This window comes from Pseudomonas sp. P97.38 (assembly GCF_001269745.1).
GTDB classification, from domain to species: Bacteria; Pseudomonadota; Gammaproteobacteria; order Pseudomonadales; family Pseudomonadaceae; genus Aquipseudomonas; species Aquipseudomonas chlororaphis_E.
Window position 1 is genome coordinate 56327 of the sequence record NZ_LHVJ01000014.1, and the last position, 57671, is coordinate 113997.

A 57671-nucleotide genomic window follows, 5' to 3' on the forward strand; every position below is an offset into this window, starting at 1 on the left:
GATGCTCGCCAAGCAGTTGGTGCGCCTGTATGAGTTGGCCCCGCAGATGCTGGACTGGTTGCAGCACACCGCGATGCCATGGGTGCAGTCGAAGCTGGGGCTGGCGGACGGCTTCTGGAAGTTCGACAAGGTCAAGGCGGCGATCAGCGAGCACATGGGCCAGACCACCGACATCGTCGGCGTGGTGCTGAGCCAGGCCACGGCCTCGAGCCTGGCGCTGATCGGCTGGTTGGCGAACGTGGTGCTGATTCCGGTGGTGGCCTTCTACCTGTTGCGGGACTGGGACCTGATGATGGCGAAGATCCGCAGCCTGCTGCCTCGTCATCGCGAAGAACACATCATGGCCCTGACCGGCGAATGCCACGAGGTGCTGGGGGCGTTCGTGCGTGGGCAACTGCTGGTGATGGTCGCGCTGGGCTTCATCTATGCGGCCGGGTTGATGCTGGTTGGGCTGGAACTGGGCCTGTTGATCGGCATGATCGCCGGGTTGGCGGCCATCGTGCCGTACATGGGCTTTGTGATCGGTATCGGCGCGGCGTTGATTGCCGGGTTGTTCCAGTTCGGCGGCGACCTGTATCCCATGGTGGGCATCGTGGCGGTGTTCATGGTGGGCCAGGCGCTGGAAGGCATGGTGCTGACACCGTTGCTGGTGGGCGACCGGATCGGCCTGCATCCGGTGGCGGTGATCTTCGCGATCCTGGCGGGCGGCGAGTTGTTCGGCTTCACCGGGATCCTGCTGGCGCTACCGGTGGCGGCGGTGATCATGGTGCTGGTGCGACACATGCACGACTTGTACAAGGATTCGGACATCTACAGCGGCACCGAAGACCCCGAGCTGTAGGAGCAACGTCAGGAAAACCGTCGATCCCTGATGCTGTCGCTGCAAACCTTTGATTTTGCTCGTGGTCCGGCGCATTGTGCGGTCCGCGCCACGGGTATAAACTTTGCCAACTTTACACAGAGGCCACTCGCGGCTCCCCGCAGCCGTTCAGTCAGCATGAAACCGATTCAGCTGCCCCTAGGTGTGCGTCTGCGTGATGACGCCACCTTTATCAACTACTACCCAGGCGCCAATGCCGCTGCACTCGGCTATGTCGAGCGGCTTTGCGAAGCCGACGCTGGCTGGACCGAGAGTCTGATTTATCTGTGGGGCAAGGACGGAGTAGGGCGCACGCACCTGTTGCAGGCCGCTTGCCTGCGGTTCGAGCAGTTGGGCGAGCCGGCGGTGTACCTGCCGCTGGCCGAGTTGCTGGACCGGGGTGTGGAAATCCTCGACAACCTTGAGCAGTACGAACTGGTCTGCCTGGACGATCTCCAGGCCGTTGCCGGCAAGGCCGACTGGGAAGAAGCCCTGTTCCATCTGTTCAACCGCTTACGCGACAGCGGTCGGCGCTTGCTGATCGCCGCCTCGACGTCGCCACGGGAGCTGCCGGTGAAGCTGGCGGATCTCAAGTCCCGGCTCACCCTGGCACTGATTTTCCAGATGCGCGCGCTGTCCGATGAAGACAAGCTGCGTGCCTTGCAGCTGCGTGCTTCCCGTCGTGGCCTGCACCTGACCGACGAAGTCGGGCATTTCATCCTCACCCGTGGCACCCGCAGCATGAGCGCGCTGTTCGAATTGCTCGAACGTCTCGACCAGGCTTCCCTCCAGGCTCAGCGCAAGCTGACTATTCCTTTTTTGAAAGAAACTTTGGGCTGGTAGAACCGTTGTCTGTAGTGGCCCTTGGCCGTGTCTGGACGCGACGAAACCCGCGGTCCTGCTGGGTTGCAGGCCACGTGACATTTAAAATGGGCTTAAGCGCTTAGATGTAAACGCAAAACCGGGAAGTCACATTTTCATCGATTGAATTTGCAAATGAGGTTGATAGAGGGCATAGTCTCGCCATCTTTACTACTTCAGCCACGGTCGTGCCCATGCTAAATCGCTTCGCACCCCTCGTGCCTCTCGCACTCGTTACCCTGTTGTTCGGTTGCGCTGCCCACACTCCAGTGTCTCAGCAAGTACAACAACCACAGGTTCAGAACACCGTTACCGCCCAGTCTTCCTCCGTGTCCTTCCAGGAAGAAATGGCCAACGACAAAGAGCTGGCAGCGTTCGCCGGCAACAAGCCATACCAGCTTCCGGTGCTGGCCGACAGCATCCTGGAACGCGGCATGTCGTTGATCGGCACCCGTTACCGCTTTGGCGGCACCTCTGAAGCCGGCTTCGATTGCAGCGGTTTCATTGGCTACCTGTTCCGTGAAGAGGCCGGCATGAGCCTGCCACGTTCGACGCGGGAAATGATCAACGTGAACGCCCCGCTGGTAGCGCGTAATCAACTGGAACCCGGTGACCTGCTGTTCTTCAGCACCAGCGGCCGTCGCGGGCGCGTCAGCCACGCCGGTATCTACCTGGGCGACAACCAGTTCATCCATTCCAGCAGCCGCCGCAGCGGTGGCGTTCGAATCGACAGCCTGGGCGACAGCTACTGGAGCAAGACCTTCATCGAAGCCAAGCGCGCCCTCGCCATGGCTCCGACTGTGGTCACCGCTCGCAAGTAAGCGCACAGTTTGTAAGGCAAACTTAAAGTCTTACTTGAAGTTTGCCTCATAGCCGCTAGAATCCATGATCATTGATTGATGGCAATCCGCCTGCGTACCTCGCAGGCGGATTTGTTTTCATGCCCACGGCAGAAAAGCCGCATCCAGATCAGGATTGTTCTGCATATGTCGACGTCGGCCCGCCTTGCTCTCGTGTGTCTCGCCGCGCTGCTCAGCGCTTGCGCCAGCCGTACACCGCCACCCGCGCCGGTACGGGCTCCGGTGGTCTTTGCCCCCTCACAAACCTTTTCTCCAGCCGCTGAAGACGTGCTTTTTCGGGCGCTGGGCCTGGTGGGCACGCCGTATCGCTGGGGCGGCAATACGCCGGATTCGGGGTTTGATTGCAGTGGCCTGATCGGCTACGTCTACCGCGACGCCGCCGGTATCTCGCTGCCGCGTTCCACGCGCGAAATGATCGGCATGCGCGCGCCGGATGTCGGCAAGGAAGCGTTGCAGACCGGTGACCTGGTTTTCTTCGCCACCAATGGCGGCTCACAGGTCAGCCATGCCGGGATCTATGTGGGGGAGGGGCGTTTCGTGCATGCGCCGGCCACGGGTGGGACGGTCAAGCTCGACAGCCTGTCCAAGGCCTATTGGCAGAAAGCCTACCTGGGTGCCAAGCGGGTGTTGCAGCCGGAGCATCTGGCGCGTAATCCCTGACGACTGGAGCTCGTCACAGCCGGATGGATTTTGTGGCGAGGGAGCTTGCTCCCGTTCGGTTGCGTAGCAACCATCAAGCACCGGGGCCGCTGCGCAGCCCAGCGGGAGCAAGCTCCCTCGCCACGGGGTTATTTCAAAGATCGGTCACTTACCCGAAACCCGCCAGATCTTGTTCCCCACGTCGTCAGCCACCAACAGCCCACCCTGCTTATCGATCACTACACCCACCGGCCGGCCTTGGGCTTTCTCGTCGGCATTGAGGAACCCGGTCAGCACATCCACCGGTTGTCCCACCGGCTTGCCGCCGCTGAACGGTACGAAAATCACTTTATAACCACTGTGGGGCTTACGGTTCCAAGAGCCGTGCTGGCCGATGAAAGCGCCTTCGGTGAACGGCGCGGGCAAGTGGCTGCCTTCGGCAAAGGTCAGGCCCAGTGACGCCGTGTGGGGGCCAACGGCGTAGTCCGGGGCGATGGCCTTGGCCACCAGCGCCGGGTTCTGCGGTTCAACGCGCACATCGACGTTCTGCCCGTAGTAGCTGTAAGGCCAGCCATAGAAGGCGCCGTCCTTGACCGAGGTGATGTAGTCCGGCACCAGGTCGCTGCCGATCTCATCCCGCTCGTTCACCGCCGTCCACAGCGCGCCGCTGCTTGGCTCCCAGGCCAGGCCGTTCGGGTTGCGCAGGCCCGAAGCGAAGATGCGGTGGCTGCCGCTGGCCCGATCGACTTCCCAGATCGCCGCCCGGCCTTCTTCGGCCTCCATCCCGTTCTCCGCCACGTTACTGTTCGAGCCGGTGGTGACGTACAACTTGCTGCCGTCGCGACTGGCAATGACGTTTTTGGTCCAGTGATGGTTGAGGGTGCCGCCGGGCAGGTCGACGACCTTGGTCGGTTGGGCGGTGATTTGCGTATCGCCTTCCTTATAGGGGAAGCGAATCAGCCGATCCGTGTCGGCCACGTACAGATCGTTGCCCACCAGGGTCATGCCGAACGGCGAGTTGAGGTTCTCCAGGAAGACGGTGCGGGTTTCGGCGACGCCATCATGATTGGCGTCGCGCAGCAGCGTGATGCGGTTGGGGCTGGGCACCCCGGCACCGGCGCGGCCCATGACCTTCTTCATCACCCAGCCACGGATGCCCTTGGCGTCATCCGGTTTGGGCGGGGCGTTGGTTTCGGCCACCAGCACATCGCCATTGGGCAGGACGTAGAGCCAGCGCGGATGGTCCAGCCCTTCGGCGAACGCGCCCACTTGCAGGCCTGGGGCCGCGGTCGGCTTGGCGCCCTGTGGCCAGCCGATGGCTTCGGCGATGTTGACGGTGGGAATCAGGGTCTTGTTCGGCTCGGGCAGTTTCGGCGCCGGGCCGGTGCCGTCGGACACCTGCAAGGTGGAAGACTCGCCACAGGCGGCGAGCCCGACGGCAAGGGCGAGGATCATTAAATGGGGTGGCTTGAGCATGCTGGCTTCCCTATGAATGCATGTGGTTATTCATAGAGAAGCGTAGATGCCCGTATGGTTCAACCCATCAGCCGTGGGCTTGCTTGAACAGCACGGCAATGCCCGGATGATAATGGCCGCTCTCGTTGCGCAACTTGCGATAGGCGTAGGGGAAGTACCAGGCCACGGCGCAGGTGTTTTCCTTTTGCAGGTCGTCGAGCATGTCCTGCAGTTCTTCCGGCGTGGCGCTCTGCTGGGCTTTTTGCGGCGCCACGAACAGGCAGCCGAGCTTCAAGTCGCTGGCATAGCTGATGCGCTTGGCATCGCTGGTGATTTCGGCCAGAGGCTGGGTCAGGTTCAGGTGGCTGACCTTGGGCCAGCGCTGGGTGGCCTGGATGAAGGCGCGCTCCTCGCTGCTGGCAATGAACAGATCGGCGCTGGCGTTGCGTTCGCCTTCTTCGTTCTGCTTGCGGGTGGGGGTGTCTTGCAGCGTGACCATCTCGGCCATCCAGGCCGCGGCCGACAGCAATCCGAGGTTGGCCTTTTCATCGTGCCAATAGGGTGTGTCGTTATCGCCGCGCAGGGCGTTGTAGCGGTCGATGCAATCAAACCAGCGCTCCAGCATAGGGCGCAGGAATTCCAGCTTCGGATTGCTGATGATCATGCCTTGCATACGTTTTGCCCTCTTATTCTTGTGATATCGGGGTAATGTCCATTTGATATCACTTGCTGCAGCCTGACACAAGATTGGCGTCACTTTATTGATCCGGGCCAATGACCGGTGAACCAGCTTTAATTGACGCTCCACCCCCAACCCTCTAACCTTCGCCGCTTGTTTCAGGTGCTTTGTGGCCATGGCCGACAGAGTGAAACAGGGAAGCCGGTGAGTGCACACGAACCCGGCGCTGCCCCCGCAACGGTAAATGAGTCAAGGTTGCCCACAAGCCACTGTGTCCTAGGATGTGTACGAAATAGTTACATAGCCTAGACATGGGAAGGCGCGCAGCCCGGCACACGCCACTCATGAGCCCGGAGACCGGCCTGATTCATCCAACGGCATCACGGTGGGCGATGCCAGGCTCGTTGCCGTCTCTTTTTCTTGCCTGCCCGCCGTTTCAACCCCAACGGAGAGCTCCCCCATGACCGATACGCCCGATCGCGACGAACGCCACCTGGCGCGCATGCTGCGCAAGAAGGCGGTGATCGACGAACGCATCGCCAACTCGCCGAATGAATGCGGCCTGCTGCTGGTGCTGACCGGCAACGGCAAGGGCAAGAGCAGCTCGGCGTTCGGCATGCTGGCGCGGGCCATGGGCCACGGCATGCAATGCGGCGTGGTGCAGTTCATCAAGGGGCGCAACAGCACCGGCGAGGAACTGTTTTTCCGCCGTTTCCCCGAGCAGGTGCGCTTTCATGTCATGGGCGAAGGCTTCACCTGGGAAACCCAGGACCGCCAGCGCGACATCGCTGCCGCCGAAGCCGCCTGGGCCGTCTCACGGCAATTGCTCAGCGATCCGGCCATCGGCCTGGTGGTGCTCGACGAGTTGAACATCGCCCTCAAGCACGGTTACCTCGACCTCGATCAGGTTCTCAGCGATTTGCAGGCGCGTCCGCCGATGCAGCATGTCGTAGTGACCGGACGCGGCGCCAAGCCTGAGATGATCGAGCTGGCCGACACCGTGACCGAGATGGGCATGGTCAAGCATGCGTTCCAGGCCGGGATCAAGGCGCAGAAGGGCGTCGAACTGTGAGTCATGTCGCCCCGAGCCGCCATTGTCCGGCGGTGCTGATCGCGGCCCCCGCTTCGGGCCAGGGCAAGACCACCGTCACCGCCGCCCTGGCGCGCCTGCATCGCAATCGGGGGCGCAAGGTGCGCGTCTTCAAGTGCGGCCCGGACTTCCTCGACCCGATGATCCTCGAGCGTGCCAGCGGCGCGCCGGTCTACCAGTTGGACATGTGGATGGTCGGCGAGCAGGAAAGCCGGCGACTGCTGTGGGAAGCCGCCGCCGAGGCCGACCTGATCCTGATCGAAGGGGTGATGGGTTTGTTCGACGGCACCCCCTCCAGTGCCGACCTGGCGCGGCATTTCGGCGTGCCGGTGCTGGCGGTGATCGATGGCACGGCCATGGCCCAGACGTTCGGCGCTCTGGCCTTGGGCTTGGCGCGCTATCAGCCGGACTTGCCATTCGCCGGGGTCCTGGCCAACCGCGTCGGCACCCTGCGCCATGCACAATTGCTCGAAGGCAGCCTGACCGAAGGCTTGCGTTGGTACGGCGCACTGTCTCGGGAAACCGGCATCGAACTGCCCAGCCGCCACCTCGGTCTGGTTCAGGCCAGTGAATTGAATGACCTCGACCTGCGCCTCGATGCCGCCGCCGATGCCCTGGCCGGCAGTTGCGAGGTCGCGTTGCCGCCCGCCGTCGAGTTCGCCGCGCCTGAAGTCATCAACCCCGAGCCGTGGCTCGACGGTGTGCGCATTGCCGTGGCCCGCGACGAGGCGTTTGCCTTCACCTACGGCGCGAGTCTCGACCTGCTGCGGGCCATGGGCGCGCAATTGCATTTCTTTTCGCCGATTCATGACACCGAGCTGCCTGAGGCTGACAGCCTTTACTTGCCCGGCGGTTACCCCGAGCTGCACCACGTTGCGTTGGCTGAAAATGCCGCGATGCTGACGGCGATCCGGGCTCATCATGCAGCCGGCAAGCCATTGCTCGCGGAGTGCGGTGGCATGCTGTATCTGCTGGATTGCTTGACCGACGTCGACGGCACCCGCGCTGAACTGCTGGGCTTGCTGGCCGGCGAAGCGCAGATGCAAAAACGCCTGGCGGCCCTGGCGCTGCAATCGGTGGAACTGCCGGAAGGCACCTTGCGCGGGCACACTTATCATCATTCGTTGACCAGCACCGAGCTTGTGCCGATTGCCCGGGGGCACAGTCCCAATGGCGGGCGTGGCGCGGAAGCGGTTTTCCGGCAAGGGCGGATGACGGCTTCCTATGTGCATTTTTATTTTCCGTCCAATCCGCGGGCGATTGCCGCGTTGTTTGCGCCTTATCCTGAGACCGCTATCGCGAGCAAGCTCGCTCCCACAGGGGATCCAGTGATCTCAAGTGCAACGCTAGCCAATGTGGGAGCGGGCTTGCTCGCGAAGAGCCCATGACCGACACCGCTTTCTCCCAGGCCGAACGCGACGCCGTCTACCGTGCCATCGCCGAGCGCCGCGACATGCGCCATTTCAGCGGTGGCACGGTCGAGCCGGCCCTGCTGCGTCGCTTGCTGGAGGCTGCGCACCAGGCGCCCAGCGTCGGCCTGATGCAACCCTGGCGGTTCATCCGTATCAGCGACCGCGCCTTGCGCCGCGACATCCATCGGCTGGTGGAGCAGGAGCGTGTGCGCACCGCCGAGGCCCTGGGCGAGCGCAGCGATGCGTTCATGAAACTCAAGGTCGAAGGCGTCAACGATTGCGCCGAAGTATTGGTGGCAGCGTTGATGGACGACCGCGAGCGGCACATCTTCGGTCGCCGGACCTTGCCGGAAATGGACCTGGCCTCGCTGTCCTGCGCGATCCAGAACCTGTGGCTGGCCTCCCGCGCCGAAGGGCTGGGGATGGGCTGGGTGTCGCTGTTCGAGCCCCAGGCCCTGGCCGACCTGTTGGGGCTGCCCGCTGGTGCCAAGCCGCTGGCGATCCTCTGCCTGGGCCCGGTCGAGGGGTTTTATCCGGCACCGATGCTCGCCCTCGAAGGCTGGGCGCAGCCGCGTCCGCTGAATGAACTGCTGTATGAAAACCGTTGGGGAGTGAGCCCATGAGCGTGGCGTTGCTCAGTGCCGCCGCGGTGGCCCTGGATGCGCTGCTGGGCGAGCCCCGGCGCGGCCATCCACTGGTGGCGTTCGGCGGTTTCGCCGAGCGTATCGAACGGCGTTTCAACGCCGGCGGGCGGGGCTGGCGCAGCCATGGGGTGACGGCCTGGATTATCGCCGTGGTGCCACTGACGCTGCTCGCCACGGCACTTTCCTGGGCACCGATGGTGGGGTGGCTGGTGGAGATCCTGGCGTTGTACTGCGCCCTTGGCCTTCGCAGCCTCGGTGAGCACGTCGAACCGGTGGCCCAGGCGTTGCGCAGCGGCGATCTCGAAAAGGCGCGCCAGCGCGTCGGCTACCTGGTCAGCCGCGAAACCCGCGAGCTGGACGAAACCGCCGTGGCCCGCGCCGCCACCGAATCGGTCCTGGAAAACGGCAGTGACGCGGTGTTCGCCGCGCTGTTCTGGTTCGCCGTGGCCGGCGCGCCCGGCGTGGTGTTGTACCGGTTGAGCAATACCCTCGACGCCATGTGGGGCTACCGCAACGAACGCTTCGAGCGCTTCGGTTGGGCGGCGGCAAAAATCGATGACCTGCTCAACTACATCCCGGCGCGTTTGGTGGCGCTGACCTACGCGCTGCTCGGCAAGACCCGCCTGGCCCTCACGTGCTGGCGCCGCCAGGGCCCGACCTGGGACAGCCCGAATGCCGGGCCGGTGATGGCCGCCGGTGCCGGTGCCCTGGGGGTCGAGCTGGGTGGGGCGGCGGTGTATCACGGCGAGCTGCACCAGCGCCCGCCGCTGGGCGAGGGCGTGCCGGCGAGTGCCGACTCCATCGATCGCGGCTGGCAATTGGTCCAGCGGGGGGTATGGTTGTGGTTGCTGATTCTTTGCCTGGGAGCTGAGTTCTATGCTTGAGCACGGGGGGCGCCTGCGCAACGCGGCCCTGCACTATGGCATCGCCGAGGCTGACTGGCTCGACTTGTCCAGTGGCCTTGCGCCGTGGCCATTCGACGTTCCGCCGATACCGCTGCGCGCCTGGGCACGTTTGCCGGAGACCGATGACGGCCTGGAGCAGGCGGCCTGCGACTACTATGGCGCGGCGCAGGTGTTGCCGGTGGCCGGTTCGCAGATGGCGATCCAACTGCTGCCGCGCTTGCGCCGGGCCGGCAAGGTCGGCGTGTTGTCGCCGTGCTATGCCGAGCACGCCGAGGCCTGGCGGCGCAGCGGCTACATCGTGCGCGAAGTGCTCGAAGCCGAAGTGGATTTCTTCCTCGACAGCCTCGACGTGCTGGTGGTGGTCAACCCGAACAACCCCACCGGTGTGAGCCTGGACCCCGAGCGCCTGCTGGACTGGCATGCCCGGCTGGCCCAGCGCGGGGGCTGGCTGGTGGTGGATGAAGCCTTCATGGACGTCACCCCGCAACACAGCCTGGCCAGGCACAGCCATCAGGTCGGACTGATCGTGCTGCGTTCCTTTGGCAAGTTTTTTGGCCTGGCCGGGGTGCGCCTGGGGTTTGTATTGGCCGAGCGGCATTTGCTCAGGCTGCTCGCCGAACAAGTCGGGCCGTGGGCCGTCAGCGGGCCGACCCGGGTGCTGGGCCAGACGTGCCTGCTGGACACCGCCGCCCAACTGCGCCAGCGCCAACGCTGCGAGCACACCAGCCAGCGCCTGGCCTCCACGCTGGAGCGACATGGCTTCAAGCCCCAGGGCGGTTGCGGATTGTTCCAATGGCTGGTGACCGAACACGCCCAACCGCTTCACGCGTTCATGGCCCGGCGCGGCATTCTCCTGCGCGTGTTCGTAAATACCAGCAGCCTGCGCTTCGGGCTTCCGGCCGATGACCGCGAATTCCTGCGCCTCGAACAGGCTTTAGAGGCCTACGCCAAGGACACGCCATGACCACCTTGATGGTGCAAGGCACCACCTCCGATGCCGGCAAAAGTACCCTGGTCACGGCGCTGTGCCGCTGGGTTAGGCGCCAAGGGATCAGCGTGGTGCCGTTCAAGCCGCAGAACATGGCCCTCAACAGCGCGGTGACGGCCGACGGCGGCGAGATCGGCCGCGCCCAGGCGGTGCAGGCCCAGGCTGCGGGCCTTGAGCCGCACACCGACATGAACCCGGTGCTGCTCAAGCCCAACAGCGACACCGGCGCCCAGGTGATCATCCATGGCCGCGCTGTCACCACCATGAATGCCGTGGCCTATCACGATTACAAGGCCATCGCGATGCAGGCGGTGCTGGCCTCCCACGCGCGCTTGAGCGCGGCCTACCCGGTGGTGATGGTCGAAGGCGCGGGCTCGCCGGCGGAGATCAACCTGCGCGCCGGCGACATCGCCAACATGGGTTTTGCCGAGGCAGTGGACTGCCCCGTGCTGCTGATCGCCGACATCAATCGCGGCGGGGTGTTCGCCCATCTGGTGGGCACTCTGGAACTGCTGTCGCCCAGCGAACAGGCACGGGTCAAGGGCTTCGTCATCAACCGTTTTCGCGGCGACATCGCCTTGCTGCAACCGGGGCTGGACTGGCTGGAGGCGCGTACCGGCAAACCGGTGGTGGGCGTGCTGCCCTACGTGATGGACCTGCACCTGGAAGCCGAGGACGGCCTCGACCAGCGCCAGGCCGACAAGGCCGAACAGGTACTCAAGGTGGTGGTGCCGGTGCTGCCGCGCATCAGCAATCACACCGACTTCGATCCGCTGCGCCTGCACCCGCAGGTCGAGCTGCAATTCATCGGCCCTGGCCAGGCGATCCCGCCGGCCGACCTGATCATCCTGCCGGGCTCCAAAAGCGTGCGCAGCGACCTGGCCTACCTGCGCGCCAACGGCTGGGAAGCCGCGTTGCAGCGGCACTTGCGCTACGGCGGCAAACTGTTGGGCATTTGCGGCGGCTTGCAGATGCTCGGCGAGCAGGTCCACGACCCGTTGGGCCTGGAAGGTGCGGCGGGTTCCAGTGCCGGCCTGGGTTTGCTGGAATTTGAAACGACGCTGGAATGCGAGAAGCAACTGCGCAATGTACGAGGACGGCTGACTCTGGAAGACGCCGAGGTCCGCGGCTATGAGATCCACGCGGGCGTGACCACAGGCCCAGCCTTGGAACACCCGGCGGTGCAACTGGACGATGGCCGTTGCGATGGCGCCCAGAGCCTCGACGGGCAGATCTTTGGTACTTACTTGCATGGACTGTTCGAGTCACCCGAGGCCAGCAGCGCCTTGTTGCGTTGGGCCGGTTTGGCGGATGTGCAGATGGTGGATTACCACGGGTTGCGCGAGCGGGACATCGAGCGGTTGGCGGACCTGGTGGAGCGGCATCTGGATGTAGGGGTGTTGCGTGAACTCTGTGGGATTTGAGGTGGTGCTGCTGGCCTCTTCGCGAGCAAGCCCGCTCCCACAGGGGATCTGCGGTGACCATAAATTTCATAGACACAATGAGTCCCTGTGGGAGCGGGCTTGCTCGCGAAGGCGCCAGTCGCCACACCGCCAATAAAAGGTATACCACCATGCTCCAACTCATCCTGGGCGGCGCCCGCTCCGGCAAAAGCCGCCTGGCAGAAAAACTCGCCGCCGACAGCCAATTGCCCGTGACCTACATCGCCACCAGCCAACCCCTGGACGGCGAGATGAGCGCCCGCGTCGCCCAGCACCGTGCCCGGCGCCCGACCGAATGGGTGCTGGTGGAAGAGCCGCTGGCCCTGGCCCGAGTGCTGCGAGAACACGCCGCGCCTGGTCGCTGCCTGCTGGTGGACTGCCTGACCCTGTGGCTGACCAACCTGCTGATGCTCGACAACCCCGAACAATTGAACACCGAACGCGAGGCCCTGCTGGACAGCCTCGCTGCGCTGCCCGGTGAAATCATTTTTGTCAGCAACGAAACCGGCATGGGTGTCGTGCCGCTGGGCGAGCTGACTCGCCGTTACGTCGATGAAGCCGGTTGGCTGCATCAAGCCCTGGCCGAACGTTGTCAGCGCGTCGTGCTGACCGTCGCCGGCCTGCCCCTGACTCTCAAAGGTAGTGCGTTATGAATCACCGCTGGTGGCTGGACCCATGCAAGCCCCTCGACACCCTGGCCCTGGAACAGGCCACGGCACGTCAGCAACAACTGACCAAGCCGGCCGGCTCCCTCGGGCAACTGGAAACGGTTGCGGTGCAATTGGCAGGGCTGCAGGGGCAGGTCAAACCGAGGCTGGAGGCCGTGTCGATCGCGATCTTCGCCGGTGACCATGGCGTGGTGGCCGAAGGTGTGTCGGCGTTTCCCCAGGAAGTCACCGGACAGATGCTGCTCAACTTCGTCAGCGGTGGCGCGGCCATCAGCGTCCTGGCGCGGCAGTTGGGGGCCACGCTGGAGGTGGTGGACCTGGGCACCGTGACCCCGAGTCTGGACCTGCCCGGTGTGCGGCATTTGCAGGTCGGGCCCGGCACGGCGAATTTTGTCCAGGGCCCGGCCATGACCGTGGCCCAGGGTGAGCTGGCGTTGCAGGCTGGACGCGACAGCGTGTTGCGAGCCGTCGCCGCCGGCAGCCAGCTGTTCATCGGCGGCGAGATGGGCATCGGCAACACCACGGCCGCCAGCGCCCTGGCCTGTGCCTTGCTCGATTGCCCGGTGGCGCATCTGGTCGGGCCCGGCACCGGACTGGACGCAGCCGGTGTCAATCGCAAGGCCCAGGTGATCGAGCGCGCCCTGGCGTTGCACGCGGCCCAGTGCAACGACCCGTTGCAGACGCTGTTCAACCTTGGCGGGTTTGAAATCGCCGCGTTGGCCGGGGCTTACCTGGCCTGCGCCCAGCAGGGTGTCGCGGCGCTGGTGGACGGCTTCATTTGCAGCGTCGCCGCGTTGCTGGCGGTGCGCCTGAACCCTGAGTGCCGGTCATGGCTGCTGTTCAGCCATCGCGGCGCCGAGCCCGGCCATCGCCATGTGCTGGAAACCCTCGGCGCCGAACCGCTGCTCGACCTCGGCCTGCGTTTGGGCGAGGGCAGTGGCGCGGCGCTGGCGGTGCCGTTGTTGCGCCTGGCCTGTGACCTGCACCGGCAGATGGCGACGTTTGCCGAAGCGGCCGTGGCGGACCGCCCGGCATGACCTTGCGCCTGGACCTGCTGCGCCACGGCGAAACCGAGTTGGGTGGCGGCTTGCGCGGCAGCCTCGACGATGCCCTGACCGCCAAGGGCTGGGCGCAGATGCACGCGGCGGTCGAAACGGGCGGCCCGTGGGATCGGCTGGTGAGTTCGCCGCTGCAACGGTGCGCCCGTTTCGCCGAGCAGCTCGGCGCCCGTCTCGGCGTGCCGGTGCAGGTGGACAAGGACCTGCAAGAACTGCATTTCGGCGCCTGGGAAGGCCGCAGCGCGGCGGCGTTGATGGACACCGATGCCGATGCCCTGGGCCGCTTCTGGGCCGACCCCTACGGTTTCACGCCCCCCGACGGCGAGCCGGTGCTGGCGTTTTCCAGGCGGGTGCTGGCCGCCATCGAACGCTTGCACAGCGCCTATGCTGGCCAGCGGGTCCTGTTGGTCAGCCACGGTGGCGTGATGCGCTTGCTGCTGGCCCAGGCCCGGGGCCTGCCGCGCGAGCAACTGCTCAACGTCGAGGTCGGCCACGGTGCGTTGTTCGCCCTGCGGGTGACGTCCGGCCCGACCCTGACGGAAGAGGCCTGAGCCGATGCTGCCGTTCTGGATCGCCCTGCAATTTCTCAGCAGCCTGCCAATACGCTTGCCGGGCATGCCCGAGCCCGAACAACTGGGCCGCTCATTGCTGTTCTATCCGTTGGTAGGGTTGTTGTTCGGCGGCCTGCTCTGGATGCTCGATGCGCTGCTGGGTGGGTCGCCGCCAATGCTTCACGCCGCATTGCTGTTGAGCGCCTGGGTGTTGCTCAGCGGTGGCCTGCACCTCGACGGCCTGGCCGACAGCGCCGATGCCTGGCTCGGCGGCTTCGGCGACCGTGAACGCACCTTGCTGATCATGAAAGACCCACGCAGCGGACCGATCGCCGTCGTCACCCTGGTACTGGTGCTGCTGCTTAAGTTCACCGCGCTGCTGGCGCTGGTCGAGCAAGGCCAGGCCCTGGCGTTGCTCATTGTCCCGGTCCTGGGGCGCGGGGCGTTGCTTGCGCTGTTCCTGACCACGCCTTACGTGCGCGCCGGCGGGTTGGGGCAGGCATTGGCCGATCATCTCCCACGGCGCGCCGGTTGGCAGGTGTTGCTAGGCGCTGCGCTGGGCTGCGTGTGGCTGGCGGGATGGTTGGGTGTACTGGCCCTGCTGGTGGCCGCGGCAGCGTTCATCGGCGTGCGCCGGATGATGGTCAACCGGCTGGGGGGCTGCACCGGGGATACGGCGGGGGCGTTGTTGGAGTTGCTGGAGGTGGCGGTGTTGGTGGGGGTGGTGTTGGGTTGAACGTGCCTGGGTGACCTGTCAACTCTGACAGTATCGTGCTTCGAAAAATCGGCGCTTAATTTTGCTCAGGCTTCTAGAGCCGGGCGGAGCGACAGGGCTGGTGTTTCCTTTGGGCCGTGAGTCGAACCGCCGAACGCGTTTTGACAGGCCATGAAATCCCTTCATGGCTAAACCCAAACGGTTTTGGAGCGGCGAGCATGGCAGGTTCAAGCACACGTCCAACGGCGGAACAGGTACGGGCCAACTATCGCAAACAACTCTTCAAAGGAGGCGAGACGCTGGAGTTCAGAGCGCCCATCGTGGTGGATGCCATCCCCGGCGACGCCGACGGTTTGATACCCATCAGCAAAATCGACGCGCCCTTGCAGATCAAGATTCCTGAATGGCCAAATCGTCCGGATCCGGGACTTCCGTTCTTCAATAAACTGTACCTGGATTGGAAACCTGCCAGTTCGTCGGAGTTTTTGGAGTTTCACAGTGAAGATGTTCCCGACAGCGGTGCGCTGCCCTCTGATCAATTTCCTCTGGACCGGCAAATTCCGCTGACGATCTTTGAAAGCTATGAAGGGACGTTTCAGCTCAGGTACCGAGTGAAGGAGTGGAACTCGTCCACAGAAACGCTATCTTTCACGGCGCCGATTACGATCGATAGGACGGGGCCCATCAGGCCCGACGTACCGGAGCGCATCATCATCCTGCCCCAACAGCCGATCACGACGGCCATCCTGGATCAGGACGGTGGCGTCAGATGCGAGATTCCTGATTTCACTGAAGACAAGAAAGAGTCTGTCACTGTTGCCGTAGCCTGGCTGGATAAGCCACCGACTTCGGACATGGATCCCGGCGACCTGGCGTATCTGGGATTGCTCCCACCGACTCGGCAGATACTGGTGCCTAAAGATATTGTGACGCGCCTGGGCTCGAAACTTCACTATGTCGTGTATTTCCTGTTCGACAAGGCGGGTAACCGCAGCGATATGCCGTTCCCGGTTGAAGTTGTGGTCGCCTTGGGCAATCTACCGACCAATTTACGTGCTCCCAGCGTCCCGTTGGCTGCCGACAACCTCATTGATTGGGTCGATGCGGGTTTTCCAACCAAGGTGGAGATTGGCGAATACACGAACTGGGATGCCTACGACGGGATTGTCATCCGATGGGGAACCACCAAGCTTGCGGAGACGCCGGTCGGCTCGCACCTTCCGTTCCCACTGCAAATCACCGTGCCCTGGACGCATATAAGGGATGAATATGATTTTAACGGCACTAATGTGCAGGTGACGGAAGTGGATTATGAGGTGCTGCGAGGTCCGTACCCGACTGCGTCTCCGGGCAAAATCGACGTCAACGTGGACTTGGCAATCCCTGGCCCGGGAACCGGGGATCCGGGGCCCATCAACCCAGCGTTGGCGTTGATCAGGTTCAAGAGCCACTCGAACAGCGATACCGAGTTGACCGAGGCTGATATTGGTGAGCCCGCCTCGGCTTTCATAACGCTGTACGATGATCCGCAGGTCGGCGACACGTTGACGCTCTACTGGAACGGCGTGGCGGTGTCCCCCCCTTATGTCGTCGATGGCAGTGAAACGCCAAACCAGGAAGTTGAAAGAATCATTCTCTGGAGCGTCATACAACAGACGCCCGTGATGTCCCAATTGCCGATGTACTACACCCTGACTCGAACGGGTTTCACGAACAAACCGGAGTCACGTCGTACCTTCGTCGACGTCAATGTCGAAGTTATTGACCTCGAAGAGCCTACTTTTCCGGATCAAGACGTTCCTTATCCGTTGAATTGCGAGGCACTGGTTGAGCAAAACGGCGTGTGGGGGATTCGGGTCCATATCCCACCCTCCGATTATGTGAAGAAGGATGTTGAGGTTACTGCCGAGTGGCAAACCTATGGTAAAGACGATGTGGAATTACCAAACACCGAACTTGAAGAAGTCATTGTCGTCACTCAGGAGCAGGAGATGAATGGCATTTTCTGGTTCATTGACTATGACACGTATCTGAAACCTACCTATGACACCGGTGATCAGTACGGCTATGGAAAAGTGAAGTACACGATCAACATCCGCGGTCAGGACGTCAGTTCTGATCTGGTGACCGTGATGATCGCCGTATTCGAAAACGGGGGGCACTGTGTGATTCCCAGGCCGTGAAGTGTTGCCTCGTTCGGTAGCAGGAGGGCGGTTGTCCTCCTGCTGCTGATGGCAGGGTAATTCTTCTTAGCTGTTTTCGGATTATTCCTACATACCCTAAGGAGCTGTCTCTCTATTATTCGCCGCCTTTGCAAGTTCAAGCACAGATCGTCGGTCACGGCGAACCTACTCTTTGACAGTTTACTTTTGCGGTGTCTGATGAAAGCTAAGAACTCCTTCGTATTGAGCCCATTATCGATATCTTTGAAGTGGGTAGCCCTCCTGCCATTGTTGATGGGCAGCACGCCTTTGCTGGCGCGGATCATCGACAACGACACGTTGGCGATCGACGGCAGCGTCGTCACCGATAACTACCTGCTCAGAAACAATGCCAGCCTGACGGCCAACGGTGCGACGACGAATCAGATTCGGGCTGAGCGTGGATCGTCCCTGACGCTCAACGGCTCGGTCGTGACCTCGGGTACTAGCAGCATCGCCATCGACTTGCTCGACAGCAACGCAACCATTCAAGGCAGCAACGTCAGCGCCACTGGCACTGGGCTGTCATTGGGCAACATGGCAGGCAGTTCGCAAGGGTCCGCAGCCACCGTCACGGGCAGCACTATTTCCGGCGGTAATGTGGGGGCGTTGGTCGGTGGGTTGAGTCAGTTGGATCTGGACCAAACCGTGCTGACGGGCACCAACGCGAACAGTTTTGGGCTGCAACTGGCCAATGGCCGGGTATCGGCCACCGCCAGTACGATTCGTGGTGGGCTCAATGGCATTGTGATGACCACGGACCAGAACGTATCGACCCCCGGGCGGCTGGTGCTCGATGGCACGACGGTCCAGGGCCAGACCGGTTCAGCGATCGTCGTCAATGATTTTGGCCTGCCGGCCACGACGGCCGACATTCATGTCGGCAACGGTTCGACCCTGATCGGTGGCAACGGCAGAATCCTGGAAGTCAAAGGCTCCTCGACCGCCAACATGACCGTCGACAACAGTCAGTTGGTCGGTGATGTCGTCGCTGACGGCGGGGCCACGGCCAATGTCACTCTGCAAAACCAGGCAACCCTGACCGGGCGGCTGGAGAATGTCGCTAACCTGGCAATCAATAGCCAGGCCCAATGGAACATGGTTGATAACGGCACCGTGGGCAATCTGTCCATGGATGGCGGGTCGATCAAGTTCGGCAGCCCGACCGAGTTCTATAAACTGTCGGTCGGTGATCTGTCGGGCAACGGCACGTTCATCATGGATGCCAACTTCGCCACCGGCCAGGTCGATACGCTTGAGGTCACCGGTACGGCCACCGGCAACCACACGGTGCTAATGGGCAGCAGTGGCGCCGACCCGACCGGAGCGGGCGCCATACCGGTTATCCATATTGCCGCCGGTGATGCCCAGTTCTCCATGCTGAACGGGCCGGTGGATCTGGGCGCCTATTCCTACGACCTGATCAAACAGGGCGACAATGACTGGTACCTGGACATTGCCTCGCGGATCATCAGCCCTGGCACTCGGTCGGTGCTGGCGCTGTTCAACACCGCGCCGACGGTCTGGTATGGCGAGCTCAGCACGTTGCGCAGTCGCATGGGTGAAGTACGCAGGGATGCCAACAAGGCGGGTGGCTGGGTGCGTGCCTATGGCAACAAGTTCGATGTCAGCGCCAGCTCCGGCGTGGGCTATCAGCAGACCCAACAGGGGCTGTCGTTCGGTGCAGATGCGCCGTTGCCGATGGGGGACGGGCAGTGGCTGGTCGGCTTGTTGGGCGGCTACAGCAAATCCGACCTGGATTTGAGCCGTGGCACCAGCGGTACGGTCGATAGTTATTACCTGGGCGCCTACATCACCTGGCTGGATGACGAAAGCGGCTACTACTTTGACGGCGTGATCAAGTTCAACCGCTTCCAGAATGAATCCAAGGTGCAACTGAGCGACGGCAAGAAGACCAAGGGCAACTATGACAACCATGGTGTCGGTGGGTCCCTGGAGTTCGGCCGGCACATTGCCCTGGCCGACGATTATTTCGTCGAACCTTATACCCAACTCTCGGGCGTGATTATCCAGGGCAAGGATTATGACCTGGATAACGGTCTGTCCGCTGAAGGTGACCGCGCTCATTCGTTGCTCGGCAAGTTGGGGGCAACAGCCGGACGCAATTTCAATCTGGGCGAAGGCAAGGTGGTGCAGCCGTATGTGCGTGTCGCCTATGCCCATGAGTTCGCCAACAACAACGAAGTCAAGGTCAACGATAACAAGTTCAACAACGACTTGTCGGGATCTCGGGGCGAGCTGGGCGCGGGCGTGTCCATGACGCTGACCGACAAGGTCTCGATGCACGCGGATCTGGACTACAGCAACGGTGACAAGATCGAGCAGCCGTGGGGTGTCAATTTTGGTGTTCGTTACAACTGGTGATCTGAGCGCTCACGAGGGGAGGGCCTCAAGGGCCTCCCGCGTGGTTTGTAAGTGCGGTCATGAGGGCCAGACGTGAATGGGTGAGAACTGAATTTCATATTTCAACGCCCGCCGGCCAGGCCGACCACGCTAATGAGCCGGCTCGCTTTTTAGTGAGGCAACAGCCATGTCGAGTTCCAGAGACCAGCAGCGTTTCAATGAACCTAAAGTGGACCTCTCTCCGCCCGATATCATCGGAGTGCTCGACCCGGCTCCCGGTGGTGAAGAGAACCTGCTGCGCAAGGACGCCTGGCTGTTGCCGCTACGGGTTGAGTTCGACCTATGGAGTGACGCCGCTCAAGAACCCGGGATGACCGATACCGTTCGGTTGTTTTGGAGAGGGGCTAAGGTCGACGAAAAATTCCTGCAGGGCCCGGTCCAGGAGGCGGACCTCTGGTTGAGGGTGCCTGTCACCGAGCTGGATGAGGGCGTCCATTCCTTGTACTACCAAGTGTTGCCCTGGAATGGTTCGGTACCTCGTGAATGCGTCCCGGTGAACGTCACCATCGATAAAACCCCTCCCATACTGGCTGCCGACAGCGAACTGGTTTTCCCCTCTGAAGTCCTGCCTCCCAACAAGCTCACCGCTCATTACCTCGAATTGAACAACGACGAGGTGCGGGTCGATCTGCCAGCCTACACAACCCCTCGACCCTGGGACCGGATCACCTGGTACTGGGGCACCACCCCGGGCACCCAGGATCAGGCCGGCGTCATCGAGCTGGATGACCGGAATTTTTCCGATCCGGTGGTCGTCACGATCCCGGGCGATTTGATCCGGGACAGGGGAGAGGGCTGGCGCTACGTGTGGTATCAGGTGCAGGACCGTGCGGGTAACTTGAGCTTGCGTTCCGAGCCGGTCGAGTTGGATGTTTCCGCGACGCCCATCCCGCGCAGCCTGCCGCCATCCAAGGTCAAGGAAGCCTCCGGTGGCGCCTCCAGCGGCGTATTGAGGCCTCTCGATGCGGTCAATGGTGCAACGGTGAGTATCCCGCCGGACGCAGTCATTTACGAAGGGGAAGGGGTATTCGTGCAGTGGGCCGAGCCAGGTACCGTGGGCGCGTTTCGTACCGATGTTGCGAACCCGGTGGGCTCAAGGGACTACAAGATCCCGAACGACAAGATCGCCCAGCATTTGGGCAAGACCATCCCGGTGAATTACGAGGTGTTCGAGCCCGGGGTCGTCGAGCCGCACCGATCGAACACCTACAGTCTGCGGGTCGAGCAATTGAGTGGCTTGCCCACCGTGCAGTGCGACAAGGTTTCCGGCGGCAAGTTGTCGCTGGCAAGCATCGCCAATGGAGGATACGCCGCGTTCACACTTCAGCGCTGGTCCTTCATGGCCCTCGACCAATTCCTGACGATCGAGGTCAGGGGCGTCGACAGCGCCAATCAGGCGGTCAGGATTCCTGTGCTCACAGAGGCCCCGGTGCCGGAAGTGGCCCAGACCATCGACGTCGGCCGAATCGCAAAGTCCGACCTGCAACGTTTCAAGGTCGGCAGCGGGCTTGAAGTGCGGGTGAGTGTGAGCTTCGACGCTAAGCAGACCTGGAAGAGTTTTCCGATGCTGACGCCGACGTTGATTGCTTGAGGTTTGTCTTTGTTGGCGACGTCACAAAAACTTCGGCGGCAAAGCGGATGGCTTTGTCGCCGAAGTTCTCCAGTTCGTTTCATCCGCGGATGGTTGCACCTGGCTTCTGCATTCCGGCTTCCTGCATCTGGACAACCCATTGTGTTCTTTTCCAGAGACGGCGCGGGAGAAGGTCGTTAGCAGCTGCAGCACGCTGTTGTCTTAATAGATTCATGGGACCGAACACGTCTGTTTGGACGGGTCCCGGCGTTGGGACCCTGGGGGGATTAATGCTGTGACCAATTGCCTTACCTGGGCCAATGCGTTGAACCCTCGGAAAGAAGGGAAGCTGGATATCGGCTAGTGTATTAGCCGAAGCCATCGTTGAAGAGGTACCGGAAGCCCCTTGTCGAGCGACTGGCACGACACTTCTTGAACTGGCCGTATTAGATGCTTTTACGCCAACCTTGAACCTGTCAGGAATAAGTCCTGGGACCGGCTTGGCCTTGGCCATGGCGCCGGTGGCTTTTGCATGTATCGACTTAAGTCCCTTGTAGGCCCCCTGGACAATAAAAGGGGCCGATGCAGCCAGTGCTGCATACCCCAAATACTGCCCCCATTGGCCCGCTTTCTCATCATTGTTGGCAACCGCCACGGCGCTGGAAATTGTCGAGCCCGCGGTGAGCGCGGTTGCGGTACCTGCCAGGATAAACGCCAGGGACGCAGGGCCCGAAGCGCCCAGCGTGGCAACGGTAGTAATGACACCTATGGCCACGAACACCGCGCCCAGGGCTACACCAATCCAACCCTCCAGGCCACCTCCGCCGCTCCCCGGCAGGGGAGTATCCTCGTCTGGCCGCCGCAACCTGCCACTCCAGCCGACCGCCTCGTGCCCGGTGGGGTCACGCAGGGCGATCGGGTTGCCCAGGCAATAGGTGTAGGGGTTCACACCGCCGCTGCCGAATGGGCTGAGCGAATCCGGACTATGGAATCGCATCAGGATCGGGTTGTAGGCCCTGTATCCCTGACCCAGCAAGTACCAGCCACTGGCGTCGTCGCGCATTTCGCCGTTGAATGCCAGCAGGCTTCGCAAGCTGTCGTCGCTGTGACGCTCTCCGTAGGCGCTGTATACGGCGGTGCGCAGGTCCCGCTGACGGCTTTCAGCGATGACGCTGTGGTTCGCGTCGGTCTGCAACAACAGGGTCTGGGAGTCGTCCGAGGCCTGTTGCCCCAGGGGACTGTCGGCATGGTAGAGAAAGTGGGTCTGGTGACCGTCCTGGTCGAGGTTGCTCAGTTGTTCGTCTTGGTAGAAGCGCAGGATTTCATGGTCATTTCCCTGTCTTGAGGTGACCAGATTGTCGTGGCCGTCATAACGGTACTGACTGATGACCTGGCCCCCCGGGCTTTCGACACCCAGCAGGCGACTCTGGCTGTCGTAGCTCAGGCGTTGACCGCGCTCGTCGTTGAGTTGGCAGCCATTGAGGTCATAACTGAACGTGGGGTCCGCTGTCACCCTTGACGGCGAATAGGTGATGCCCTGCAGTTGGCAGGGATTATCGGTGTCATAGGTGAAGATGGCCCGCTCGGTTTTATCGTCGGCGAATTTCGTCAGCACCAGCTTGATATTGTCCAGGGCGTCGAACGAGAAGATCTGGCTGCGGATCTCTCTTCCTTCGCTGTCCCTGGGTAACGTGCCGCCCTCGCACTCATGTTTGGTCAGCCGGCCCCGGGCATCGTAACCGAACGTCTCCTTGAGCAGGCTGAGCCCATCTTGCTGCAGCTCACGGGTTTGCAGCAGGCCGTCGACCTGCCACGTCTGCGCCTGGGTGCGCGGCGGCAGTTGGTTCAGGGTTAGCGTGCGCAGTATTTCGCGGCCTTGATCGTCGTACTGCATTTGCGTCACCAACGTGCTGTTCGCCGCCCGGTCCCGGGTGGTGATGCGGTGCAGTTCGCCCAGGCCGTTGTATTCGAACAAGGCCTGGAGTTGTCCCTGATCGATGCTTTTCACGCGTCCGGCTTCATCGTAGTCATAGAGGGTATCCAGGCCGGCGCTATGGTCTTGCTTCAAGTCGGTACGTTTGAGCGGGCGCCCCTGCATCGAGCTTGAATGCAGGGTTTCCCAAGCGTTGTTTCTCCCGTCGACCCAACGTTCGACGCGCAGTTGGTTGGCGGTGTCGTATTCATACTCGCGGCTGCCTTGTTCATTGCGTGCCTGGGTCAGGCGCGAGCTGGTGGGGTGGTAAGTAAACCCTGTGTCCTGATCCGGCGCATGACTGCTGATGGGGTCGTCGGTGAGGGCCAGGTTGTATTCGTATTCGATGGTGTCGTTTGCCGGCGTAACCCTGGTCTTGATCTGCATCTGGCCGGCATCGTAGGTGTAGCGCTCGGTGCGGGTGCCAGACGTGCTCCGGGTCAGACGGCCCAAGCCATCGAACTCCTGTTCTCCTACGGGAGTCTCGTTCACGCCGTCACCGCTTACGCTCAAGGCCACCGACAGTTCCAGGGTGCTGTGCGCGGCGTAGGTGCGCTTGACGATACTGTCGTCGGGCAGGGTGCTGCTGATCAGCCGTGCCCAGGGGTCATAGACGAATTGGGTGGTGTATTTCGATGCGTCCGTGTGTTGGGTGCATCGACCCAGGCCGTCGTAGAGGTAGAGTTCGGTCGCAATTTCCTCCCCGGCTGCATCCAGGGTCCGAATCTGCGAGGGCTTGCCGAACCGATTGAGCCAGGTCTCGCTCAGGCCGCTGATCTGCGGGGCCGGCCCGGCGCTCTGTCGCCAATCGCGCTGGATCGGCCCTTGGGATTGCTCCGTCCCGATCGGGTCCAGGCGCTGATGGGTCTCGACCCCATCGGGGCCGATCACGCAGCATTGTTGTGCCCAGTCGTCATACTCCAAGCGGCTCTTGAGCACACGGGGTTCATCATCCAGCCAGTCATATTCCGTTTCTTCAGCCAACTGACCCAGCGCGTTGTAACTGGCCGCATACGTTTGTCGGATCCGGCTCGAGTGATTGCTGTCTAAGTGGTCGGTTTCCTGGAAGATCAAACGACCCAACCCGTCGAGAACGCTGCGGGTCTTGATTTGCCTGGCGCTGATGTTCAATTGCTCGGCCTGCTGCCCGTGCGTGGCGCAGAGGGTGTATTCATAATTGCGGGTGGCCGTAAAGGCGGTATCAGGGGCGACAACCTCCTTCGTCAGTCGATTCAGGGCGTCGTAGTAATAATGGGTCTGTACGCCATCGACCAGGCTCGACAGTTCTTGTGACGTGTAGAGTGAGTGTTGCCGCACGGTGGCTTTGCTGACGTCGTCGAATCGGGTGCTCATCGTTTCCCGGGTTTGCTGCACGGGGACGCCGAATTGAGGGCTGTCGAATTTGATGTAGTCGTAATCCACGAGGGTGGCCTTGCCATTCAAGGTCACCGTCTGGCGTGCGACACGTCCATGCAGGAAGGCGTCGGTCCGGTCGTCGATGTGTTCGAAGAGCGTGTGCTCCAGATCGGTTTCACTGCTGGATGCCAGTTGCACCAACGTCTGGCTCTCGACCGTGAGCCACTTTTTCTGGGGATCCTCCAGCGTCGACAAGGCCTTGTAGCGATACCGGGTGCACAGCGTCGGGGCCTGCCCATTGGGCGATGGCGCGGGGTTGACGGTTTTTTCTTTCAACTGCCTTACAAAACCCTCGGGATCGGCCGGGCAACCGTCGCCCCCCGCAGAGGGATACCAGACGCTGGTTTCGATAACGCCATCGGCCTGGGTTCGTACCCGCAGATTACCGTATGTGTCATACGTGCTGCTGACGGTCTCGCTGCGCCTGCGGTTCGGATTATCGAGTACCGACCAGATGGTCCTGACCGTCTTGGGTAATTGGCAGTAGTTGGGTTGCTGGTCGAATTCGACACCTGGAGTCAGGTAGTAAGTGGTTTCCACCGTTTCGACGTTGTTGTTCTGAGTGGTCGTTTCATGGGTCAGCAGATGGAACTGGTTGAACTTGCGTTCGATCTTTCGCACCGGATGCGGTTCCGGGTCCGAGTCGTCGGGCGCCCAGAGGGTTTCGATGCACACGTATTCGTAGGCGCCGATGTGCTTGTACAGATTGTCGAGACCGTCGTTATCCCAATTCAGGCGCAGGCCACCCCCGAGGAAATTTTTCTCACCCTGCTCGGGGTCTTCGCTTTTATAGGTGTAGCGGACATCGATCTGCGGCTGGCCGAAACCTGGTGCGGTGAGGTGCCGGGTGACCCGAGGCAATGGCAGACGTCCGCTGCCTTCGGGAAACTGATGGCCGCCGTCCTGATAGAGGATGTCCTCGCGCCCGCCGACGGGGGTCTCTACCCAGGTCATGCACAGATGATCGCGGATCCGGTTGTAGCCAAAGCGCCAGGACGCCTCGTTCGGCGTGGGCAGAACGATGCGGGCGACGTATTTGTCCGCGCCTTCCAGGAGCATGGTGAAACGCGCCAACGGCCCTCCTTCGGGGCCGGCGAAAGGCTGTAGCAGCAGTTCGATGGACGTGCTCTGGCGGTCGAGCGTCAGCAACGTCTGGCCTGAATCATCCTTGACCCAGGCCAGTATCTGCTGAGTGCCGCTGAACGGCGCATAACCGAGCGTGACCTTGTGCCCCGTGGGAGAGCGAATCTCGACGGGCAGGGCTACCGCGTTCTGCGTGCTGCCCATGACCTGGAGTATTTCCACCAGCCCGGACTTATGCACGACCCGGTAGCGGGTCTCGTCCTCTTGATGGAAGTGAAAGCTGTCGAGTTTCTTCTCCTTCATCACCAGTTGGCCGCTGACGCTGTCGCTGCCGGTGACCTTGAAGGTTTCCCCAGTGCTCAGGGCCAGGATCTGGTTGCTGGGCGTGTACTGCGACAACTGTAGGTTCCAGCCATAACCGTAGCCACTGTCCTGGGTGTTGAGTGAGCTGTACACCAACGCCAAGGCAAAACCCGGACCGCGTAAATCATTGGTCTGTATCTCAGGGAAGTTGATCGCCACTGCGTAGAGACCGGTGCGCGGGTCAACGCCGTTTTGTACGGAACTCATGAAGTTAAGCGCATTGGAATGTACAGAGCGGGCGGCGGTCATTGATATGAACCTCTTTGAGGATAATTAGAATTCGCCGATGGCGTGTAGTCGGACAGCAACAATGCCAGCGCCGATCACCGCTGAAAGCGAACGCCAAGTAATGAATATCGACTTCCTATAGCGACAATAACAGCCGGGTTGGCGCCGGTAACCTAACAGTTCTGATAGTGGGCAGATCGATGGGTAAGGCGTAGAAGAAAGAGAGTCTGGGCGCGGTTTGAACATCGAGCCTTCGATAGAGGTGTCGTGGGCTTGGCCGGATTGGCGGAAGCGCCGCCAACGGGGTTCTCCGCTTTATCGAAGAGGGCGTACGAGTAGGGGTTGTTCGTCGATTTTCAATATTAAATGTGGTGCAAGCCACCGAGGTCCGGATTATGTCGAGCCATTCGCTGGATGCCTTGCTGGCCTGGATGACAGACACTTCACGGCTGTTGGGCTGGGGAATGATTATTGCCTTGGAGCGAGACAAGGCGAATTTGTTAATGCGCCAGGAATATATACGTCGCTTCGACTCCCAAAGTTATTTGCCCGCGATCAGGGGGCAGGTGCCGATCGTAGAGAATCAGTGGATGAAGTTTATTCATGATTTTGTAATGGATGTTCCGTTGTTGTCATTCGAAAATGCCGATCTCAACGATTCTAAAGCGATGTTGACCATGAGCGTGGTCGGCGGAAGTCAATTAACCCTTAAAAAAGAAGGCGCAGGCTGGAAAACGGTCGACGTGGATGAGATTGACCCGCTGCAGGGGCCGAAGCTGTACCTGGACTTGTTGTTGAATCAAGTGCCAGGCGATGTCGACGCCGACGGGCGGATCCTGTTGGATCTGCGCAGAAGCGATCATTTTCGCCTGACCTTTGGCCCGACGGCGGACGAACAGCGATTGGGCGGAAGTTTTTTCAAGGATCTGTTCAACCAATTGCCCGATGACAAGCGTATCTGGTCCCTGGGCCGAATCGAACGAGGGAAGTATGAGTCGATGCACCCCAAGTCCTTTGGCTTGCGCACCCAGGCAAGCAGCGCGGCGGCCCGCGACCCCAGGTCTGCTGAATATGGTAACGGCGCTATCCTGGCCTTCGTGCGCATGGACGGTGATCGCGAAGGGATCTATCCAGGTCCCAACTCAGGCTATAGATATTTGATTCCCAATGATGCCGGCAAAGACTATTCGGCGACGGTGTTATTCGACTGGGAGCGTTTGTCACAGGTGTGGGGATGGTCGCAGAAACTGATCGATGCCGTGAAAAAACTGTTTGGTACCGACGATTTGGAGTACGTGTACAACGGTAGCGAACTTGAGTCCGTTGTGGTGAAAGGCGGGGGGCTGACAATCGGCGAGGATACGGAGTACAGGCTCCCTTTAGGCATAAATGGCCGGTCGATAGAGGCGGTGGTGCGTCGAGGAACGTCATTCGTACCGGCTAATGGCGTTCAACCGTTCACTTTGACATTGGGCCAGCGTCGAGCCTCCATGCGCTGGCTGTCGAAAAGCACTGATGATCTCAAGTATTCCTACTTCCTGGATGGGAGCGCAGAGGAAAATGGACCTTTTGATCTGGGGATGAGTTTTTTATACGAGCTGGAGGCCGAATTTGAGTTGAAGGATGCCATTGGTATCAGTGGTGCGCCAGAAACGGTCATGAAACCGGTTCTATTCAAGGTCACTATTACACCGGCATCAATGAGTTCTGCTCAGCCAGAAACCGATCCTGAAGCTGGCAAAAGCATGGAGAGTGTTGTCATGTCTCTGGTGCTCCTGTCCACGGTGTCGATCATTGAGGGAGTGCATAACAAATTGGGCAAGGCGTCCATCTTGCAGGCGCTACGCTTTCAACTTAACTTCAGCGTTTCAATAAAACCCCTGCTTAATAACATCATCAAGATGAATTTCGGGCGAACGATACAGTGCGTTCAGATTCGCTCGCCCCGTGATATCGGTTACTTCGGTCGTCTTGCTCCATCCCTGACTGCTTTCGTCGTCAGCCCGATGCAACCGCTGATGTCGCAGGGCGCTACCCTGCCGTTCAGTGTCACTCCCAATGTCAGCAAGGTGCGGTGGACAGTGGAAAACCTGGGCGATAGCACTGGCGGTGCAGGGACGATCAATGCCGACGGGTTATACCTGGCCCCACCGGCTACCTCGATCGACGGGCGCTTCAAGCGTGTACGGGTCACCGCGATTGACCAGTTTACGGGTTACCGCAGTTCGGCATTGGTGACCGTGCTGGTGAGCGAACTGTCCGTCCACCCTTTGATCCAGATCTGTGAAGTCGGAACCAGTGTCGAATTGACGGCAGGTGCGTTAGGTGAGAGCAATCTGCTCTGGTCGATCAAGAACCCTGTCGTGAACGAAAGCGGCACTGTGGGACCCAGCGATAAACCTGAGGGTGACCACGCCTATCGCCATGGGCCTGTGGTCCCGGATAAAACCTATGTACTTGATGAAGTGGAAGTCAGGAACCGCCTGACGAATCAAACCCGAAGCGTCCACGTCCTGGCGCTGCAAGGTACCCCGGGAATAACGGTGAAAATTCTCAGCACCGATATCACGCAAGGGCGGGTGCAACTCCAAGCGCTCGTCAATAACAGACCCAAGAACGCCGCATGGGCACTTGCACTGAATGGGCCTGGGTCCGTCGATGCGTTAACAGGGCTGTACCAGGCTGACTTGGCGGCTAGTGAGCGTTTTGTACTGATCTTCGCTGAACTCGATGATCCGGAGTGGGGCAAGTTCGAGGGCCATCTGATCCTGCCGCTGCCTCTGACTGAGTTTGAACAGGTGCTTGAAGTGCTGAGCCGCTGAATAATCAAGCGAGTTGTACGCCATGTATCTCAACAGCGCCTATTGCCGCTGAAGCGGGCTCCTGAAGAAATAACAACTTCCGGCGGCGATAATAACAGGTGTCATATCACGGGGTCGCCTAACAGTTCTGATAGTGGGCAGAGCACTGGAGTAGGCGTAAAACAAAAGAACACTTGATGGATGCATCGGTAAGGTAAACAGCAGCTATCAGGACACGTCGACCAGGGAGTTCAAATGATGGCCGCTGCGCTACCTCCGCCAGAAGTTCCCATGCTTGGATCGGATAACACGGTTGACCTGGACAACTTAGGGAGCGCCGATCTTGTAACTTACATTGATTATCCCGGTATCGCCGAAGGAGATGCGTTTTGGCCTACCTGGCGAGGGCGCGGTCCTTTGGGTGAAATCATCGATCATTCTGACAACCGAGTGGTGATCGGCCTGGGTGAGTTGAAACCGGAAGGCATGCGGGTCGAAATTCCTAACGACGTGCTGCGGGCACTGGACCAGGGCCAAGTGTTGTATTCGTACCGGATGGACGATGCAAGCGCGCCGGATGGCCGGGGAGAGGAATCACTGCGTCGTTTCTTTCAGGTGGGTAGCCGGGCGAGTGCGTGGCTCCCGGTGCCGCAGGTCAAGGAGTCCCATGACCGTGATGTGGACTTGGCGTCGTTGGTAGGCACCGCCGGGGCCACCGTGGTGGTGCCGCCTTATCGGGCAATGTCGGTAGGTGACCGGGTGACGTTGACCATGAAGCGTTTTTTCGATGATGGGTATCCCTGGGAGGATTTTATCAGCAACAAAACCTTGACCGAGCCCGACCTGGGGCAACCCCTGCAATGGAGGGTGCCATTCGATCAGTTGGACATCATTGAAAATGGCTCGGCATTGTTGAGCTACAGCATCGTCTATGCCACCCCTACGGTTCCCAGCCAGTCCCACGAGCAGGCGCTGCGTATCGTGCCGCCACAAACCCCTTTGCTGCCGGCGCCTCGCGTCAAGGACTATACCGATGAAATGCTGGACCCCGAGGCACACCCCAACGGCATTACGTTGGTCATCGAGCCTTATCCCGGGATTCAGGTGGACGATGAGGTGGTGCTGTATGCCGTGGGGGACCCAAGGGAAATCAAGACGCTGCGCGTCGATCCCTCAACGGTGGACAGCCAGGTACTTCAGGTCCATGTCGATCATGCGTGGCTGTCGGCCAACAACGGCAAGACGGTAGAACTGACCTATCAGTACGCCCGACCGGGTCACGCCGGTACCTCCATGGCGTTGACGTTGATGTTGCGGCGACCCTTGCATCTGCCTCCTCCCGAAATCGAAGGTGTGATCCGCGAAGGCGAGGATGATGAGTACCGCGGCTACCTGCTTGCCACGAGAATTACGGGAGGCGTCTACATCAAGGTGCCAGACGAGGCCGTGATCGGTCTGCAAGACAGTGTCCAGATGCACTGGGAAGGCTACGGCGACAGCGGCAGTCACATCGCCGATCCCACGGTTGGTAACCCGAAACGTTTCTACATTCCGCCTCGTTCTCTACCGGCGAACATGGGCAAACGCCTGGACGTGTTCTATCGAGTGACGCCACCTGGGGAACCGTCGTACAAGTCGAGGGTTTTCGATCTGGAAATCAAGGACATCACGAGCGGCTGGCCGACTCTCCAGATCCATTCCCCTGCATCTCCGAGTAACAGAATTTCTCTGGCACAGGTGGCCGACGAGGTGATCTTTCGCTTGGGTACCTGGACCTTCATCGCCCAAGGGCAGCGGGTGAAAATAACGGCCACCGGCCTGCTTGCGGGGGGAGGCGAGGACACATTCAACCTGCGCGAAGGCGCCGCCGAGACGGTGACCCAAGAAGAGTATCTGGCGGGGGAACTGTTTTCGCGCCTGCCCCGTTCATTTTTGGAAAGACTGCAACTCAATAACCAGTTCGATGTGCTTGTCGAAACCAGTTTCGATGAAGGCTTTTCCTATAAAGCTTTTCCAATGATATCTCCGCAGTTGATGGCGTAACGCCAACGGCTGGACCCAAGACGATGAGGTGTGCGTGATGTCAAATAATTCGATGGAATCGTTGCTGGCTTGGATGAAAGTCAAGACGCGCCTGTTGGACTGGGGAATGATTGTTGCACTGGAGCGAAGCAAGGCAAACTTGTTAATGCGTCAGGAGTATATCCGTCGCTTTGATAGCGGAAGCTATTTGCCTCCGATCAGGGGGGAAGTGTCGATTGTCGACAATAGATGGATGCAGGTTATCAGTGACTTTGTGATGGATGTTCCGTTGCTGTCGTTCGAGAATGCCAACCTGAATGACTCCAAAGCCATGTTGACCATGTCCGTTGTAGGAGGCAGTCAGTTGACGCTTAGTAAAGAAAGCGTGGGGTGGAAGGTAGAGAAAGTCGACGAGATCGATCCGTTGCAGGGGCCGAAGTTGTATCTGGATTTACTCTTGCATCAAGTCCCCGGTGATGTCGATGTAGACGGGCGAATCATGCTGGATTTGAAAAAAAGCGATAACTTCAGACTGACCTTTGGCGAGACGGCAGAAGAACAGCGTTTGGGCGGGAATTTCTTCAAGGACCTGTTCAACCAGCTGTCGGATGATAAACGTATCTGGCCCTTGGGTAGGATCGAGCGCGGGACGAATGAGTCCATGCGGCCGAAATCATTTGGTTTGCGCACTCAGGCAAGCGGGGCGGCTGCCCGGGATCCACGATCGTCCGAGCATGGGAATGGCGCTATCTTGGCCTTCGTGCGTATGGAAGATTCCACCAAGGAAGGGGAGTTTCCGGGGGAAAACTCTGACTTCAGGTATTTAATTCCCGATGATGCCGAGAAAGACTACTCCGCGACTGTCTTGTTCGACTGGGCGCGCTTGTCGCCTATGTTGGGATGGCAGCAGCAATTGATTGATTCCGTGAAAACTTTGTTTAGTACAGATGATCTGGAGTACCTGTATAACGCCGAAAATGAGCTGGACACAGTGGTTGTGAAAAGTGGAGGAATAACAATTGGCGTCGATCATGAGTACCGGTTTCCTTTAACAATTGAACACGTAACGGTCGAGGCGATTGTGAAACGGAAGGCCTCGGTTGTACTTGCGAACAGCGATCAGCCTTTTACTTTAACATTGTCCTCACGTGGTGCTTCTATGCGCTGGCGGTCGGAGTGCCTTGAGGACCTGGAGTTGTACTACACGGATCATAATTCAGACACGGTAGGGCCCATTGATATGGGCGTGGATATGATCTACGAATTAGAGGCTGTGTTCGAATTGGTTGATGTTGCCGGCAGCGATGGTAAAGTCGAGACTGTAATGAAGCCTGCCATATTCAATATGTCCATATCTCCGATGTATGATGAGCCTATTGAGCAGAAGGAGTCTGCTCGTGGTATTGCGGAGCTCATTCTTGGGTTGGTTTTATACCTGTTTGTGAAGACGCTTGAAGGGATTCATACTCAATTTGGCGAATCTTCGATACGATCAAAGCTACACGTTCAAGTTCTTTCAGCAAGTATTGCGCTCAAGCCACTCATCGATGACCTCATTAAAATGAGTTTCGGTCAAGCCATAACGCACGAGCAAATTCGTTCTCCTCACGATATCGGCTATTTCGGCCGCATTAACCCGACTCAGACTTCTTTCGTCATCAACCCGATGCAGCCATTGGTCTCAGGGGGCGTGCCCCAACAGTTCCGTACTGAACCCACGATCCCCGGGGTGCAGTGGGCGGTGGAAGCGCTGGTCGAGGACGCGGGCGATCCAGGAGATATTGATGCCAATGGCTTGTACAACCCCCCAGTGGCCGCTTCGATCGAGGGCCGTTTCAAGCGGGTACGGGTCACGGCGACTGACCCAGGTTCGGGTTACCGCACTTCGGCACTGGTGACCGTACTGGTGAACGAATTGTCCATCCACCCTTTGATCCAGATTTGCGACATCGGAAACAGTGTCGAATTGAAAGCAGGTTCGTTAAGTGAAGATGAGTTGCTCTGGTCGATCAAGAATCCTGTTGCGAATGAAAGTGGCGAGGTACGACCCAGTGATAAACCCGAGGGTGATCACGTTTATCACCATGGGCCTCAGGTCCCCGATAAAACCTACGTGCTCGATGAAATAGAAGTCAAAAACCGCCGGACGAACCAGACCCGGTCCGTCCACGTCCTGGCGCTGCAAGGAACCCCCGGACTGACGGTCAAGATGCTCAGCACCGATATTTCGCAAGGACAGGTACAACTTGAAGGCCTGGTCAATAACAAGCCTAAAAGCCCCGTATGGACGCTTCCATTGGGTGGGCCAGGCTCCATCGATGCGTCAACAGGGCTGTACCAGGCTGACCCAACGGCAACCGAACGATTCGTATTGATTTTCGCTGAACTTGATGATCCGGATTGGGGCAAGTTCGAAGGCCATCTGATCCTGCCGCTGCCGCTGCTTGAGTTCCCACAAGTGCTTGAGGTGTTGAGTCAATGAACATCGGTCATCAAGCGGTAGATGCAGACCCTGTTATGTGTACAGACCCTACTGGAGGCAATGTCATGGCCGGTCATTCGGTGGAAAGTCTATTGGCGTGGATGCGCGGCAATTCCCAGATGCGCGGCTGGGACCTGATCGTTGCCCTGGAGGGAGGCAAGATTAACCTGGGGCTGCAGCAGGACCATATCACTCGCTTGAGTCAGGGCTCCGATCTGGGGGCTATCACGGGTGCCATGGACATCCCCGAAACCAACATTACCCATTACCTGACGGATTTCAGATTAGGCGCGCCAGCACTCTCTTTTGAACACCCCAGCCTTCAGACTGCCACGACCTCCCTGAGCCTGGCCGTCGTAGAGGGCATTCATATGATGGTGGAAACCGTCCAGGGTCAGAAGAACGTCACCAGCCTCAGCGCCCTCGATCCACTGGATGGTACGCAGGTGACGCTGGACCTGCCCCTGACGGCGGAGGTTGGCGATGTGGTGGCGGACCTTACGGACAGCGAGGAAGTCTTGCTGAAACTGTTCAATACCCCAACGGAGCAACGTGAAGCGGGGACACTCTTCAAGCGCTGGTTCGAGGGGTTGGACACAGACCGACGCGTTTATACCCTGAGTACGTTTCCCGACGAGGGGAATCCCTTCATGTTCGCCCAGAGCATTGATGTGCGGACCCAGGCTCGCGATCCTCAGGTCCTGACGCTCGGAGGCGAAGACGGTGCCCTGTTACTGTTTGTGCGTATGAGCGAAGGGCGCTCGGGTACATTCCCCGGTGACAATTCCGGCTTCAGGTACCTGATTCCCGACGATGACGCGCAAAACACCTATTCGCAGACGGCGCTGTTCTCCCTGGCGTTGATTCATCGCGCCGCCTTCGCCCATGCCCTCGTACAGTTGCTGGATGGAGCTGAATTCGAGCGCACGCTCGATCAGGGCGGAGGATTGGCAAAAATGGTCGCCAAGCGCGGCGCCTTGCAGGCCACGGCGGGCAGCTACAACAGCCTTGACTATGAGTTCGAGTCCGAAGCGTTCAGCGTTCCGGCCACACAAGGGGCATTACCGCTGACCGCCGAGTTTGGCCAGGATGAGGTGTTGCAACACTGGCAAAGCACCTTCTCCCTGTCGTTCAGGTACCGTCCTTTGGGAGGCACGACCTGGAGCGCGCATACGGCCACGTTCAGCATCGACTTGCAGCACGAGTTCCGGTTGTTTGCCGATGAGTCAGGCGTTTCAGCCATGGAAGGCGAGTTGTTCGTGCCATACACCGATACGCAGGAGGTCGAACATGTTTCCGGGCTTCCCGGAACGATCGAGGGCCAGGAACTGGAGCAGATCAAGGATTTTGTCGCCAATACCGTGAAAAGGGCAATCCTTGAGCGGTTCGCCACCACCTTGACAACGGCTTCGTCGGAAACTTTTTTGACGGGGATGCAGGTAATAGGCAGCAGCAACGCGCAACCGACCCGTGTGGCCTTGCCCTCCGATTTAGCGATGTTCGGTCAGATCAATACATCCGGCGCGTCATTCTCCATTGTCGAGCGCCAACCGATGGTGGCGGCCGGCAGGCCCCTGCAACTGACCACGGAGCCCGTGCACGCCGGCCTGCGCTGGTCCGTGGAAAACCTTTCCGATAGCGGCAGCAACCCTGGCGAAATCGACGAGCAAACCGGCTTGTACCAGGCACCTCCTGCCCATGCCATGAACGGCTCGTTCAACAGGGTGTTGGTCATTGCCCATGATCCGCTCTCCGGTGAACGAAGCGTGACACTGCTGACGGTCCTGGCGAGCCCGATCACTGTCAATCCGCAGATCCAGGTGTGCTATCACGGCCAGCGGGTAGAGCTGTCGGCGGGTCACCTGGATGGGAGCGCATTGGATTGGGCCATCAAGAATCCCGTCGCCGGCGAAAGCGGTGATGTGGTCGCCAGTGACAAACCGGGGGGGGACCATGCTTACATCGCTGGCCCGCAGGTGGCCACGAAAAACTTCGTGCTCGATGAAATCGAGGTCAGTCATGGCGCCCACGCGCAGTCTGCGTACGTCCTGGTTCTTCAGAACGAGCCCGGCGCCAAGATCCGGCCGGTAGAGAATCCGGATTTGCCAGAGGGGCAAATTCAATTACAGGCCTTCGTAAACAATCAACCCAAGAACGGCCAATGGTCGCTTCCGCTCGGTGGGCCGGGATCGATTGATGCGGCGTCGGGCCTGTATAGCGATGATTTTTCGGCCAAGGAGCGGTTCGTTCTGATTACCGTTTCGGTGGACGGCGGTGATTTCGGTACATTCGAAGGCTATATCATTTTGCCGCTGCCCCTCTCGGGTTTCCCCACCGTGCTTGAAGCCTTGGCTCAATAACTGGCAAGCACCGTTGTATTGCTTTTTTTCTTAAGTGGATGAGAGGGCAATATCATGTCTGGCAATTCGTTGGAAAGTCTCCTCGCACGTATGCGGCAAGGTTCGGTGACCCAAGGTTGGGGGGCTGTTTCTATATTCAGTCGTGGCCGATTGAATCGTTTGTTGGAGCAGCAATATATAGAGCGATTCAATGGCTTAGGCTTCTTGCCACCGTTGACTGGGCGGGTCTTTCTGGACGAGCTTCGGGGCCATTACGTCGAACTGGAAAACATGACATTAGGGGCGCCACGGTTGTCGTTCAACACTGCGTCGCTGACGAACTCAACTGCGGTATTGACGATGAATGTCCTGAGCGGCCGTTATGCCGAGTCACGTCAGGCAGCGGGCGCGCTGAAGACGCTTTCATCGACGTTCAATATTACCGAATCGCAGGGCCTGACCGTCGAGATGGATATTGATTTGTCCATGGTCGTGGGTGAAATCGATAAGCAGGGCAAGGTGAAGCTGAACTTGTCCGAAGGGGTTAACGTTCGCTGCAACCTGGCCGGTGAAGATGAGGCAGCGAACCTGCACTTGTCGAATTTCTTGAAACAATGGTTCGTCGGGCTGCCAGCGCACAGGAGTGTCTTCCAGTTGGGGATGCTCGAACTTAAAGGCCACAGCTATTTGACCCCCACCTCATTTCGCATCCTCACCCAGGCAGCCCCAGGGGCGAAGGTCAGGGGAGCGTTGAATTTCGGAGAGGGCGGGGTGGTAATTTTCATACGGTTGCAGGGAAACACTGTCGATGGGCGTTTCCCGCCGGATGGTACCTTCCCGTATTTGCTTCCCGATGATCAGGAAGCCGATGGCAGCGATCGGTATACGGCGGCACTGGTGCTGTCCCAAGCGATGATTCCTCACATCGAGGATAACCGGCTGGACGTACTCAACAACCTGCTGTTTCCCGGTGACAACGTATTTGAAGAGCGCGAGCGACATGCGCCTGCCGATCTGGCGGTGTTTGGCAACATCAATCCGAAACGGACCCGCATTACCCTGGAACCCACGTTCCAGACTATCCAGGCCGGAGGGACGCAACGCTTTCGGTTACTGGATTGGAATGGGACGCCCATCCAGGCCAGCAGTTGGAAGGCGGTCAGCCTGCAGAGTCATACTGCCGCGGGTCATGGCAGGATCAGCGACGGGCTGTACACCGCTGCCTCCGCGAATACCATCGGCCATGAGTCGCTGCATGTGGTGGTGACGGCGGAATATATCGTTGGGGATATTACCTACACGGCATCGGCCTTATTGCTGGTGGCGTATGAAAGCGTGACGGTGGCGCCGCGAACGGCGGTTTATTCGGCCCAGGCACAATCACGGCCCATCGTGTTAAAGGCCTCGACCGCGGACGCCACGGACGTGACATGGACGCCTCTGGCGCCGCTGTACGGTGCGCTGACTCCCGAGGGGCATCAGGCAACGTTCACTCCCGATGCGCGGTCCAGAACCAAGAGCCTGGCCGTGCAGCAAGTTGAAGTCGCCGGTACGCAAACGCGGCTGTTATCACTGGTGTTGCAGAACGGGCAACAACAACTACGGATCGCTCCTGCCTATGTTCCAGCGGTACAAAAGTCCGTGGCGATACAACTGCGGGATGACACCACGCTGTTGCCCAATCTTCCCCGGCGCTGGAAAGTGATCAGCGGCGCAGGGCAGGTCAGTCCCACGGGGCATTTCACCGCATCGGCCCAAGGCCCGGCATCGAGCACTGTCGTGCAGTGCGAAATCGTCAGCAATGGGGTGGTCTTGTCCAGCGGCTACAGCGTCGTGGATCTTTCCGAACTGGAACCGGAGCCCAGCTGGAAAGCGCTTTCCCAGTTCACCGTGAAGGTACCTGGCGGGCCTGAACAGGGACGTTATGGCCGGCTGTATGCGAATGGTTACCAGCAACTGAAAGCGGAGATTGTGGTCGAGACCGTTCCTGTCGATGGCGTGGAATACCCCTTGAGCGTTACCGAGAAGGCCAGCCTTAAGTTGGTGGACGATGCCACGGGGGATGAAATAGAACCGGTCGAGGAGCCGCTTGACGGCATTGCGGAATCAGATACGGAAAAATGGCGCAGCCGCTTGTTCGAGAATCGTTTTGAACTGGCCGAGCCCAGGGTCGCCGTGCAGGATAACTCGCCCAGGGCTGCCATCAGTCGGCAATCCATTTATATCCACACTCGGGGAAGGCCCAATGAGTCCAAGGATTTTCACGTGAAGTTTCAGGCGGACAGCGACCAAAGATGGTGGAAGTCAACCGATTTTGCTGGCGAGGTAAACAACAAAATTGAAATCACACCGCTGGCCATCCCGCAGTTTCAACCGTCGGAATACCAATTCGAACGGGTAAGGGTCAGTGGCGGGTCAGGCGCTCCCGAGGACCCCGAAGAAGATGACTTCGATTTCCATCTGCGCACGGTCGATTACTGGTCGTTGCGATACAGTGGAGATTTAAGTCTTCGAGGAGTTCCTTTCGAAACGGTAGAGTTTATTTCAGTAGATAACGCCGATGTTTATCTAACGCCTCAGACGTCCACTATTCGCTGGGAAAGCGAGCAATTGGCCGAAACCATGTTCAGTTGGACAGGCTATATCTTCGATGATCCGCAGAGGAACGAGCCAGTTGACAAGGTGAAGTTCGACAGCGCCCTCAAGGATATCGTCAAGGATGAATCGCTTGATATCAGCGTCAGCCAATCAAACTTTGAAAAAGGCCTGTTGGTCATCACGTTGCATCGTTCTGATCGTATTCCTTACGTGCGCCGAGGTAACAGTGCCAGGGACAAGTTGTCACGGGACTTGGCTGTGGTATTGATCGATCAACGGGGCAACCCACACAAGCGACGCATTTCTTTCCTCCCACCTGACACCATGGGGAATCGAAACAGGTTGGTGCATACACAATTCATACCTTGATCACACGGATAGCTGACAAGACCTTGAACTTTGGATATCGGAGCGGGCAGCGGCCAGATGCTGGAAAGCATTGAGTCTTGACGGTAATGCGCTGTCGCCGACCTATTGATTCAGACATCTGAGGATTACTCCATGACCGCCTCGACTTCTGTGCATTCCAACGCCTTCAATTTCATGAGTTTTACGGAGGGTGGCGTCGATCCACGCACCGGGCAATGTACATTCATGATCAGCCTGCCCGACGTCAAAGCCAATCATCTGCGCGGGCCCGAGGTGCCACTTAAGCTGGCCTACAACCCGCTCAATACCCGAGACAGTGGCTACGGTTATGGCTGGAACCTGCAGTTGTCGCAGTACACGCCCAGCGACCAGATCCTGGCCCTGAGCACGGGTGAGACTTTCAAGGTTACCGGCAGCGACAGCGCCAGTGGCCAGTTGCTGATGAAAGAAAAGAAACTCGACAGCTTTCATTTCCATCAAGAGGACGAGAGCCACTACCGGGTCGTGCATAAATCCGGGCTGGTGGAAATACTCGAGGTCATGGGCAGTTCACAGAACGCAGTGGCATTGCCCGTCGAGATTCGCGCTCCTTCCGGGCACAAGGTCACCCTTGGCTATGCGCCGTTCAGCGGTACCCAGCAGATATTGGCCTGGATCAAGGATGATTCGGGCCAGACCCTGTTATCGCTCGACCGTCAGAGTACGTCCGTCGAGGTGCTGCTGCAGCCGACCGCTGGGCCCGAAGGTGGTCCATTGGCGCGCTTCGCCATGATGCTGGAAGGCTCTGACAAATATGTCACCCGTATCATCCTGCCAACGGCGAACGAGGCGTCCTGGCGTTTTGGCTACAACCGGATCCGCGATCACCTGTGCGTGACCTGGGTAGAGACACCCGTCGGCGGGCGTGAAGAGCTGTTCTATCAGGACGCTGGTCATCAATTTCCCGATAACAGTGGGCGCACGCCGTTACCGCGAGTCACCCGGCACCTCACCGAGCCAGGTTTTGGCCAGGCGCCGGTCGATGTCCGCTACACCTACAAGCTTGAGGGTAACGACACCGAAACGAATTTCCTGGGTAACGGGCTGCGCCTGGCCTGGGATGACGATGGCCTCGATAACCTTTACAAGCACGTCGGTGTTTACGAGTACGGGTGCATTGAAACCCTCTGGGCGCCCGATGATTCGGACCCGGAACCGCATCCGGTGCGAAAGATCGAACGCAAGTTCAACCAGTTCCATTTACTGACCCATGAAACTACTACTCAGAACAACAACGTCGAAACGGTGGAAACCACCTATTACCTGACTCCGGGTGTCGAGTTCGACCAGCAACCCAACTACTGCCAATTGCCCAATACGGTCAGGACCGTCTGGTCGCAGCTCGATAATCCGAACCACCGACGCAGCGAATCCGTCAGCAGCACCTATGACAACTACGGCAACCTGCGGGTACAAACCCAGGCCAACGGCATTATCGAAACCAACGTTTGGTACCCCTCCGCGGGGGGCGATGGTTGTCCGGCCGATCCCGAGGGCTTTGTGCGGCAACTGAAGGAACATACCGTCAACCCCGCGCCCTCATCCGATGGCCAGGCCCCGACACTGTGCACCCGTTATCGCTACAAGGCCTTGCCGATGCTGGAGGATCTTCAGAAAAAGTGGCTCACTGAAGAGAGTCAGGCACTCGTGCAACTGACATCCAGCAGCGAAACCGAGCTGGAACACACGCTCTTCGAACACATCGACGACCGCACCGATGCGTTCCTGCATGGTCGTGTCGTGCGCCAGACGGTGACCTTGAATGGCAAAGCCACTCGCACCGACTATGCCTACAGCACCCTGGACAGTCCGGTGTTCAAGGAAAGCGTGCTGCAGATTGTTGAAACCCTGTCTGGTTTCGACCACCAGCAGGAAGGGAAAAACGTCCAGAAGGTCATCACCTTGTGGCATTCGGTGCTAAATGGAGAGCCCCTGCTCAACCGCGATGACAACGATGTGGAAATCCATTATGCCTATGACGCGCTCAGGCGAGTGACCCGGGAAACCGTTGCGCCCGGCACCGCTTTCGCGGCGTACCGCAGCTATGAGTATTTTCTGTGTGCCCAGGCTGGAGAGCAGGCCGAGCAGTGGCTATTTGACGTCAAGCGGGTGAAAACCTGTACGAAGTTCGATGGGCTCAACCGAGCCATCTACGAAGAACGGGACGACGCGGACAATCCCAGTCGCGCCGACACACCGCGTCAGGTCTACGCGGCATCCTACGATGCATTTGGTCATCTGATCCAGGAGTCCGAACACGATTGGCTGGGTGACGACGTACGGGTTCTGACGACGGCCTATGAGTACGACGACTGGGGTGAGCAATACTGTGTCACCGGCCCCGACGGCGTGAAGACTTTCGAGCAGACAGACCCGATCGGTACGCCCGAATCGCAAGGCCCGATTCAACGCAGTTGGCGCGAAGGTTTGTTACCCACGCCGAAAGTCAGTGGCGTCACCGAGACATGGCTCAATCTTTTCGAAAAGCCGACCCGTACCGAACGGTTCGATCTGTCCGGGCAAGCGATCAGTCTGCATCGATATTTTTATGACGGGCTCGGGCGGACCGCAAAAGAGATCGTTGGATTCCCGGAACTTGAGCGCGTGACGCTCTACGGTTACGACGCATTCGACCGAATGACCGAGAACACACTGCCGGACACCGCCGTGGTTCGGCGCAGCTATGCCGAGCACAGTCGCGAGGACCTGCCGGTGTCGATCAGCGTGAACGACATCGTCCTCGGGACCCAACAGTTCGATGGTCTGGACCGCATGACCCACTCGAACACTGGCGGTCGTGGGCAGTCTTTCACCTATGAGCCTGGGCAAACGCAACCTCATACGGTGACCACCCCAAGCGGCGCGGTCATCGAGTACGAATATCAACCGGAGTTGGGGACCGAACCGCTGCGTCGGCAACTGGCAGGAAGCCTCCTGGCCGACTATGAATACGACCGGGAAAACGCGCGCCTGACCGGTTGCGAGGAACAGGGCTTGCGGCTCACCCGCGACTATTACAGTACCGGTGAACTGAAAAGCGAGCGGCGAGTGGTCGACGGTGACGAGTACACCATGCATTACCGTTACAGCCGACTCGGACGCTTGTGGGCCTACACCGATGTCCTCGGTCAGGAACAGGATTATCGCTACGACGCCCAGGGACGCCTGGAGCAAACGCAGCTGGGCACGACCGTCTCGACGTTTACCTATGACTCGTTGGGCCAGACTGCAACCATCCACACACAGGATGGCCTGAGTGGGCAAAGTGTGGGTATCACCTTAGAGTACGACGAGTTCGGTCGTGAAACGTTGCGCACCTTCGATCTCGACGGCGTCGAACAACAGCTCAGCCAAGTCTACAACGATGTCGATGGCCTTAAGCAGCGGACCTTGCGGCAGGGGGCCGAAGTGCTGCGTGACGAATCCTACGGCTATGACTTGCGCGGGCGTCTGACTGACTACAGGTGTACAGGCACTCAGCCGCCTATTGATCCGTACGGCAAGCCCATCGAGCGTCAGGTTTTTTCGTTTGATGAGCTGGATAACCTCAAATTGGTGCTGACCACCTTTACCGGCGGCACCAACCGTGCGATCTATACCTACGATATGCAGCCCGATCCGACGCAACTGCGTAGCGTCACCAACACCCACGCGGATTATCCTGCCCGAATTGAGTTGGAGTACAACGTGGACGGTCACCTTATCCGCGACGAAGAAAACCGTACACTTGAATACGACCCCCTCGGTCGGTTGATTTCCGTCAGCGGTTTATCGGGCGAGCCTCCTGCCGGCTACAGCTAAGGCCTGCTGGATACGCTGACGGGGCTGGACGATGGGAACGGGCCAGAGCAACGCTTCTACCAGGACCGAGCGTTGACGAGCCAGGTCAAGGTTGCCAACAGCGCCAGGTTCCTGCGGGCAGATGACGTTGTGCTCGCTGAGCGCCAGGCAGGTGCCAGCCCAAAGTCGGTATTGTTGGCCGCAGATAACAAGAACAGTGTGCTCTGTGAGACCACTCAGGGGGCGACCCAGGCGATTGCGTACTCGCCGTACGGCCATCGCCCGGATGAGGCCGCGGTCAACACTCACTTGGGTCATAACGGCGAGAGGCAGGAGGCGCACCCCGGTTGGTATTTACTGGGCAACGGCTACCGGGCGTTCAATTTGTCGTTGATGGGATTCCACAGTCCGGACAGTTGGGTCCGTTTGGGGAGGGGGGATTAATGCCTATGCTTATTGCGAGGGGGATCCGGGCAAAATAGCTTAAGTTCTTTTACACGGGTCAGGGCGGGACGCCCCGCTGTAGCGGAAAGTAGATCCAACCCTGTCACTCAGGGGCCACGTGGAAATACAAGTACAGTAGCGACTGGGGCGTCGTCCGCGCGATCCATGGCTGCTGAGTCTACCCCGATCGCCTCCTCGTCGAAGCTCTCATCTGCGTCCAGCGGATCAAAAACAATGGCCTCGACTGCGCCTTCCAAGTTTCCTCAGACCTCTGGCTCGTCCTCGGCTGCTAAACCTGCATCAACAACGCCACCGATTAAACCACCCCTAAAAAACACCTTATGAGCGGGGCGGAGCGGCAAGAGATCCGAGCTTGGATAATGGCAACCGAAATCAGAGGAGCCAAGTAAGTGATTAAGTCAACTGACTAGCCTGTGGGGCTTATCCATGCATAGCCCTTCAGGAATATTCGTCTGCACCTCACCAACACAGGCATTCCCTCTACGCTGCGTCGACAATTTGGTGGTGTCTGAGTGAAGAGCTCAGCTTCTCTTGAAGAGAGCGGGCAATTCAGACTTATATGCCGTCATCTGAAGAATCAAATCAACCCCTGCTCACGCGCGATCTTCCCAGCAAGATGACGGGAGCTGACGCCGAATTTGCGGCGAATGTTGTTGAAATGATAGTTCACGTTGGCCTCGCTGCAAGCGAAGATCACCGCAATCTCCCAGGAGGATTTGCCCACCTCGCTCCATTGCAGGAACTCCTTCTCCCGGTTGGTGAGTCGGACGACTTGGGATGGCTTGCTTTCGGTGGCTGCGAAATGGGTCTGATACGGTGAGGAATGTCCAGAATGCGCCGTGGTGTGGTACATGACTGCAACTCCCAATCATCATTAATGACGTGGGCCGGCGAAGTTTCCTGCCGTTTGATGGCCGGGTTCGCACGACCTTTCTCCAGGCCCCTGGTCAGGGCTGAGGCACGGGTTCGTTATATCCCGATTCAAGCCCCCTGAAACCTGTCAGACATGACAGGTCGTGGTGTTCGGTTACCTGATTGTTGTCGTTAAAATTTGCATTCCACCCATCGCGGGTATATACACGCACCCATGCTTGCTTCCCAATGTTTGTGCATCAACCTGCGTCGCGCCGCCCGTGGCGTCAGCAGGTATTACGACGGCGCCCTCGATGGCTTCGGGATCAACGTTGCCCAGTATTCTTTACTGAGCAACCTGGCCCGCCTGGATCAACCGAGTATTTCTTCCCTGGCCGAGGCCATGGGCCTGGACCGCAGCACTCTGGGGCGTAACCTGCGGGTGCTGGAGGGCGAAGGGTTGGTGGCACTGGCCGAGGGCGAGGACCTGCGTAACCGCATTGTCGTGCTGACCGACGCCGGGCACGCCCGGTTGGCGGCGGCGCTGCCGGCCTGGGAGGCGGCGCAACAACGCTTGATCGATAAGCTGGGCGCCGAGAAGCGCACGGCGTTGCTGGCCTTGCTGGACGAGTTGGCGTAAAGCCGGTTCGTTCGAATACAAGCGGGTATATACCCGCGAGCGGAGAATAAGAATGACATCGATGTGGCGTACCTGTGGTTGGGTCCTGGTGGGCAGCGCGCTGATCCTGGCGTTGTCCCTGGGTGTGCGGCATGGCTTCGGCCTGTTCCTCGCGCCCATGAGCGCCGAGTTCGGCTGGGGCCGCGGCGTGTTCGCCTTTGCCATCGCCTTGCAGAACCTGATCTGGGGCATGGCGCAACCTTTCACCGGGGCGTTGGCCGACCGTTTCGGCGCGGCGAAAGTGGTGCTGATCGGGGGCGTTCTGTATGCCCTCGGCCTGGTGTTCATGGGGCTGTCGGATTCGGCCTGGTCGTTGTCGTTGAGCGCGGGATTGTTGATCGGCATCGGCCTGTCCGGCACCTCGTTCTCGGTGATCCTGGGCGTGGTCGGCCGGGCCGTACCGCCGGAGAAACGCAGTCTGGGCATGGGCATCGCCAGTGCCGCCGGTTCCTTCGGCCAGTTCGCCATGTTGCCGGGCACGCTGGGGCTGATCGGTTGGCTGGGGTGGTCGGCTGCCTTGTTGGTGCTGGGCCTGCTGGTGGCATTGATCGTGCCGTTGGTGAGCATGCTCAAGGACGCGCCGTTGCCGGTGACCGGCCCCGAGCAGACCTTGTCCGAAGCGTTGCGCGAGGCGTGCAGTCATTCGGGGTTCTGGCTGCTGGCCCTGGGGTTTTTCGTCTGTGGTTTCCAAGTTGTGTTCATCGGCGTGCATTTGCCGGCCTACCTGGTGGACCAGCACTTGGCCGCCAGCGTTGGCACGACGGTGCTGGCCCTGGTGGGTCTGTTCAACATCTTCGGCACCTACACCGCCGGTTGGCTGGGCGGGCGCATGTCCAAGCCGCGCCTGTTGACCGGGTTGTACCTGTTGCGGGCGCTGGTGATTGGCTTGTTCCTGTGGCTGCCGGTGACCACCACCACGGCCTATCTGTTTGGCATGGCGATGGGCTTGCTGTGGTTGTCCACGGTGCCATTGACCAACGGCACCGTCGCCACCCTGTTCGGTGTGCGAAATCTTTCGATGCTCGGTGGGATCGTGTTCCTGTTCCACCAGTTGGGTTCGTTCCTCGGCGGTTGGCTGGGTGGGGTGGTGTACGACCGCACCGGCAGCTACGACTTGATCTGGCAGGTGTCGATCCTCCTCAGCCTGCTGGCGGCGGCATTGAACTGGCCGGTGCGTGAGCGTCCGGTGGCGCGCCTGCAAGTCCAGGCCGGTGCCGCATGAGCCGCGTCGGCCCGTGGTTGGTGGCGCTCGGCGCCGGCTTGCTGCTGGCCTTCGCCTGGTGGGGCTGGCAGCAGGGCGGCCTGGCGTTGATGCAATTGGGCATGGGAACCTGCTGAACGATGGACGAGGTCGGGCTCGGCGAGTAACGTCGTAGGCTGAATGCCTATAAGGAAATGCCGACATGCTGATGCGCTGGCTTGCTGTTCCGACGCTCCTACTGGCCGTAGCCGGCCCCCTCTGGGCCGCCGATTGCCCACCGTTGCTGGAAGGCTCCTTGCCCAAGCTGCGGGCCAAGGAAACCATCGACCTGTGCCAGCGCTTCGCCGGCAAGCCGCTGGTGGTGGTCAACACTGCCAGCTTCTGCGGTTTCGCCCCGCAGTTCAAAGGCCTCGAGGCGCTGAATCAGCGCTACAAGGACCAAGGGCTGCAAGTGCTGGGCGTGCCCTCCAATGACTTCAAGCAGGAGTCCAAGGACGGCGCCGAAACGGCCAAGGTGTGCTACGTCAATTACGGCGTGACCTTCACCATGACCGAGCCGCAACCGGTGCGCGGCGCCGACGCCATCCCGCTGTTCAGGCACCTGGCGGAACAGTCTGGCGCACCGAAATGGAATTTCTACAAGTACGTCGTTGACCGCCAGGGCAAGGTCGTCGCCAGTTTCTCCAGCCGCATCAAGCCCGATGACCCCGAGTTCATCAAGGCCGTGGAAGCCGCCATCGCCTCCAAGCCCTGATCGCCGGCCACGAAAAAGCCCCGCCTCTTTGCAGAGTGCGGGGCTTTTTTTGCTTCAGTCGGCGGAGGGTTCAGCTTCGCCGTGAAACATCAGAAGCGGTAGGTTGCACCGACACCGAAGCCGTTGGCGCTGTTTTTGTATTCAGCGCTGTAGGATTGGCCCAGGGCGTTGGTTTGATTGATGCTGACTTTTTCTTCCTTGAGGTAGGAATACGCCACGTCGATGGTCAGGTCGTCCGTCGGGCTCCAGCCGGCACCCAGGCTGAAGATGGTCCGGTCGCCGGTTGGGATGCGTGGCGAGCGGTCTTCATTGTTGGTAGGCGACTGGTCGAAGGACAGACCGGTACGCAGGACCCACTGTTTGTTCAGCTGGTAAGAGGTACCGATGGCGTAGGCCCAGGTGTCATGCCAGTTCTGTTCTTCGGTGATGCTGCCCAGGAACGCAGGGGCCAGGGCTCCGCCAGCTGCCGTTACGCCGTCGTTGTTCACGGTGATTTCTTTCAGGCGGCTCCAACGGGTCCAGGTGCTGCCGGCATAGACTTTCCAGGCATCGTTGATCTCCTGGGTCACCGAGAAGTCCACCGATTCCGGGGTGGTGATGTCCAGCGAGGCGTCGTAGCGGCCATTGTTGAGCAGGAAGGCAGGGGTACCGGCGCCTGGGTTCACTTCAGTGTGACCTTCGAGCTTGTACTTGACCTTGGAGTGATAGGTCAGGCCGACGCGCGTGGTGTCGGTCGCCTGGACCAGCAAGCCGATGTTGTAACCGTAGCCGATGTCGTCGCCCTTGATTTTCACATCACCGTCATTCGGCGACAGTGGAGTGGTCAGGGTCGATTCCAGCGAGCCGGAAATACGGTTGACAGTCGGGCCGAAGCCGATCGAGACCTTGTCGTTGAAGGCATAGCTGACGGTAGGCTGGAAGGTCACGACTTTCACTTCGCTCTTGCTGCCGAAGTTGCCGCCCTGGAAGCCGTTTTCATAATCGGTGATCAGACCGAACGGTGCGTACACACCGAGGCCGAAAGCCCATTGGTCATCGATCGGCTTGACGTAGAAGCCCATCGGAACGCCGGTGAGCGGGACCATGTCGCCCTTGTTGGTGCCGGCGTGAGTGCCGCTGGCATCGTCGATATCGGTGGAGGCATCAATGGCGGCGAAGCCACCGGTGACCTGCTGGCGCTTGAGGCGCGACATGCCGGCAGGGTTGCCGAACACGGTGCTCGCATCATCGGCAGCAGAAGAACGACCTGCGAAACCAGTGCCCATGCCACTGATGCTTTGTTCGTTCAAGGCAAAGCCACTGGCGAAAAGTTGAGTGGATGCCAAGGTAACGGCAAGGCCAAGGGTGGTTTTGAGCATGATTTTTTTCATTGTTAGAACTCCTGATGGTCACCGGGGCGAAAATTACCAACATTTTCGTCCAAGCGCTATAGCCTGTATGGCTTGATTTAGAGCGGTTTTGTAGGACAATCCGACCGGATTTACGTCCGTTGTAGGAAGTTTCCAAATTCCCCATCAGCAAGCGACCGGATTCATGGATGAAACGCAGCTTTGCCAAGCGAAGGTGAAGTCTCGCAGACGCCCCTGCGGGTGAAAGGTCTGACGCCAGATGCGGGCCATGCCGAGCAGATCGTCGGCATCGGGCAGGGCGGTATTCTGTTCTTCCACCAGCAACCAGGCGATGGCGGTGGCGTAGCGCAGGTTGACGGTCAGTTCCAGGTGCGGGCCGCTAAGAAAGGCGTGCTGGCTGGCCAGGCCGCGGACCAGGCTGGCGCGTTCCGGGTCCAGCGCCAGGTAATGGTCCCATAGCGCCCGGTGGCGGGGTTCGGTGATGCGATACAGGCCGTGCCCGCGCCGGTCGTGCAGTGCAGAACCGAGGCCCGATTGGCTGGCGGCAATGCCCAGTAACAAGGATTCCGCCGTTGCACTGTGGCGCTCCAGGTAAAGGAGCGTCGGGCGGATCACATATCGACACAGTTCGCTGGCAGCGATACCCATAAGACCCTCGAAGCGTGAAAAGGGCGGAGCCTGAAGGGTGTGGGCTTGGCAGCGGTGGATCGGTTCAGGCTCCGCCGGAAGCGGATCATGCCGCTTGAGTTGAAGTCTAGTGTCATATTTGCGCTGTAAAGGACTGTTTTTAAAACATCTTCGGCCAACGGTTATAACCCTTATATCCCTTGGTGCTTACGCCGTTTCGCTTTTCCCGGCCTTGCACGGCCGAATGTTGGGCATTGGCCGAGGCGTTTGCGCGCCCAGCGTGGGAATGATGAGGCAATAAAAAGCCCCGCTTTCTGGGCGGGGCCTTTGGGGTGTCAGCCTTGGCGGCGAATCAGGCAACCAGTGCCTGACGAGTACGCTCGATCACGGCCTGCAGCGGTTCTGCGCTGGAGTACTGATCGGGATACAGGCGTTCGCTGTGACGGGCGATGCCGTGTTCGTTGACCACGGTGAAGCTGAAGCAGCCTTTGCGAGCGGCCATGATCAGGCAGTTCATTGGGGCAAAAGCGTTGGTTAGGGTGCGGATGGCATCCTGGGTCTGGATTTGAGTCGACATGTTATGGGTGTTCCTACAAATGACACGGTTAAGAACCGTGCAACATTAAAACGTTCCAGTAACGTCGACCACCATTGGTCGAACGAAGAACCCGACTGGAACAAAGCAGCCAGTTTGAGCGCTATAGACAGTGCGCGCTTGGGCTGGCAGGTAGGTACTTAGGAGGGCAGGCAACACATCAGGGGCAAAGGTTCTGGGCCCGGGGTGAAGATCCTGATCAATTTGCAGGCTGGTTCGGTCAGAGCAGTGAGCCTGGCAACACCCTTCGCATTCGATCAAAGGCTGTGTTGGCGCAAGCGTTACCTGGAAACCATCGAGGGGGTCGGTCTCTTTTTTTCGGTCAGGCGTCCGTGTTGGGATGGCTGACCGCAGAGAAGTGTTCGACCCGGAATTGACTTTCAGCTTGGTACTAACGCCGCGGATAGTAACGGATCGAATGACTGAAGGAAAGGGAATTGGTTAAAAAATATTCAAATGCCCGCAGGAGCGGGGCGAGGGGGCGGTAACTCTAGCACATACTGCGCAGTGTTCGCTGATGGCTCCAGGCCATGCCTGCCGTGGGTTACGCCAGGGTTATCCCCAGCTTCCACTGCGCGATGACACAAAAAAGCAGGCGCTTATAACCGCTTCGGGTGTTACTTGTGCACACTTGCTGCGCCACTTGTCACCTTACTGTCATGTCGAAACAAACCCTTGCCAGTGCCTGCATCGAAAATTTAAGTCAATGAAAAACATCGCTTTTTTTTACTGGTGAAAAAATCGTCAGTTTGAGCGCAGGCCCCGTTCCATAGGGCTTTCGGCGAGTTAGAGGGGGGTTGTCCACTGAGTTATCCACAGCTTCTGTGGATTGTCCAAAGCGCTTGCTCTAGCACGGGCGTGCCGGTTTTTTTCGACTTTACCCGTGGGAAAAAAGGAGTAGAGTGGCGCGCCTTTCGATCTGTCCCGCAGTGCTTTATGAAGTTTCGCTCCGTATCAAATCCTGTTACCGGTACCCCTCCCAGTGTTACCCCAACCAAGCGCATTTCGATGCGGGTCGCCGAATGGCTGCTCGACAGCCCGCGCCTGGGAGAAAACCCCAGCGTCAAGCACTTGGCCGGTCGTTTGCTCAAGCAACCGGCCCGTGAAGGTGTGGTCGCCGCGCAAAGTCGTCTAGGGCAGTTGATGTGCCGTGAATGCGGAAACGCCCGGGATCGGCGGATCGGGCATGACCTGTTGCGCCAGGCTGCCCGGGCCGGCGATTCTCGCGCCCGTCAGGCCCTCGGTGAAATCGACGACTGAAATTCAAGACCGCGCTGGGCAATGCCCCGCCAGCTTGGGTAACCTTCGGGCTTTATCTCTTACGCGGGAATTGTCATGGCGATGGATTTGACCAGCCTGTTGTTCGGCCTGGCGGGCGCGGCGGTGCCGTTGCTGGGCCTGGCCTGGCACCTGCAACGCCAGGCGAGCGCCGCGCAGGCCGAACAGGCCTTGCTGGAAGAGCGCCTGGCCACCGCGCACATGGCCCACGACGGCCTCAATGCCCAGCTTGATGCCTGCCGCGATGAGATCAGCGACCTCAGCCAGGCCAACGCCGCCAAGCAGGCCGAGCTTGCCGCCGCGTCCCGGGAAGTCGAGCTGTTGCAGATCGAGCGGGACAACGCTCGCGACGCAGCCCACGCCTGGAACCTGGAACGTGCCAACAAGGAAGCGGAACTGCGCCGCCTCGATGCCCAGGCGGCGTCGCTGCAAGCCGAGCTGCGTGAGCAACAGGAAAGCCATCAGCAACGCCTGGATGACCTGCAAGGTTCGCGGGACGCACTGCGGGCACAATTTGCCGAGCTGGCCGGGAAAATCTTCGACGAGCGTGAACAGCGCTTCGCCGAAACCAGCCAGCAACGCCTGGGCCAATTGCTCGACCCCTTGAAGGAGCGCATCCAGTCCTTCGAAAAACGCGTCGAGGAGAGTTACCAGGCCGAGGCGCGGGAGCGGTTCTCGCTGGGCAAGGAGCTGGAGCGGCTGCAACAGCTGAACCTGCGCCTGAGCGACGAGGCCACCAACCTCACGCGCGCGCTCAAGGGCCAGAAAACCCAAGGCAACTGGGGCGAGCTGATCCTGGAACGGGTACTCGAACACGCCGGCCTGGAGAAAGGTCGTGAGTACCAGACCCAGGTCAGTCTCAAGGGCCCGGATGGCGAGCGCTTCCAGCCCGATGTGCTGATTTATCTGCCTGGCGACAAGCAAGTGGTGGTCGATTCCAAGGTCAGCCTCACGGCTTACCAGCAGTATGTGGCCGCCGAGGATGACGCCATTGGCCTGCTCGCCCTCAAGCAACACGTGGGGTCGTTGCGGGCCCACGTCAAAGGCCTGGCCGGCAAGGACTACAAGCGCCTGGACGGTTTGCACAGCCTGGATTTCGTGTTGTTGTTCGTGCCGATCGAGGCAGCGTTTTCCGCCGCCCTGCAAGCCGAGCCGAACCTGTTCCAGGAGGCCTTCGACCGCAACATCGTGATCGTCAGCCCGACCACTTTGCTGGCGACGCTGCGGGTGATCGACAGCTTGTGGAAACAGGAACGCCAGAGCCAGAACGCCCGGGAAATCGCCGAACGGGCCGGGTGGCTGTACGACAAGTTCGTGTTGTTCATCCAGGACCTGGACGAGATCGGCAGTCGCCTGCAGCAGTTGGACAAGGCCTACAGCGCGGCACGCAACAAGCTGACGCAAGGGCGCGGCAACCTGATCAGCCGCAGCGAACAGCTCAAGCTCCTCGGCGCCCGGGCCAGCAAGAACCTGCCGGCCGATTTGCTGGAGCGGGCGATGACGGATGCGGATGGGTTGCCGGAGTTGCCGGAAGAGGCCAGTGTCAAGCCCGATGCTTGATGCGAACCTCTAAGCTGAAACAACACCCGTGGCGAGGGAGCTTGCTCCCGCTTGAGTGCGTAGCACTCACAAAAAACTGGGTCTGCTGCGCAGCCCAACGGGAGCAAGCTCTCTCGCCACAGGGTTATGTATCAGGCAGGAAAACGATGTTTCTCACAACGGCAAATGCCGACTCAACAACGCCCTCAATGCCGCCGGTTTCACCGGCTTGGCCAGGTAATCCAGGCCTGCGGCGTGCACCTGGGCCACCGTTTCCGGCCGACCGTCGGCGCTGATCACCACCCCAGGCACCGGTTCACCCAGGCGCGTGCGCAACCAGGCCATCAGCTCGGTGCCGGTCTCACCGCCGTCCAGGTGAAAATCCACCAGCGCCAGTTGCGGCCGGCCTCCCTGGGCCAGCCAATGCTCGCATTCGTCACGGTTGCGCGCGGTCCACACCTGGCAACCCCAGCGCGTCAGCAGGCTGTTCATGCCGATCAGGATGCTGTCTTCGTTATCGACGCACAGCACCCGCGCGCCGCTGGGCAGATGGCCGTTGGGTTCGACCACCGCGCCAGGTGCGCTGGCCTGGGCTGCGGCCAGGGGCACGCTGACGCTGAATACGCTGCCTTGGCCGGGCCAGGAGCGCACGCGCAGGGTGTGGCCGAGCACGCGGCAGAGCCCGTCGGCGATCGCCAGGCCCAGCCCCAGGCCTTTTTCGGCACGGGTCTGGTGGCTGTCCAGGCGTTTGAATTCTTCGAAGATGATTTGCTGTTTATCCTCGGCGATACCCGGCCCGCGGTCCCAGACTTCCAGGCACAGCTCGCCGTTGCGTCGCCGGGCGCCCAGCAGCACCGGCCCCTTGGCGTAGCGGAAGGCGTTGGTGAGGAAATTTTGCAGGATGCGCCGCAGCAGCTTGATGTCGCTGTCGATGCGCAGTCGCGAGCCGCGCACCCGGAACTTCAGGCCCTGTTCCTGGGCCAGGACGGTGAACTCCGCGCCGAGGGTGTCGAACAGGTCATTGAGGACGAACGGCTTGCGCTCGGGATTGATCTTGCCGTTCTCCAGGCGGGAAATGTCCAGCAGGTCGGTGATCAGGTCTTCGGCCGAGCGCAGCGAACTGTCCAGGTGTTGCACCAGTTGCCGGGCTTCGCTCGGCAGGCCGTCGTGCTGGTGGGACAGCGCGGCGGAGAACAGGCGCGCGGCGTTGAGCGGCTGCATCAGGTCATGGCTGACGGCGGCGAGGAAGCGGGTCTTCGATTGGTTGGCCGCTTCAGCGGTGCTTTTCGCGTCGGTCAGCGCCAGGTTCAGTTGCGACAGTTCCCAGGTGCGCTCGGCCACCCGCTGCTCCAGGCCTTCGTTGGCCTCGGTCAACGCCTGTTCGGCCTCGCGGAACGCGGTGATGTCGGTGAAGCTCATGACGAAACCGCCGCCAGGCATCGGGTTGCCGATCAGTTCGATGACCCGCCCGTTGGGGAACATCCGTTCGGACGTGTGCGCGCGACCCTGGCGCATCCAGTGCAAACGCCGGGCGACGTGCACCTCCGCCTCGCCGGGCCCGCAAAGGCCGCGTTCGGCGTTGTAGCGGATGATGTCGGCGATGGGCCGGCCGACGCTGATCAAGCCGTCCGGGTAGTTGAACAGTTCCAGGTAGCGGCGGTTCCACGCCACCAACCGCAGTGACTGATCGACCACGCTGATGCCCTGGGTGATGTTCTCGATGGCGCCTTGCAACAACGCGCGGTTGAACTGCAGCACTTCCGAGGCTTCGTCGGCGATGCGCACGACGTCTTCGAGTTGCATCTCGCGGCCTTCGATCGCGGCCTTGACCACCGCCCGCGTCGACGAGGCCCCGAGGACACCGGCCAGCAGGCGTTCGGTGTGGGCGATCCATTCGTTGTCGGCATTCTGGTTCGGGTTGAAGCCCTTGCCCTGGCGGTAGGCGAAGCGGATGAAGCTCTGCCGGGCCCGTTCCTCGCCCACGAAGCGGGCGGCCAGTTGTAGCAGGTCTTCGATGCGCACCGCCAGCATCGAGCGGGCGTTGGGGCGGGCGCTGATTTCCTGGCCGATGAAGCGTCCGGCTTGCCAGTGTTCCGACACGCGGGTGCGCGACAGCACCGAGACCCAGGCAAACAAGGTGAAGTTGCCGGCCAGGGACAGCACCACGCCCTGGGTCAACGGGCTGATCGGCAGGTTCAACGGGTTGCCGTGCAGCCAGGCCAGGCCCGGGAAACTGTCCAGGGACCAGCCGAGGCTGTGGGCGGCGATCGGCAGCACCAGGGTGTAGAACCACAGGAAAATCCCGCTGGCGAGGCCGGCGAACACCCCGCGCCGGTTGGCCTGTTTCCAGTACAGCGCGCCCAGCATGGCGGGGGCCAGTTGCGTGACGGCGGCGAAGGCAATCTGGCCGATGGTCGCCAGGCTCGCGGTCGAGCCCAGCAACCGGTAGCTGACATAGGCCAGCAACAGGATCACCACGATGCTCACGCGGCGCACCGACAGCATCCACTGGCGGAACACCTCGAAGGGCCGCTCGGCGTTGTTGCGGCGCAGCAGCCAGGGCAGCAGCATGTCGTTGGAGACCATGGTGGAGAGCGCCACGCTGGCGACAATCACCATGCCGGTGGCTGCCGAGGCGCCGCCGATGAACGCCAGCAACGCCAGCGCCGGGTGGGCCTGCGCCAAGGGCAGGCTGATGACGAACGAGTCCGGCAGCACCGATCGCGGCAGCATCATTTGCCCGGCCAGGGCGATGGGCACCACGAACAGCGCGGCGAGGGCCAGGTAGGCGGGGAACACCCATTTGGCCAGGCGCAGATCCTGGGGCTCGATGTTTTCCACCACGGTCACGTGGAATTGTCGCGGCAGGCAGATGATCGCCATCATCGCCACGCCGGTCTGTACCACCATGGACGGCCAGTTGATGGTTTCCTTCCAGTATTGCTCCAGCCGTGGTGCGAGCATCGCCTGGTCGAACAGGTCGTCGAAGCCGTCGTAGAGGCCGTACGTCACGAACGCGCCGACCGCCAGGAAGGCGAACAACTTCACCAGGGATTCGAAGGCAATCGCCAGCACCATGCCGCGGTGGTGTTCGGTGGCGTCCAGGTTGCGGGTCCCGAACACGATGGTGAACAGCGCCAGGATCAGCGAGACGATCAGCGCGGTGTCCTGTGCGCGGGTGCCCATGGCGTCGGCGCCGGCACCTATCAACAGGTTCACTCCCAGGACGATGCCCTTGAGCTGCAAGGCAATGTACGGCAGCACGCCCACCAGGCAGATCAGCGCCACCACCACCGCCAGGGATTGGGACTTGCCGTAGCGGGCGGCGATGAAGTCGGCGATGGAGGTGATGTTCTCCTGTTTGCTGATCATCACCATCTTCTGCAAGACCCATGGCGCCAGCACCAGCAGCAGGATCGGCCCGAGGTAGATCGGCAGGAACGACCAGAGCTGTTCGGCGGCCTGGCCCACGGCGCCGAAGAACGTCCAACTGGTGCAGTACACCGCCAGCGACAGGCTGTAGACCCAGGCGCGCACCCGCGGCGGCAGCGGCGTGCTGCGGCGGTCGCCGTAGAAGGCGATGGCGAACATGATGGCCATATAGGCCAGGGCGACAACGGCGATCAGCCCGCTGGACAACGACATGGAGACTCCCGACAAAAGGCACCGGGGCTTGAGCCCGGCAAGACAGTCTCGCACGCCCGCCTGGGTTCGTCAGTGTCGACCAAGGTCGAGGCGTGGTGGGGTGTCGCAGGTTGCGAGAATCCTGGGGGGGTGAGGTGGCCGGGCGGGCCTCATCGCGAGCAGGCTCGCTCCCACAGGGGTTATGGGGTGTACACGGATTCGGCGTCCACGCAGGCCCATTGTGGGAGCGAGCCTGCTCGCGATGGCGGCCTTACTGACCCAGCGCGATATCCACCAACCGATACAACTCCTCAACCGCAAGCGGCTCGCTGGCAAAGAGGATGCGGAACACCGTCGGCGCCACTACCAGATTGATCAATCGCTCGATGCCAGGGTTCGGTTCGTCGGGATAGCGATCCAGGATGACTTGCAACTGACCGCTGAGGATTCCTACACACTGTCCGGGCGTGGGGCAGGCCTGGATGTCGCGCATCATGTTGCGTCCGGGTTCGGAACTCATTTCATCCAGGTATTGCTCGGCCCAGGCTCGCAAGTCGCCGCGCAGGCTGCCGGTGTTGGCCGGTTCGGTATCGGGGCGCATGTGGGCGATGGCGACGTCGGCCAGCAGCGCCGGCAGATCGCCCCAGCGCCGGTAGATAGTGGAGGGCGTCACCCCGGCCCGCGCGGCGATTTGCGGCACGGTCAGGCTCGCGCGGTCCTGCTCTTGCAGCAACTGCCGAACGGCCGAATGAATCGACTCCTGGACCCGGGCGCTTCTGCCGCCGGGGCGTAAACCTTCTTTAATAGCCATGGGTCGGACCTTAACACAAAGAATTTGCTTTAAGCGCATGTCGGTTGCACACTCGGCAAAAGCTAAAAAATAGCTTTTGCAAAATTCGTGTGGAGTGTGCCCATGTCCCGTCCAGCTTCGACCGGTGCCAGCCTGTTATTCCTGGCGATCACCTTGCTCAGCTTTCTCGCTGCTTCCAGCGCGCCGACGCCGTTGTACCACCTTTACCAGGAACATTTGCAATTCTCCCCGGCGACCCTGACGCTGATTTTCGGTGTGTACGCGTTCAGCCTGCTGACGGCACTGCTGACCGTCGGCTCGCTGTCGGATTATCTGGGACGCAAACCGGTGATTTTCGTGTCGCTGCTGTTCAACATGCTGGCGATGCTGCTGTTCATCTTTGCCGACAGTGTCGCCTGGCTGATCGGCGCCCGGGTGATCCAGGGGTTCGCCACGGGGATGGCCACCAGTGTCCTGGGTGCCGCGCTGTTGGACTTCGACCGCAGGCAAGGCCCGCTGATCACCAGCGTTGCGCCGCTGCTGGGCATGGCGTTCGGAGCGTTGGGCTGTGGCCTGCTGGCCGAGTTCGCACCGTGGCCGTTACAACTGACCTACTGGATCCTGCTGGGAATGTTTTTATTCCAGGCCATCTACCTATGGCGCCTGAGCGAGAGCGTCAGTGCGCAACCGGGCGCCTGGCGGTCCCTGCGCCCGACCTTGCACGTGCCGGTCCAGGCGCGGCGTGCCTTGTGGCTGGTGCTGCCGTTGGACCTGGCGGCCTGGGCCGTCGGCGGTTTTTATCTATCGCTGGCGCCGTCCCTGGTGCGAGCGGCGACGGGCTCGACCTCCAACCTGGTCGGCGGTGCGCTGGTGGCGGTGCTGACACTCAGCGGCGCGTTGTCCATCTACACCCTGCGTAATCAGCAGGCGGGCAAGATGCTGCGCCTGGCTGCCAGCTTGTTGGTGCTCGGCCTGGCGTTGGTGCTGGTTGCGGTACATGGCGCCAGCTTGCCGTTGTTCTTCGTCGGTACCCTGGTCACCGGTAGCGGTTTCGGCGCGGGATTCCTCGGCGCGCTGCGCAGCATCATGCCGCAGGCGTTGCCTCATGAACGGGCTGGCTTGATGTCGGCGTTCTATGTGCTCAGCTACCTGGCGTTCAGCCTGCCGTCGTTGCTGGCCGGGAACCTGACGCGGGTGTTTGGCTTGATCCCGACGACCGATGGATATGGCGTGGTGTTGATTGTGTTGTCGGTCGCTGCATTGCTGGGTCTGGTGCGGCAGTCGGCGAGGCTGGCGCCAACATGAACGGTATTATCACGCGCCTGCGCTGGGCCGATCCGTCGTGACGGAGCACTGTCAGTTCCTACAGTTGTTGGATAAAAAATGCTGTGTTCTATTGATTTCG

General features: G+C 60.3%; 38 protein-coding genes and 1 riboswitch (1 of these 39 cut by a window edge). Of the genes, 29 read left to right on the forward strand and 9 right to left on the reverse strand.

Annotation, left to right across the window (positions count from 1 at the left end; all coding sequences use genetic code 11):
• From AD664_RS08710 to AD664_RS08725, 4 genes are all read left to right on the forward strand, one after another.
• Window positions 1-841: the 3' portion of an AI-2E family transporter gene (locus AD664_RS08710; RefSeq protein WP_042728537.1), read on the forward strand. The gene continues 233 nt to the left of window position 1, outside the view; 841 of the gene's 1074 nt are visible here — the last part of the coding sequence; its start codon lies beyond the left edge, outside the window; it ends in the stop codon at window positions 839-841.
• Window positions 842-997: 156 nt separating this feature from the next.
• Window positions 998-1702: a DnaA regulatory inactivator Hda gene (gene hda / locus AD664_RS08715; protein ID WP_042728538.1), complete on the forward strand. Its 705-nt coding sequence runs from the start codon at window positions 998-1000 to the stop codon at window positions 1700-1702.
• Between the two features lie 212 nt (window positions 1703-1914).
• Complete coding sequence (locus AD664_RS08720; RefSeq protein ID WP_042728539.1) at window positions 1915-2541, forward strand: C40 family peptidase; 627 nt, start codon at window positions 1915-1917, stop codon at window positions 2539-2541.
• A 165-nt stretch (window positions 2542-2706) separates the two neighbouring features.
• Entirely contained in the window at window positions 2707-3240 is a 534-nt protein-coding gene (locus tag AD664_RS08725) for a C40 family peptidase (RefSeq protein WP_053145916.1), read from the forward strand.
• Window positions 3241-3384: 144 nt separating this feature from the next.
• Here AD664_RS08725 and AD664_RS08730 read toward each other — a convergent pair whose 3' ends face one another.
• Window positions 3385-4695 carry a sorbosone dehydrogenase family protein gene (locus AD664_RS08730; RefSeq protein WP_053145918.1) on the reverse strand — a complete coding sequence of 437 codons (1311 nt, stop codon included), beginning with the start codon at window positions 4693-4695 and terminating at the stop codon, window positions 3385-3387.
• A gap of 67 nt (window positions 4696-4762) precedes the next feature.
• Window positions 4763-5347: a hypothetical protein gene (locus tag AD664_RS08735; protein WP_047736529.1), complete on the reverse strand. Its 585-nt coding sequence runs from the start codon at window positions 5345-5347 to the stop codon at window positions 4763-4765.
• Between the two features lie 149 nt (window positions 5348-5496).
• A riboswitch (cobalamin riboswitch) is annotated at window positions 5497-5734 on the forward strand.
• Between the two features lie 79 nt (window positions 5735-5813).
• On the opposite strand from AD664_RS08735, the gene cobO reads away from it, so the two are divergent.
• The 13 genes from cobO to AD664_RS08800 all read left to right on the forward strand — a co-directional run bounded on the left by cobO (window position 5814) and on the right by AD664_RS08800 (window position 21042).
• On the forward strand, window positions 5814-6425 hold the full coding sequence (cobO, locus tag AD664_RS08740; RefSeq protein WP_053145920.1) for a cob(I)yrinic acid a,c-diamide adenosyltransferase: 612 nt from the start codon (window positions 5814-5816) through the stop codon (window positions 6423-6425).
• Window positions 6422-7831 (forward strand): cobyrinate a,c-diamide synthase, encoded by a 1410-nt coding sequence (locus AD664_RS08745; RefSeq protein WP_053145922.1) that lies wholly within the window; start codon window positions 6422-6424, stop codon window positions 7829-7831. The genes cobO and AD664_RS08745 overlap by 4 nt, the downstream gene beginning before the upstream one ends.
• The gene (gene bluB, locus AD664_RS08750; RefSeq protein ID WP_053145924.1) at window positions 7828-8478 is read left to right on the forward strand and encodes a 5,6-dimethylbenzimidazole synthase; all 651 of its coding nucleotides are present in this window, start codon (window positions 7828-7830) and stop codon (window positions 8476-8478) included. The genes AD664_RS08745 and bluB overlap by 4 nt, the downstream gene beginning before the upstream one ends.
• Window positions 8475-9383 carry an adenosylcobinamide-phosphate synthase CbiB gene (gene cbiB / locus AD664_RS08755; protein ID WP_042728545.1) on the forward strand — a complete coding sequence of 303 codons (909 nt, stop codon included), beginning with the start codon at window positions 8475-8477 and terminating at the stop codon, window positions 9381-9383. The genes bluB and cbiB overlap by 4 nt, the downstream gene beginning before the upstream one ends.
• Window positions 9376-10368 carry a threonine-phosphate decarboxylase CobD gene (cobD, locus tag AD664_RS08760; protein ID WP_053145926.1) on the forward strand — a complete coding sequence of 331 codons (993 nt, stop codon included), beginning with the start codon at window positions 9376-9378 and terminating at the stop codon, window positions 10366-10368. Before cbiB ends, cobD begins: the two co-directional genes overlap by 8 nt.
• Window positions 10365-11816, forward strand: a complete 1452-nt coding sequence (locus AD664_RS08765; RefSeq protein WP_053145928.1) for a cobyric acid synthase — start codon at window positions 10365-10367, stop codon at window positions 11814-11816. Before cobD ends, AD664_RS08765 begins: the two co-directional genes overlap by 4 nt.
• 149 nt (window positions 11817-11965) lie before the next feature.
• The gene (cobU, locus tag AD664_RS08770; RefSeq protein WP_053145930.1) at window positions 11966-12487 is read left to right on the forward strand and encodes a bifunctional adenosylcobinamide kinase/adenosylcobinamide-phosphate guanylyltransferase; all 522 of its coding nucleotides are present in this window, start codon (window positions 11966-11968) and stop codon (window positions 12485-12487) included.
• A complete protein-coding gene (cobT, locus tag AD664_RS08775) occupies window positions 12484-13539 on the forward strand; it encodes a nicotinate-nucleotide--dimethylbenzimidazole phosphoribosyltransferase (protein WP_053145932.1) in 1056 nt (351 codons plus the stop codon). The genes cobU and cobT overlap by 4 nt, the downstream gene beginning before the upstream one ends.
• The gene (cobC, locus tag AD664_RS08780; protein ID WP_053145934.1) at window positions 13536-14111 is read left to right on the forward strand and encodes an alpha-ribazole phosphatase family protein; all 576 of its coding nucleotides are present in this window, start codon (window positions 13536-13538) and stop codon (window positions 14109-14111) included. Before cobT ends, cobC begins: the two co-directional genes overlap by 4 nt.
• A 4-nt stretch (window positions 14112-14115) precedes the next feature.
• Complete coding sequence (locus AD664_RS08785; protein ID WP_053145937.1) at window positions 14116-14847, forward strand: adenosylcobinamide-GDP ribazoletransferase; 732 nt, start codon at window positions 14116-14118, stop codon at window positions 14845-14847.
• A 197-nt stretch (window positions 14848-15044) separates the two neighbouring features.
• Entirely contained in the window at window positions 15045-17009 is a 1965-nt protein-coding gene (locus AD664_RS08790; RefSeq protein WP_053145939.1) for a hypothetical protein, read from the forward strand.
• Window positions 17010-17207: 198 nt separating this feature from the next.
• Window positions 17208-19412 carry an autotransporter outer membrane beta-barrel domain-containing protein gene (locus AD664_RS08795; RefSeq protein ID WP_053145941.1) on the forward strand — a complete coding sequence of 735 codons (2205 nt, stop codon included), beginning with the start codon at window positions 17208-17210 and terminating at the stop codon, window positions 19410-19412.
• 166 nt (window positions 19413-19578) lie between these two features.
• Entirely contained in the window at window positions 19579-21042 is a 1464-nt protein-coding gene (locus AD664_RS08800; RefSeq protein WP_053145943.1) for a hypothetical protein, read from the forward strand.
• Window positions 21043-21121: 79 nt separating this feature from the next.
• Here AD664_RS08800 and AD664_RS08805 read toward each other — a convergent pair whose 3' ends face one another.
• Complete coding sequence (locus tag AD664_RS08805; RefSeq protein WP_256207089.1) at window positions 21122-26062, reverse strand: RHS repeat domain-containing protein; 4941 nt, start codon at window positions 26060-26062, stop codon at window positions 21122-21124.
• Window positions 26063-26478: 416 nt separating this feature from the next.
• On the opposite strand from AD664_RS08805, the gene AD664_RS08810 reads away from it, so the two are divergent.
• From AD664_RS08810 to AD664_RS08835, 6 genes are all read left to right on the forward strand, one after another.
• On the forward strand, window positions 26479-28905 hold the full coding sequence (locus tag AD664_RS08810; protein ID WP_053145945.1) for a hypothetical protein: 2427 nt from the start codon (window positions 26479-26481) through the stop codon (window positions 28903-28905).
• A gap of 234 nt (window positions 28906-29139) precedes the next feature.
• Window positions 29140-30927 carry a hypothetical protein gene (locus AD664_RS08815; RefSeq protein ID WP_157061556.1) on the forward strand — a complete coding sequence of 596 codons (1788 nt, stop codon included), beginning with the start codon at window positions 29140-29142 and terminating at the stop codon, window positions 30925-30927.
• 37 nt (window positions 30928-30964) lie between these two features.
• Window positions 30965-33388, forward strand: a complete 2424-nt coding sequence (locus AD664_RS08820) for a hypothetical protein (RefSeq protein ID WP_053145949.1) — start codon at window positions 30965-30967, stop codon at window positions 33386-33388.
• Window positions 33389-33453: 65 nt separating this feature from the next.
• Window positions 33454-35748 carry a hypothetical protein gene (locus AD664_RS08825; protein ID WP_053145951.1) on the forward strand — a complete coding sequence of 765 codons (2295 nt, stop codon included), beginning with the start codon at window positions 33454-33456 and terminating at the stop codon, window positions 35746-35748.
• 54 nt (window positions 35749-35802) lie between these two features.
• On the forward strand, window positions 35803-38694 hold the full coding sequence (locus AD664_RS08830; RefSeq protein ID WP_157061557.1) for a hypothetical protein: 2892 nt from the start codon (window positions 35803-35805) through the stop codon (window positions 38692-38694).
• A 132-nt stretch (window positions 38695-38826) separates the two neighbouring features.
• On the forward strand, window positions 38827-42534 hold the full coding sequence (locus AD664_RS08835; protein ID WP_256207090.1) for an RHS repeat domain-containing protein: 3708 nt from the start codon (window positions 38827-38829) through the stop codon (window positions 42532-42534).
• A 1021-nt stretch (window positions 42535-43555) separates the two neighbouring features.
• On the opposite strand, the gene AD664_RS08840 is transcribed toward AD664_RS08835, so the two are convergent.
• The gene (locus AD664_RS08840) at window positions 43556-43831 is read right to left on the reverse strand and encodes a LuxR C-terminal-related transcriptional regulator (protein WP_053145955.1); all 276 of its coding nucleotides are present in this window, start codon (window positions 43829-43831) and stop codon (window positions 43556-43558) included.
• A gap of 234 nt (window positions 43832-44065) precedes the next feature.
• On the opposite strand from AD664_RS08840, the gene AD664_RS08845 reads away from it, so the two are divergent.
• The 3 genes from AD664_RS08845 to AD664_RS08855 all read left to right on the forward strand — a co-directional run bounded on the left by AD664_RS08845 (window position 44066) and on the right by AD664_RS08855 (window position 46464).
• Window positions 44066-44470, forward strand: a complete 405-nt coding sequence (locus tag AD664_RS08845; RefSeq protein WP_042730082.1) for a MarR family winged helix-turn-helix transcriptional regulator — start codon at window positions 44066-44068, stop codon at window positions 44468-44470.
• A 52-nt stretch (window positions 44471-44522) separates the two neighbouring features.
• Entirely contained in the window at window positions 44523-45731 is a 1209-nt protein-coding gene (locus tag AD664_RS08850) for an MFS transporter (protein WP_053145957.1), read from the forward strand.
• A 181-nt stretch (window positions 45732-45912) separates the two neighbouring features.
• The gene (locus AD664_RS08855) at window positions 45913-46464 is read left to right on the forward strand and encodes a glutathione peroxidase (protein ID WP_047736510.1); all 552 of its coding nucleotides are present in this window, start codon (window positions 45913-45915) and stop codon (window positions 46462-46464) included.
• An 89-nt stretch (window positions 46465-46553) separates the two neighbouring features.
• Here the strand turns inward: AD664_RS08855 and AD664_RS08860 are convergent, their stop codons facing one another.
• From AD664_RS08860 to AD664_RS08870, 3 genes are all read right to left on the reverse strand, one after another.
• Window positions 46554-47834: an OmpP1/FadL family transporter gene (locus AD664_RS08860; protein WP_053145959.1), complete on the reverse strand. Its 1281-nt coding sequence runs from the start codon at window positions 47832-47834 to the stop codon at window positions 46554-46556.
• A 144-nt stretch (window positions 47835-47978) separates the two neighbouring features.
• On the reverse strand, window positions 47979-48461 hold the full coding sequence (locus AD664_RS08865; protein ID WP_053145961.1) for a hypothetical protein: 483 nt from the start codon (window positions 48459-48461) through the stop codon (window positions 47979-47981).
• Between the two features lie 331 nt (window positions 48462-48792).
• The gene (locus AD664_RS08870; protein WP_016773719.1) at window positions 48793-49017 is read right to left on the reverse strand and encodes a hypothetical protein; all 225 of its coding nucleotides are present in this window, start codon (window positions 49015-49017) and stop codon (window positions 48793-48795) included.
• Window positions 49018-49971: 954 nt separating this feature from the next.
• On the opposite strand from AD664_RS08870, the gene AD664_RS08875 reads away from it, so the two are divergent.
• Both AD664_RS08875 and rmuC read left to right on the forward strand, forming a co-directional pair.
• Window positions 49972-50295 (forward strand): sel1 repeat family protein, encoded by a 324-nt coding sequence (locus AD664_RS08875; RefSeq protein ID WP_080922070.1) that lies wholly within the window; start codon window positions 49972-49974, stop codon window positions 50293-50295.
• 189 nt (window positions 50296-50484) lie between these two features.
• Window positions 50485-51873 carry a DNA recombination protein RmuC gene (rmuC, locus tag AD664_RS08880; RefSeq protein WP_172679712.1) on the forward strand — a complete coding sequence of 463 codons (1389 nt, stop codon included), beginning with the start codon at window positions 50485-50487 and terminating at the stop codon, window positions 51871-51873.
• A 153-nt stretch (window positions 51874-52026) separates the two neighbouring features.
• Here the strand turns inward: rmuC and AD664_RS08885 are convergent, their stop codons facing one another.
• Both AD664_RS08885 and AD664_RS08890 read right to left on the reverse strand, forming a co-directional pair.
• Window positions 52027-55497 carry a PAS domain-containing hybrid sensor histidine kinase/response regulator gene (locus AD664_RS08885; RefSeq protein WP_053145964.1) on the reverse strand — a complete coding sequence of 1157 codons (3471 nt, stop codon included), beginning with the start codon at window positions 55495-55497 and terminating at the stop codon, window positions 52027-52029.
• A 250-nt stretch (window positions 55498-55747) separates the two neighbouring features.
• Window positions 55748-56287: a TetR/AcrR family transcriptional regulator gene (locus AD664_RS08890; protein ID WP_053145965.1), complete on the reverse strand. Its 540-nt coding sequence runs from the start codon at window positions 56285-56287 to the stop codon at window positions 55748-55750.
• 102 nt (window positions 56288-56389) lie between these two features.
• On the opposite strand from AD664_RS08890, the gene AD664_RS08895 reads away from it, so the two are divergent.
• Complete coding sequence (locus AD664_RS08895; protein ID WP_053145967.1) at window positions 56390-57571, forward strand: MFS transporter; 1182 nt, start codon at window positions 56390-56392, stop codon at window positions 57569-57571.
• The last annotated feature ends 100 nt before the right edge of the window (window positions 57572-57671 follow it).

Excerpts from the sequence above, each read along its gene's own strand:
- hda (WP_042728538.1), top strand. The coding sequence starts at position 998 with ATGAAACCGATTCAGCTGCCCCTAGGTGTGCGTCTGCGTGATGACGCC.
- AD664_RS08720 (WP_042728539.1), top strand. The coding sequence starts at position 1,915 with ATGCTAAATCGCTTCGCACCCCTCGTGCCTCTCGCACTCGTTACCCTG.
- AD664_RS08725 (WP_053145916.1), top strand. The coding sequence starts at position 2,707 with ATGTCGACGTCGGCCCGCCTTGCTCTCGTGTGTCTCGCCGCGCTGCTC.
- AD664_RS08730 (WP_053145918.1), bottom strand. The coding sequence starts at position 4,695 with ATGCTCAAGCCACCCCATTTAATGATCCTCGCCCTTGCCGTCGGGCTC.
- AD664_RS08735 (WP_047736529.1), bottom strand. The coding sequence starts at position 5,347 with ATGCAAGGCATGATCATCAGCAATCCGAAGCTGGAATTCCTGCGCCCT.
- cobO (WP_053145920.1), top strand. The coding sequence starts at position 5,814 with ATGACCGATACGCCCGATCGCGACGAACGCCACCTGGCGCGCATGCTG.
- bluB (WP_053145924.1), top strand. The coding sequence starts at position 7,828 with ATGACCGACACCGCTTTCTCCCAGGCCGAACGCGACGCCGTCTACCGT.
- cbiB (WP_042728545.1), top strand. The coding sequence starts at position 8,475 with ATGAGCGTGGCGTTGCTCAGTGCCGCCGCGGTGGCCCTGGATGCGCTG.
- cobD (WP_053145926.1), top strand. The coding sequence starts at position 9,376 with ATGCTTGAGCACGGGGGGCGCCTGCGCAACGCGGCCCTGCACTATGGC.
- AD664_RS08765 (WP_053145928.1), top strand. The coding sequence starts at position 10,365 with ATGACCACCTTGATGGTGCAAGGCACCACCTCCGATGCCGGCAAAAGT.
- cobU (WP_053145930.1), top strand. The coding sequence starts at position 11,966 with ATGCTCCAACTCATCCTGGGCGGCGCCCGCTCCGGCAAAAGCCGCCTG.
- cobT (WP_053145932.1), top strand. The coding sequence starts at position 12,484 with ATGAATCACCGCTGGTGGCTGGACCCATGCAAGCCCCTCGACACCCTG.
- cobC (WP_053145934.1), top strand. The coding sequence starts at position 13,536 with ATGACCTTGCGCCTGGACCTGCTGCGCCACGGCGAAACCGAGTTGGGT.
- AD664_RS08785 (WP_053145937.1), top strand. The coding sequence starts at position 14,116 with ATGCTGCCGTTCTGGATCGCCCTGCAATTTCTCAGCAGCCTGCCAATA.
- AD664_RS08790 (WP_053145939.1), top strand. The coding sequence starts at position 15,045 with ATGGCAGGTTCAAGCACACGTCCAACGGCGGAACAGGTACGGGCCAAC.
- AD664_RS08795 (WP_053145941.1), top strand. The coding sequence starts at position 17,208 with ATGAAAGCTAAGAACTCCTTCGTATTGAGCCCATTATCGATATCTTTG.
- AD664_RS08800 (WP_053145943.1), top strand. The coding sequence starts at position 19,579 with ATGTCGAGTTCCAGAGACCAGCAGCGTTTCAATGAACCTAAAGTGGAC.
- AD664_RS08805 (WP_256207089.1), bottom strand. The coding sequence starts at position 26,062 with ATGAGTTCCGTACAAAACGGCGTTGACCCGCGCACCGGTCTCTACGCA.
- AD664_RS08810 (WP_053145945.1), top strand. The coding sequence starts at position 26,479 with ATGTCGAGCCATTCGCTGGATGCCTTGCTGGCCTGGATGACAGACACT.
- AD664_RS08815 (WP_157061556.1), top strand. The coding sequence starts at position 29,140 with ATGATGGCCGCTGCGCTACCTCCGCCAGAAGTTCCCATGCTTGGATCG.
- AD664_RS08820 (WP_053145949.1), top strand. The coding sequence starts at position 30,965 with ATGTCAAATAATTCGATGGAATCGTTGCTGGCTTGGATGAAAGTCAAG.
- AD664_RS08825 (WP_053145951.1), top strand. The coding sequence starts at position 33,454 with ATGGCCGGTCATTCGGTGGAAAGTCTATTGGCGTGGATGCGCGGCAAT.
- AD664_RS08830 (WP_157061557.1), top strand. The coding sequence starts at position 35,803 with ATGTCTGGCAATTCGTTGGAAAGTCTCCTCGCACGTATGCGGCAAGGT.
- AD664_RS08835 (WP_256207090.1), top strand. The coding sequence starts at position 38,827 with ATGACCGCCTCGACTTCTGTGCATTCCAACGCCTTCAATTTCATGAGT.
- AD664_RS08840 (WP_053145955.1), bottom strand. The coding sequence starts at position 43,831 with ATGTACCACACCACGGCGCATTCTGGACATTCCTCACCGTATCAGACC.
- AD664_RS08845 (WP_042730082.1), top strand. The coding sequence starts at position 44,066 with ATGCTTGCTTCCCAATGTTTGTGCATCAACCTGCGTCGCGCCGCCCGT.
- AD664_RS08850 (WP_053145957.1), top strand. The coding sequence starts at position 44,523 with ATGACATCGATGTGGCGTACCTGTGGTTGGGTCCTGGTGGGCAGCGCG.
- AD664_RS08855 (WP_047736510.1), top strand. The coding sequence starts at position 45,913 with ATGCTGATGCGCTGGCTTGCTGTTCCGACGCTCCTACTGGCCGTAGCC.
- AD664_RS08860 (WP_053145959.1), bottom strand. The coding sequence starts at position 47,834 with ATGAAAAAAATCATGCTCAAAACCACCCTTGGCCTTGCCGTTACCTTG.
- AD664_RS08865 (WP_053145961.1), bottom strand. The coding sequence starts at position 48,461 with ATGGGTATCGCTGCCAGCGAACTGTGTCGATATGTGATCCGCCCGACG.
- AD664_RS08870 (WP_016773719.1), bottom strand. The coding sequence starts at position 49,017 with ATGTCGACTCAAATCCAGACCCAGGATGCCATCCGCACCCTAACCAAC.
- AD664_RS08875 (WP_080922070.1), top strand. The coding sequence starts at position 49,972 with ATGAAGTTTCGCTCCGTATCAAATCCTGTTACCGGTACCCCTCCCAGT.
- AD664_RS08885 (WP_053145964.1), bottom strand. The coding sequence starts at position 55,497 with ATGTCGTTGTCCAGCGGGCTGATCGCCGTTGTCGCCCTGGCCTATATG.
- AD664_RS08890 (WP_053145965.1), bottom strand. The coding sequence starts at position 56,287 with ATGGCTATTAAAGAAGGTTTACGCCCCGGCGGCAGAAGCGCCCGGGTC.
- AD664_RS08895 (WP_053145967.1), top strand. The coding sequence starts at position 56,390 with ATGTCCCGTCCAGCTTCGACCGGTGCCAGCCTGTTATTCCTGGCGATC.